We start from the raw sequence: 57,671 nt of genomic DNA, 5'->3' as shown, positions 1-57,671 counted from the left end.
GACATCGGCTGATGCGCAAAACGGCACCACGGTCATCAACGCTGATGGCACGGTCACCTACACGCCAAATCCGGGCTTTAACGGCACGGACACGATCACTTACGAGATTTCGGACGGCAATGGCGGCACGTCGATTGCGACCGTTACGGTCGTGGTCAACGATATCAATGATACGCCAGAGATCAGCGGCTCAATCGGTGATCAGACCAATCTTGATGCGCAAGAGATTAATCTGCCGGTCGCTGGCGCCTTCAGTGATCCGGACGGCGATGCGCTCAGCTTCACCGCCACTGGCCTGCCAGCAGGTCTGACGATTGACCCTGACACGGGTGTTATCTCTGGCACGATTGATAACAGCGCGAGTCAGGTGAACGGCGGCAGCTACAGCATCACCGTGACAGTTGATGATGGACGCGGGGGGACCATATCACAGGACTTCACCTGGACCGTTGCCAACCCAGCGCCAATTGCGGCCAACGATGCGGTGACGACCGATGAAGACACGCCGGTCAATGTCGACGTGCTCGCCAATGACGTCGATCCAGACGGCGATGATCTGACGGTGATCGAGGCCGAGGCCGGTAATGGCACGGTCACAATCAATGCCGATGGCACGTTGGTCTACACACCAAATCCAGATTTCAACGGTACGGATACCATCGTCTACACCATTGATGATGGCGAAGGTGGCATCTCATCGGCCAGCGTCGATGTAACCGTCACACCGGTCAATGATGGCCCAACGACCGTCGGACTGCCCAATCAGAACGGTGAAGACAGCCAGGTTGTTTCCATCCCAACCGCTAGCGCGTTTAATGATGTTGACGGCGATGTCCTGACGTTCAGCGCAGAAGGCCTGCCGCCTGCGCTCTCGATCGATCCCGATACGGGCTTGATTACAGGCACTTTGGCCTCGGACAGCTCGCAAAATGGGCCGTTTGTGGTGACTGTGACTGCGACCGATCCGTCCGGTGAAGAGGTCAGCACGACCTTTATCTATTCGATACAAAACGTGCCGCCGATTGCGCAAAATGACACCGCGACCACGCCGGAAGATACGCCAGTTACCGTTGCGGTGTTGGCCAATGACAGCGACCCTGATGGTGATGCGCTGAGCATTACCAGCGCGAGCGCGGACAATGGTACGGTTGTGGTCAACGCAGATGGCACCCTAACCTTCACGCCGGACCCCGATTTCAATGGTGAGGCGAATGTCACCTACACCGTCAGCGATGGTCAGGGCGGCGTTGCGACAGCGACGCTCGTCGTCACCGTTACCGCTGAAAACGACGCCCCGATTGCGGTCGATATTCCTGACGTCACCAATGAAGACAATCAGTCGGTTTCCATCGCAACAGAGAGCTTCTTTAGCGACATCGATGGCGATGATTTGACGATCACGGCGGCTGGCCTGCCGCCAGGTCTCACGATTGATCCGGCGACCGGCATCATCTCCGGCACGCTCGACATTGATGCGAGCCAGGGCAGCCCATACACTGTCACGCTGACCGCTGATGATGGCAATGGCGGCACAGTGTCGCAAGACTTCGTCTGGACCGTCACCAACCCGGCTCCAACTGCCGTCAATGACAATGCGAGCGTTGATGAGGATAGCAGCGTCAATGTCGATGTGCTCGGCAATGACAATGATCCCGATGGCGATCCGCTGACCGTCACCAGCGCGACTGCACCGAACGGCACTGTAGTGATCGAGGCTGATGGCACGCTGACTTACACGCCAAACCCTGATTTCAACGGCGAAGACACGATCACGTACACGATCGATGATGGCAATGGCGGCACCTCAACCGCTGCGGTTATTGTGACCGTCAATCCGATTAATGATGATCCAATTGCGGTCGATGATGCGGTCACCACCGATGAAGACACGCCTGTCACGATCGGCGTGCTGGGCAATGACAGCGATGTTGATGGAGATGGTCTGACCGTCACGACCGCAACCTCACCTGATGGGACGGTTACGATCAATCCAGATGGCACGTTGGAGTTTGTGCCTGATCCGAACTTCAACGGCACGACGACAATCTCTTACGAGATTTCGGACAGCAATGGCGGCACAGCGACTGCGACCGTCACCGTCACGGTCAACCCGATCAACGATCCGCCAGTTGCGAACCCTGATGCGGCGACCACCGATGAAGACACGTCTGTGAATGTACCGCTGATCGGTAATGACACCGATGCGGATGGCGATGCGCTGACCGTGACCGCTGCGACAGCGGCGAACGGTACGGTTGTGATCAACCCGGACGGCAGCGTTGATTACACGCCAAACCCGGACTTTAACGGCACAGATACCATCACTTACACCATCAGTGATGGCAATGGCGGGTTCTCAACCTCCACCGCAACCATCACGGTGAACCCGGTCAATGATGATCCGGTGGCGGCCCCAATCGCGCCGCAAACCAATGATGACAGCACGCCTGTTACGCTCGATGTCAGCGGCAATTTCTCTGACGTTGATGGCGATGATCTGACGTTCAGCGCCACAGGCCTGCCGCCCGGCCTCAGCATTGATGCCGATGGCAATATCACCGGCACGCTTGATCCAGACGCCTCGCAAGGCGGCCCAGCGGGCGACGGCGTTTATGAAGTCACTGTGACCGCTGATGACGGCAATGGCGGAACGGTTGATACGACCTTTGTCTGGACGGTGAACAACCCGCCGCCAGTGGCCGTGGATGACACCGCGACGACCGATGAAGACACACCGGTCAATATCCCAGTGCTCGCCAATGATAGCGATCCGGATGGCGATCCGCTGACCGTGACGGCTGCGGATGCGGCCAATGGTACGGTTGTGATCGAGGCCGATGGCACGGTCACTTACACGCCGAACCCGGACTTCAACGGCACCGACACGATCACTTACACCATCAGTGATGGCAATGGCGGCACCTCCACCGCAACCGTGACCGTCACGGTTGATCCGGTGAATGATGATCCGGTTGTCACGCCGATTCCGCCGCAAGACAACATCGACAGCGCGGCTGTATCGCTGCCGACAGCGGGCAATTTCAGCGATGTTGATGGCGATACGCTGACCTTTAGCGCTACCGGCCTGCCAGCGGGTCTCTCGATTGATCCCGATACGGGCGAGATCACCGGCACCATTGACGCAGATGCTAGCCAAGGCGGCCCAGCAGGTGATGGTATCTACTCCGTCACCGTCACGGCGGACGATGGCAATGGCGGCACGGTCGATACGACCTTCGCCTGGACCGTCACCAACCCGCCGCCAGTGGCAGTGGACGACGCAGCGACGACTGACGAAGACACGCCGGTCAATATTCCTGTGCTTGCCAATGACAATGATCCAGATGGCGACCCGCTGACGGTCACCTCGGCAACCGCGCCAAATGGAACGGTTGTGATCGAGGCTGACGGCACGATCACCTACACGCCGAATGAAGACTTTAACGGCACCGATACAATCACCTACACCATCAGTGATGGCAATGGCGGCACCTCGACGGCGACTGTCACCGTTACGGTTGATCCGGTGAACGATGATCCGGTGGCTGACACGCCGCTGGCCAACCTTGCCAATATCGATAGCGCGACCGTCAATGTTCCGGTCGCCGGCAACTTCAGCGATGTCGATGGCGATACGCTGACCTTTACGGCGACTGGCTTGCCTCCAGGTCTCACCATTGATGCCGATGGCAATATCACCGGCACCATCGATCCCGACGCCTCGCAAGGCGGGCCAGCGGGTGATGGCATTTACACCGTCACCGTGACGGCGGATGATGGCAATGGCGGCACTGTTGAAAGCAGTTTTGCCTGGACCGTCACCAACCCGCCGCCAGTGGCCACGGACGATACCGCGACCACGCCAGAGGACACGCCGGTTAATATCGACGTGCTGGCGAACGACAATGATCCCGATGGCGATGCGCTGACGGTGACATCGGCAATCGCGCCAAACGGTACGGTCGTAATCGAAGCCGATGGCACGGTCACCTACACGCCGAATGAAGACTTCAACGGCACGGATACGATTACTTACACGATCAGCGATGGGGAGGGCGGCACCACCACGGCGACTGTCACTGTGACAGTTGATCCGGTGAATGACGATCCGGTCGCTGACCCGCAGCTGACCAATCAGACCGATGATGACGCCGATGTCATCTCGCTCGATGTGTCTGGCAATTTCAGCGATGTTGATGGTGATGCGCTCACCTTCACCGCCACTGGACTGCCGGGCGGACTGTCGATTGACGCCAATGGTGTGATCTCCGGCACGCTGGATGCGGATGCATCGCAGGGCGGGCCGAATGGCGATGGTCTCTACACCGTGACCGTCACAGCCGATGATGGCAACGGCGGCACGACCACATCAACCTTCGTGTGGACCGTGAACAACCCACCGCCGCTTGCTGCCCCTGATACGGCCAGCACGACGGAAGACATACCGGTCACTGTCGATGTGCTGGCCAATGACAATGATCCAGACGGCGATGCGCTGACTGTGACGGAGGCGAATGCCGCCAATGGTACAGTGCTGATCAATGCCGATGGCACGATCACCTACACGCCAGATGCGAATTTCAACGGCACGGACACGGTGATCTACACCATCAGCGATGGCGAGGGCGGCACCTCGACCTCGACCGTGACGATCACTGTCGGCGCGGTAAATGACGATCCGGAAACAATTGGTCTGCCAGATCTCACCGATGGCAATAACGAGTTGATCGGTGTTCCGCTCGCCACGGCGTTTAGCGATGCAGAAGGCGACACGCTTACCTTCTCAGCGACAGGCCTACCGGATGGTCTGTCGATTGACCCGGCCACAGGCGAAGTTACTGGCACTACGACGGGCACAGCCTCAAGTGGAGGGCCGCTGAGCGATGGCGTCTACACCGTCACAGTCACGGCTGACGATGGCAATGGCGGAAGCGTAAGCACGACCTTCACCTGGACGATTAACAACGAGCCGCCAACGGCGATCGACGATAACTTCGTTGGTACGGAAGACACGCCACAAGTGCTCGACGTGCTGGCGAACGATATTGATCCTGACGGCAATGCCACGACTCCAATCGTTATCATCGACGCTCAGGCGACCAATGGCACCGCAGTGGTCAATCCGGATGGCACGATCACCTTCACGCCGGACCCTGACTTTAACGGCACGGCGACTGTCACTTACACGATCGAAGATGCGAACGGCGATCCAGCGACAGCAATCGCGACCATCGTTATCGCGCCAGAAAACGATGCTCCTGATGCGACACCGCTGCCCGACCGCGGCGACGAAGACGGCGATTCTGTCTCCATCGATGCCGGCGTATTGTTCTCTGACATTGAAGGCGACACGCTGACCTTCAGCGCGACTGATCTGCCAGCGGGCCTGACGATTGATCCCGTCTCTGGCGTTATCAGCGGGACGATTGATCCCGATGCCAGCCAAGTGAACAATGGCGTCTATCAGACCACCATTACCGCTGATGATGGCAATGGCGGCACGACCGATGTGAACTTCGTCTGGACGGTGACCAACCCTGGCCCGACGGCCGCGGATGACACGGCCTCGACTGCGGAAGACACGCCAATCCCGTCGATTGATGTACTCGGCAATGATAATGACCCGGATGGCGATACGCTGACCGTGGTGTCTGCCAGCGCACCAAACGGCACAGTTGTCATCAATGCTGACGGCACCTTGGCCTACACGCCGGATCCAGACTTTAACGGCACCGACACGATCACTTATCAGATCACTGATGGTCAGGGCGGCACGTCCACAGCCATAGTTACAGTGACGGTAGGCGCTGAAAATGACGATCCGACTGCGCCGCCGCTATCGGCCCTCATCAATGATGATGCTGATGTCGTTGCTTTGGACCTCTCGCCCGGCTTTGTTGATGTTGATGGCGATCCGCTGACCTTTACTGCGACTGGCCTACCGCCAGGCCTCACCATTGATGCCGCTGGCAATGTCACCGGAACTATCGATCCGGACGCTTCACAGGGCGGGCCGAACGGCGATGGCATCTACGAAGTCACCGTCACCGCTGATGATGGCAATGGTGGTACGGTGGATGCGGTCTTCACCTGGACCGTTGGTAACCCAGCGCCGCTCGCGGTGGATGACACGGCGATCACCGATGAAGACACGCCGGTCAATATCCCCGTTCTGGCCAATGACAATGATCCAGACGGCGATCCGCTGAGCGTAACTCAGGCGAGCGCTGGCAATGGCACCGTTGTGATCGAAGCTGATGGCACGGTCACTTACACGCCGGATGAAGACTTCAACGGCACCGACACGATCACTTACGAGATTTCGGATGGCAATGGCGGCACCTCGACGGCGACGGTCACCGTAACTGTCAATCCGATCAATGATGATCCGGATGTGACGCCGATTGCCCCGCGCGATAATGTCGATAGCGCGGTGGTAAGCGTTCCGACCGCTGGCAATTTCAGCGATGTCGATGGCGACACTCTGACATTTGATGCCACGGGCCTGCCAACTGGCCTCACGATTGATCCAGCCACGGGCCTGATCTCTGGCACGATTGATCCATCTGCCTCCATCGGTGGACCGAACGGTGATGGCGTTTACGAAGTCACTGTGATGGCTGACGACGGCAATGGCGGTACCGTGTCCACCACCTTTAGCTGGACAGTGACCAATCCAGTGCCAGTGGCGGTGAACGACACTGCAACCACCACAGAAGACACAGCGACCAATATCGATGTGCTGGCCAATGACAGCGATCCTGATGGCGATCCGCTGACCGTGGTTACTGCCTCTGCGGCGAACGGCACGGTCACGATCCTGCCCGATGGCACGATTGATTACACGCCGAACCCGGATTTCAACGGGACGGATACGATCTCTTACACGATCAGCGACGGCAATGGCGGCACGGCTTCGGCGCTCGTCACGGTCACCGTTGATCCAGAGAATGATCCACCAGTGGCCGTTAATGATACAACCACGACCGACGAAGACACGCCGGTTACAATCCCGGTCCTCTCCAATGACAGCGATGTTGATGGCGATGATTTGACGGTAACCGATGCGACCGCGCCAAACGGTACGGTTACGATCAACCCAGATGGCACGGTGACCTACACGCCGGATCCCGATTTCAACGGGACCGACACGATCACCTACACCATTGATGATGGCAATGGCGGCACCGACACTGCGACGATCACTGTCGTGGTTGCGCCGGTCAATGATGCGCCGATTGCGGCGCCTGACACTGCGGACACGGATGAGGACACGCCGGTCACCATCCCTGTTCTCGCCAATGATAGTGATGTTGACGGCGATCCGCTGACGGTCACCGATGCGACCTCGCCTGATGGCACGGTCACTATCAATCCGGATGGTACGATCACGTTTGAGCCTGATCCGAACTTCAACGGACCGGCCACCATCACCTACACCATCGATGATGGCATGGGCGGCACCGCAACCTCGACTGTTACGGTCAATGTTGCGCCGGTTAACGATCCGCCTGTTGCGGAAGATGACACGGCAACAACCGACGAAGACACGCCGGTTACTGTTCCGGTACTCACCAATGATAGCGACGCAGATGGCGATCCGCTGACCATTACGGAGGCTACCGCGCCAAACGGCACGGTTGTGATCAACCCGGATGGCACGGTCACCTACACGCCGGATGAGAACTTCAACGGCACCGATGTGATCACTTACACCGTCTCTGATGGCAATGGCGGGTTCGACACAGCAACACTGACGATCACGGTTGATCCAGTGAACGACGTGCCGGTGGCTCAGGATGACACCGCGACTGGAACTGAGGATGAGCCGCTCACCATTCCAGTGCTCGCCAATGACAGCGATGCTGACGATGATCCGCTGACAGTTACAACGGCGACCTCGCCAGATGGCACGGTTACGATCAACCCGGATGGCACGATCACCTTTGTGCCGAACCCGGACTTCAACGGGCCAACCACCATCACCTACACCATTGATGATGGCATGGGCGGCACAGCGACGGCGACAGTCACGGTCGACATTGTAGCCGTGAACGATCCGCCTGTGGGTGAGCCGGATACGGCCGTCACGGATGAAGACACGCCTATCACCATTCCGGTGCTCGCGAATGACAATGACCCGGATGGCGATCCGCTGACCGTGGTTTCGGCCAATGCGCCTAATGGCACGGTTACGATCAACCCAGATGGCACGATCACTTACACGCCGAACCCGGACTTCAACGGCACCGATACGATCACCTATCAGGTGAGCGACGGCATGGGCGGCTTTGACACGGTGACGGCAACCGTCACGGTCAATCCGGTCAATGATCCGCCGGTCGCGGTCAATGACGTCACCAGCGTGAATGAGGACAGCGAAGTCACCATTCCAGTGCTGGTCAACGACACTGATGCCGATGGTGATCCGCTAACGGTCACTGCTGCCTCCGCAGGCAATGGCACCGTAACCATCAATCCAGATGGTACAGTGACCTACACACCAAACCCAGACTTCTTCGGCACCGATACGGTCACCTACACGATCAGTGATGGGAATGGCGGTACGTCGACTGCAACAGTCACGGTGAACGTAAACAACATCAATGAAACGCCCCTGGACGACGATGAGGAATTCACCGTCATTGGCGGCGTCGAGAATGTGTTGAATGTTCTCGACAACGCAAGCGATCCGGATGGTGACCCGCTCAGCATCTTCTCTGTTTCAACGGATGTTGGTGAGGTTGTAATCAACCCTGACGGGACATTGACGTTTACTGCCCCGCCTGAATTCGACGGCGTAGCAACGATCTCTTACATCGTTTCTGATGGGAATGGCGGTTTCGTGTCTTCAACTGCCACGATCACAGTTGTGCAGGCGAGTGCCGATCTAACATTCCTCATTGGCGAGGACCCCAGTTCCGGTTTGCCTGATGGTGAGCGTGTCGAGCTCAGCGTCGAGCAGCGCGAAGAATTTATCACAGCGCCTTTAGTCATTCTCGACACCGTCAACGATTTCCGGGATCTTGGTGGATTGGGTACGCTTACCGTTGATCAGCCACTGCTCACAGCGGTGAATAATATCAGCACTCTACGGGGCATTGGCGGATTTGATAGCAAGGGTCATCCGATCGATGATCTCACGCGCTATCTTGATGACATCCGCGACCTGCGTTTTGGCATTGATCGTGTCTTCGACCCACGGTTTGGTGACTTCATTCCAGAAAGCCTCACTGGTTTCTCCGTTCGCCAACTTAGTACCGGCAATGATCTGTTTATGATCGAAAGTATTGTGCGCGACCGCGTCGTGTACGTTGAGATGCGCGATATCGGTCCAGAAGACGCACCGCGTGTTATCGAGTTCCAATTGATGATGCGTGATGGGTCTCCACTACCGGATTGGATCCGGATGGATGCTCGCGGGCTGGCCATTATTGAGCGGCCTGTTGATGCCGAAGCCATTCGTGTGATCGTCCGCGCTGTGCTTGAGAATGGCGAAACGGTTGAAACCGCTGTCATTATTCAGGGTGCGACCGGAGAAATTCAGCTTGATAACGACGACAGCAATCACACTGTGAAAGCGGAGAGGCTGGACGCAATAATGGCCAAGGCTGAAATGGAAAAAACCCATGAGACCGACGACCTTCTCAAGGCGTTTGGCTGACATGAATATAGAAACGAAACTCATAATAAAGGCACGGTGGTGACATTATGAAAAAAGGTATCGTACTTGCTGGCGTATCAACGCTTGTCTTGAGTGCTTGCGCAACTGTTCCTGAGCCATTTACGCCGACAGAGCTAGATGAGACAGCGCAGCGCAATTTCGCGCAGGTTGATGTTGATCAAGAGCCAATTGCCGGTGAGGTCGATCTCTACGAAGCGATGGCTCGCGCTCTAAAATACAACCTCGACTACAAAGTTGAGCTGATGGAAATTGCTCTACGTGATCGAGAGCTCGACCTGCAGCGCTATGACATGTTGCCTCAGTTGGTGGCGAGTGCAGGCTATGCTGGTCGCAACAATTTTTCCGGTGCAAGCTCGCTGTCGTTGATCACGCGGCGCCAGTCGCTTGAGCCGTCGACTTCACAAGAGCGCGACCTTTTTACTGCTGATTTGGCGCTGAGTTGGGATGTGCTGGACTTCGGCCTTTCCTATGTCCGTGCAAAGCAAGGTGCAGATGAAATCCTCATCGCGCAGGAGCGGCGCCGTAAAGTGGCCAACCGTATCATCGAAGATGTACGCTCCGCATATTGGCGCGCAGTCAGCGCAGAACGCTTGCTTACTAAACTTCAGGAGCTTGAGGGCTCGGTAACCGAAACGCTGCAAAACTCAGAGCGTCTTGCAGAGCGCCGACTTTCTGCTCCTTTGACAGCCTTGACCTATCAGCGCGAACTGCTCGAAATTCAGTCGCAGATTCGCAAGCTTCAGCGCGAGCTAGTGGTTTCTAAGGCGCAATTGGCGGCTTTGATGAACCTTCGTCCTGGTACGCCATTCGCGCTGGCCCTGCCTGACCGCTCGACTCAGCTGCCTGCGGTACAATACGCTGGGGAAGACATGATGATGACGGCGCTGCTGAATCGTGCCGAATTGCGTGAAGTAAGTTATCGCCAACGGATCAATTCGCGTGAGCTTGATGCAGCGCTTCTATCTGCTCTTCCAAGTTTCCGCGGCGTGCTGGGCGTAAATGTCGATTCCAACGATTTCCTGTTTAACAATGACTGGATCAATTACGGAGCCCGCGCCAGTTGGAACGTATTGAACCTGTTCCGCCTTCCTGCCCATAAGAGAGCAGTTGAAGCGCAGGATGCTCTGCTCGAACAGCGCGAGCTGGCGCTGACCATGGCCGTGATTACACAAGTCCATGTTTCGCGCGCGCGCTTCGGCCACCTTACCAAGGAACTCGACACCGCCGCCCGGCAAATGAGTGTTCAGGATCGGATATTGGGACAAATCCGGTCCGGTCATGCTGCAGGAGCGATGAGTCGCCAGACCTTGTTGAGAGAGGAAATGAATACGCTGGTAGCTGAGGTGAAATACGATATCGCCTATGCTGAGGCACAAAATGCTTACGCCAATCTATTCGCATCAATGGGGATTGATGAGTTCAGTCCAGACGTGACCGGCCAAGAAGATGTTGCTACGTTGCGCGCGTCCCTTGCTCAAATGTGGCAAGATCGCGAGAATGCTATGAGGCTATCTGGGCAGTGATATCATGAGCGATGATGAGCAGCCAGATTTCGAAGAACCGGCTGCGGACGCTTCGAAAACCAAATACCTGATCGGTGGCGGCATTGTCGTCGCTGCAATGATTGGTGTCTACGCTTTGGCCAATAGCGGCGAGACAACCTGGTCAGATACAGAGGCGCAAGCTGCAGAAGCTGACGCGCTGGCTGTGGACGCACCTGTGGTTGAGGAGCCGGAACCAGAGCCCGATCTGACCGCGCGTGGTGTTATCAAAGCAAAAGAAGAATCCACGATAGCTTCACGCATGACGGCAAAGATCACTGCGCTGCCTTATGGCCAAGGACAAAGCTTTCGTCGCGGTGCGCTTTTGGCGCGCTTTGATTGCTCGTCGGTTCAGGCGCAATTGAACGCTGCAAGAGCATCAGCCCGGGCCTACCAAGTCACGCATGACAACAATGTTGAGCTGGATGCCTATGAGGCAGTGGGCAAAAACGAGGTCGAAGTTTCCCGCGCCAATTTGAGTAAAGCACAAGCAGAAGCGAGTGCGATCCGTGCGCAGATGAATGACTGCGCTGTTTACGCTCCATTTTCTGGCAGCGTTGTTGAAGAAATCGCCAGCAGGGGCGAAATCGCCGCTAGTGGCGCGCCGCTTATGAAAATTCAGAGTGGCGGCGACCTGGAAGCTGAGCTGATTGTGCCCAGCAACTGGCTGGTTTGGCTGCAACCTGGTGCTGGCTTTACCTTTGCAATTGATGAAACAGGCAATGAGATCACCGGAAGCGTGACCCGGCTGGGCGCTGCGGTTGATCCGGTTAGCAAGACAATTCGCATTACAGCTAACATCGACCGAGGTGATGGCTTGGTTCTACCCGGGATGAGTGGCTCAGCAACGTTTGAGCTTCCTAAAGAACCAGAGCTGGAGCCAAGCGAAGAGGCCTCCGACGGTGAGGCCTCACCGGAAGCCGAGCAAAGTGATGGCGAGCAAAGCTGAACCGATCAAAACGCCGCCCTTATTGGCTGCGACTTCCAAAGGAACCGGCGTTGAAGCGCGCAACTTGGCTGCACTATTGCAGTTTGAGGGAGAAATACGTCGTCAGTCCACGGTCAACGAACTGCAATATCTGATAGCGAACGAAACGCGCAATTTGGTGCCGTATGGCCAAATGTTCGTTCTGCGTAGCAAGACAATTGGTGAAGGATTTAAGGTCACTTGCTCTTCATCGCTGGCGACAATCGATCGCAATTCGCCACTGATTTACACGCTTGAGAATCTGCTCGCCAAGATCGAGGAAGAACACAGCCTAAGCAGCGCCCGCAGTTTTGATCTGAGCGCCTTTGCTGATGATGAAACCTTGGCAGACTACCCCTATTCGCAAATGCATTGGCAGCCATTGTCCGCAGATGATGATGTCGTGTTTGCCGGTTTGCTCGTCGCGCGCGAGGAACCGCTGCGCGAAGGTGAAACGAAGCGGTTGGAGAGAATAGCTGAAACGGGCTCGCACGCTTGGCGCGCTCTGACAGGCAACAAGCCTGTCCGTAAAATCCCCGCGTTCGACAGCACGAAAAAGAAATGGATCGCTGCTGGCATCGCTGTGATCTTGCTATTCCCGGTGCGCCTAACTGCTTTGGCGCCAGCCGAAATCGTAGCAGAGCGGCCCTTTATCATCGCCGCACCTTTTTCAGGCCGTATTGCCTCTATTGAAGTGATTCCTAACGCCCCCGTCAAAGCGGGACAGGTTCTGCTGCGCTTTGACGATGTGCGATTGGCAAATGAGCTGGAGCTGGCCGAGGAAAAGCTTTCGGTCGCGCAGTCGCGTTTGGAACGATCGACCAGCTCTGCCTTTGGCGATGAGGATGAGACATCCGATATTGCGATTATGCGCGCTGAGCTTGAAGTGGCCCAGGCCGAGTACGATTACGCAAAAGATCTGATGGGGCAGTCCGCAATCGTAGCTCCACAAGACGGAATGGCATTGTTTAGCGATCGCCGTGATTGGGAGGGGCGTGCGGTCAATGTCGGCGATCCGATAATGCAGGTCGTCGATCCTACCGCGACAATGATCCGTATAGACTTGCCATCGGCTGAGCAGATGTCCCTTGAACGTGGCGCTAAAGTCAAAATGTGGCTGGATTCTCAGCCGCTCTGGGCCGTGGACGCAACATTAGAGACGGCAAGCTACCAGTCGCGGCCTACTCCAGACGGAACGCTGGCATTTGCTCTGACCGCGAAATTGTCTGACGATACTCCTCGGATCGGCTCGCGCGGCACCGCGCAGGTTTATGGACAATGGGTCCCGCTGATTTATTCGTTGCTACGCCGGCCCATCTCGGCACTGCGCCAATTTATAGGGTTTTAGAGGTGCGCCGTGGCCGAAGCAGCGATTCCCATCCAGCTTCCTGAATTAGAACCGCCGCCTCCGCTGCCTGCATTGCGTCAAGAATTGCGCATTGAGCCGGGTGCCCCTTTGGTCAATGGCGCCCCAAGCTGGACATTGTTTGACCCCGTGCGCCACGCGTTTTTCCAGCTTGGCAAGGTTGAGTTCGTGATCCTTTCACGGTGGGCTTCGGGCAAATTGGATGGAATCACTGAGCAGTTGAAGGCGCTAGGCACTCAAGGCGATGATGCTGATGAAGCGTTTAACGATGTGGTTGCATTTGCATCAAGCAATGGCCTTACCCTTTCGCCCATTGGGGGAAGCGCCGTCAGCGCCTATTCCGCGCAGCGCATGGCGGGTAAGAAAGCGGCCTGGAAGTGGTTGCTCGACAATTATTTGTTCATCCGTTTGCCGCTGGTAAAGCCTGCCAAATTTCTCAATCGGACGATCGACACGGTCAGGCCGCTTTGGTCGCCATCCAGCCTAGCGACGTTCGGAATTCTGGCGCTCATCAGTCTGTTGCTCGTATCGCGCCAATGGGACGCGTTCGTCGCCTCGTTCTTATACTTTTTTAGTTGGCAGGGCGTGATCGCATACGGACTGGCGATTGTGTTTGTGAAAATCCTGCACGAACTCGGCCATGCTTACACCGCCACGCGGTATGGTTGCAGAGTGCCCACTATGGGGGTCAGCTTTCTCGTGATGATGCCGGTGCTCTATACGGACACAACGTCTGCGTGGCGACTGCGATCACGAAAGCAAAGGCTCGCGATTGATTGCGCGGGCGTGGCTGCCGAGCTGATGGTAGCGAGCGTTGCCACAATTTTTTGGGTGATACTGCCCGAGGGAATGCTGCGTAGTGTCGCTTTCGTCCTTGCCACCACAAGCTGGATTATGAGCCTTGCGGTTAATTTGAACCCATTCATGCGGTTTGATGGGTATTATGTTTTGTCCGACCTTTTGGATGTGCCCAACCTACAGCCTCGGGCATTCGCTCTTGCCAGATGGAAGCTACGCAAAACGCTTTTTGCGATCGGCGACCAAGCACCAGAAGGTATACCGCGGCGATTGCATGTTGGCATGATCCTATATGCGTATGCGACTTGGATATACCGCTTGTTCTTGTTCACGGGAATTGCGATCCTCGTTTACAATGTCTTTTTTCAGCCACTCGGCTTGATCCTTGCCGTTGTCGAGATGGCAGTCTTCGTTGGGCGACCTATATTCTCTGAACTCAAAGTCTGGCGCGAAATGCGCAGTGAGATATTCGCCTCGCGACGTGGCAAGGCTTGGTTATGGCTTGGACTGGGAGCGCTAATACTCGCTTTCTTGCCAATTGACCGCCATGTCTCGGGCAATGCTGTCCTTGCGCCGATCGGGGCTTCTCCGCTCACCGCGGGAGAAGCTGCGCGAGTTGACCATATCTTTGTCGAAAATGGCGCGCGTGTCAGGGCGGGTACTCCAATTGTTGAGCTTAGCGCGCCTGAACTCTCCACACAGGCAGCAGCAACCAAAGTGCGGATCGCGCAATTGGAACTACAATTTGGCCGTGCGGTTGCTGATGATCGCGACCTTTCTAACAGAGCTGTTATTGAACGAGAATTGGCGCAGCAAAGGGCTCGGCTGGCAGGGTTGGAACGGCGTACACAAAAGCTTGTCTTGCGTGCGCCAATAGACGGCGTGCTGACTGATCTAGGCCCTGACGTCCATGTCGGTCGGTGGCTCGATGGCGCTGACGTTATCGCCTATGTCCTCAGTCCCAGCGATTATGATGTCCAAGCCTATATATCAGAGGACGAAATTTGGCGGGTTGAGAATGGCGCAACCGCAAGTTTTGTGGCGGCTGCGGGAACAAGTGTAGCTCGTGAAGCAAAGCTGATCGAGGTTTCGAACAGCGCGATTGAGCGTTTGGATCAACCGATTCTTGCTTCAGAAAACGGCGGTCCAATTGCGGTCAACAAAGATGGTGAGGAACTTAAACCCCGTGAAGCATTATACCGGGTTCGCCTTGTGGCCGAACAAGGCCGCGTGGGTGATCAGGAGCACCAGATTCAACCTGTTGTTGGCACTGTGCAAATTTCGACAAAAGGCCGCAGTTTCGCAGGCTGGGCGGGAGGCGAGATCGCTAGAATGATCCGCCGTATCATTTGATCATCTCAATAGACTGCTGTTTTAGTTACGGACCACAGCGTGAGATCCAGGATACTCTGTCAGTTTGATCGTATTAGGGAGCTGCGTGCCAAGACCAAACTGCCCGCTTTCACCTCCACTCTCAGTCGTTTGGCTGCGGCATAAGTTGGGCCGGCAGCCGACAGTCGGCTCTGAGAATAATTGGACAGAGGGCGGCCATCGGTAAAAGGGCTCAGTCTTTCCATTCACCAACTGCCGATGCAATTGAGAAGAAGAATTGCCAAGCCCCCTAGGCCGCCGGAGCGCCGACCTCGAGGCGCCCCTGAGAGGATGAGATCGATGAAACCCCCAGTTTCGGATGTCCATGCATTCCTTCGCGCAAATGAGGGTCTGATCGTGCACTTCTCAGGGGTTCCCAGGGGGACCAGTTCGGACTTCGTTGGGGCTTATCCGTCTGACCTCCAAAATGTCCTGCAGGGTAGTGGCCAATCAGGGTTAGCGTGCTCTGTAGTTACGCCCAGTGACACGTTTGCAGGAGCTGAGCACAGGCACGCGTTTGGCTGCATCGGAGTGATAGTAGACTTGAAGACACCTCAATCTTTAATGGCGGTCTCTCCACATGACGCGGGGTCTTGGGTCCAAGACGGAGTGCGCAACTATCCCGATCAGGATATATCAGCAAAAGACCTGGATGACAGTTTGGCTTTAAGGGGACAGCACCACAACGAGTGGGGCCTCCAGGACTTCCATGTGATCGGTGTCCTTGCAATTCCACCATTCGAATATTGGATTGATACGTCACCAGGCTGGGTGGGCACGACAACGATGGAAGAAGTAATGCTTGAGTTTGCTGGCTATCCAATCGTTACTCGCGCGGGCAATCAATGGTGGATTAGTAGTTCGTCAGCCGCTCTATACCCGTAGGTGCCTTTGATCTCATTGCAGACTATTTGAATCCAGCAAGGCTTCATGCGCCTTCGCTGCTTGTATGGCTGAACTTGATCAGGGCCGCTCTCAGGTAAGCAATAAGGCTGGCGCATCGGTTTGCCGGCGGCTCGCCTCATCGGGTCGCAGCCAAGAATGCCAAAGCAAACGGACCCAGACATTCTCTCGGGCAATGGATTTTAGTGGGCTTATGATCGTGAGAGTGCGTCGAGACAGCTCGGGTTGGGAAACTTGCATTGGACGAAGCACCTTGCTTTACTCATCCTCGTTTAAGCGCTGAGCTAGATGCCCTAAAAACGGATGTGAAGAGCTCAGCAACTCTGAGCTGCCTCCTCGGGACTCATCAAATCTAATCAATTTGGGTTACTCATTTCAAAATTGTAGCTGAAAAGTATCCCCAGCCCCTTTCCTCTAATACTTGCTTATACATCGTGACGCGCAAACAGTAAAACTTGCCAGATCATCTGAATTTCCGGGCCACTAAGAGCAGTGAACTATGAAGTTGCGCGAATTCGACACGTTTGTTTCGTCTAGTGATTGGACTACAGACAAAGACAGTAGTGAGCGACTGAGGATCGCAAGGTACGGATTGGCCGCCGAGGTTGGCAGTCTAGCCTCCGCCCTCAAGAAAAAAGTTTTGCACCATAGCACCGACCACTGGGACACAAGCAACTATGAGATCATTGAGGAAATTGGCGACTGCCTCTGGTACGTTGCACAGCTTTCACAGCTAGGAGGAGGTGAAGGGCTCGCTTCGATTGTGGCTGAGGATTACGCTGCCTTGCCACGAGAAATCGAGCGAAAGCCTGAATTCAAGGCGGCCTTGGATCCGAAAGAATACTCGCGCTTTTTGGAACAGTCTCCTGTTCTATTGGAGCTTGGCGGCGATGCGTCAATTGACCAGTATCAGTCGCTAGCCTTCCTTACCGCGCGCACTCGGAATCGCGAGCTCTTAGACGTGTGCATTACGCGCCTTCTTTTGTACGCGACATCGGTTATGAGCCGACAGTTCCCAAAGAGTGAATACCATCTAAAGGACGACATTCTCAGCTATACTAGAGATCGCACGTTGGGGATGCTCCTTTGGCATTTGAGCGCCATTTCAACTCTGTATCAACTTAGGCTCAGCGAAGTGCTGTCCGCGAACATGGTCAAGATACGCAGTATCTCGAATTTGATGGAGGAAGAACCAACAGCCCTTTTGGACGAGCCGGCTCCTCCCCATGAGAGATTTCCTCGCACGTTCGCCGTTACATACATCTCAACCTCCGATGACCGACTGCAAATGTTCTATCGCGGTCGTCCGCTAGGTGACGAGCTGAACGACAATTCTCGGACAGACGATGGTTATCGCTTTCATGACGCTTTGCACTTGGCAAACGCAGCCATCTTAGGGTGGTCCCCCGTGTTGCGATCACTGATGGGACTTAAGCGCAAGAGTCAACCGGATGACGACCGGACAGAAGATGGTGCAAGAGCTCGAATTGTTGAAGAGGCGATTGTTAAGGCTGTTCATTCTGAGGCTGTCAGAGTCGGTCGGCTTGAAGGGTTGCCTCCGGACCAAGCGAAAGCCACGCTTTTCTCGGATACGAGCCAGATTTCCTATGACTTTCTGAAGCTGATTATAACTTTTGCTGAAGGTTTAGAAGTTGCACGGTGCAAGCCGTGGGAATGGAGGCAGGCGATCGTGGCAGGCCACCGCCTTTTCAAAAATCTGAAAGAAGAGAAACAAGGCACGATAACCGTGGACCTTGTAAACCGCTCTGTGTCCTTCTCACCTTTGGCAATTCCAGATGTCCATGGCCCAGTTGTGGACTCGACGATTGAAGTATTTGAAGCTCCGAAGGTGCTTTATCGGAAACTGAAGGATAGCGACCGAACTAAGACTGAAAAGTTAGCAATCCTCAATTTGCTGGGCATCCAGCCCAACAAAGAGGCACTTGATAGTCTGTGCATCAGCTACGCAGAGGATCGCCAAATCAGCGTCAAAGCCAGCGGTGAAACGCAAAGCCAAATTTGGAATCGTTCAATAATCGGTTTCCGCACCAAATGGACAAGAGTTGGTCGACGTTGGATTTGTGTTGCGATGGCAATTAGTGCGCCAAGCTAAGGATAGAGTTCCAATTGCGTCTCGACCTGTTGTGGGTGATTTAGCAGCGGAGTCACATTCGAAGTGATTTGCCATTTCGGCGGGAAGAAGGGTTTTGGAAGGGGATCTCTTCTCGAACTGGAAAAGCTCTGTTTGATGCGTGTCCGTCCGCTCGTGCCAGCGATCTCAGGGTGAGCTACTCGACTATATTTGGAAATTTCGCAGAAAACATTCTGACAATCTATCGGTTGAAGCTTGCGTCCGAAGAGGCCCGGAAATTCAAGCCCAAGGCGCGCAAATTCAGCATCTTGGTTTTCGGTCATCCATTGGATGATAGATTCTGCTTGATCAGGCGAAGAGTTAGGGAAGCACTTTCGAATTCCGTCGTGCGCGCCTGGACCGGCCACAACGAATTCGTCCTCTCCGAGATCCGTCAGGGCAGAATAATTTAGGTCGATTGCATACTGAAAAGCCAGAAAAGATCCAAGGCCTGGGTATTTCAGTACTTCGCGATAGATTTCGGATAGTGACTGCGCGTTCTCGATCCGCTTGGTAATTCCGTCATCCATCATCGTTTTCAGCAAGCGAAAGTGATTCTGGTGCTTACGTTTAGCCCCGAAAGGTGGTGATGCCATTATGTATGCAGCAGAGTAGATTGGCTTTCGAGTTTGAAGCATCTTTTCAAGGATCGCATCGGCCCGATCGAAGTCGAAATCAGACCAACGTATCGACCCAAGTGCTTTCTCTAACGCTTTCCAGGTCGTGATGCTGTTGAAAACCTTGAACAGTAGCCCGCGAAAAACCGTGTCCTCGGCGGTGAGATCATTCGCTCTATCGTAAAGAACTTCTTTTATCAGATACTGGCTTACTCGGTCAGTTGCACGAAACGTATTTGTAAAGCGGTAGCGAGAGATGATAGCGTCATCGGTCCACGGCGATGGTAATCCACGAAGCCTAGCAAGATACACTTCGAGCCTTTTCGAAGCGAAGCGCCAATAGTCTTCGTATACTGCGCTACGATCTAACTTGAGCATGGCTTGACTGTATACGAAAATCGGCAAAATGTCCCAGGGGACTATGCTGCGTGCCGGATTTTTGCCCAGTCAGTAGGAATACCGACAAGCCCTTTCGGATTGCTGACATCAAGCCAATCGACCATAGCTGCTTGCTGCGCAGCCGGATGATTGCATTTCCGGTTTCGGCGAATGAACATATCGCGAAAGTCAGCCGGGATTTCAGGCCCATCGCCACCAAAATAGGTAAAGCGGCTACCTAGGAGGACATTCGTTGTCGTGCCGGTATCAGTATCGATGTCTGCCTTGCTCTGTTGCCCGCCGAAATTACTGTGAAATGAGTCGCGTTGAACAAATTGCCCAGTCGCAGCGTCCTCGAAGTAGATATTGTCACCATAACGCTGCATCGTACTTCCCGACATACTGGGCTTCTTGGCGCCAAAGCGCGGGTCTGAGTCATATGTCGGAAAGTCGATAATCTCGTCTATTTGCATCCAATAAACCAAGTGATGTCGGCGTCCTACTTTCGCCGAACCACGGCCGACAATAAGATCGTGTATGCCGGCATGCTTGCGGATCTGGGGTGCACAGCACGCGAGAGAGCAAACTTGATGAAACGGGTTCGGAGCGAAGCCGAGGTCGTGCTCAACGCAGTAAGTGTGTAACTTCATTAGCAGCAATGCCGATCGGTCTTAGCAGCGGGATACTCACCACCACCCGGACCTTCGTGCCGCATCTTTTTCTTGCAGATAATGTCATGCAAAGCCTCTGCATCAAATCGGATCAGGGCGTCTCGCAATTGCAGCAGTGGGTCGGGGAGCTGCATCCCTTCACCATTGGTGGGCCACATCACGATTATCGTTGCCCCATTGGACTTGGCTGCAAGCATTGATTTCGCAAGAGCCTCATCTTCAGCGATCTCGTCGTTCATGACCACTATGAGGAAGCGTTGGTCGTCGTCGAGATCACAATCGATGGTGGCAATCAGCTCTGCTAGTCCATCGACCTTGCGAGCATTGTAGATGCCAATCTGTCCCACGTACATTCTCCTTTTGGACCTTCAATGACAGGTGATAGCGCACGCTCGTAAAATCAAGTTTAGCGGTTCAAATTCCTGGGTGCGAGATAGTTGATTGGATGCGATCGCCAGCATCGCCTGTAGATTGCAGCACCGGGGCTGCTTGCTAAGGTTTTGGTTCACTGCCCGTCGCAGCTTACAAGCGGACCTTCAGCTCGCATTTTCGCGATGTGACGAGACTATAGAGTATCAGAAAACACTGCCCACAGCTTTGTAGGAGCCGATCCAAATGCCGACGAAAAAGAGAGGAAATCATCTCGAGCGTTGGGAAGTGGCGATTGTGAAAGCGATGCTCGCTACTAAGAAATACAATGACCAAGACATCCTAGCGTTTTTCACTCGTCCAACGCGCTCCATCAATCACCGGCTGATCAGTGAGATTCGGACTGAGAAGAAGCACAAGGCGATTAAGGTGGCCTCATCTAATGACTTGACCTCATTTTTGAAGTCGTGGCCGGATGTCGATGGTGAAACGGGCCTAAGTCTCCGTGGCGATGAGTTGCTGGTAAAAGCGCGAGAGGCAATGATCGCTGCCGTCCACAACTTCAATTCCGCCGGCCTCTGCTTTCGGTCTGAGATATTCATCACAACGGCAATGATTGCTTGGACGTACCTCTGTCACGCATGGTTTAAGCGTGAGGGTATCGACTATCGGTACCATAAGAGCGGCGCTGTCGCGAAATTTCCCAGTGGCGCCGAGAAATTCTGGGAATTGGGCATGTGCATCAAACAACCGAAGTTGCCGGTCACGACTGGCGCAAGACAGAACTTGGAGCTCCTCTTAGAAATTCGGCATGAGATTGAGCATCGCTCAACAGATAGGATCGACGATGCGCTTGGTCCATTGCTGCAGGCTTGCTGTGTCAATTTCAATGGTGCGATCCGAGAATGGTTCGGAGGACAGTTCGGATTAGAGCGTCGACTACCAATCGCCCTCCAATTTGTGACTTTCGATGCTGCCCAAGCAGCTGGGCTTAAAGCTTCGCCAAATCTGCCAAAGGCGATTGTAGCGACGATGGATGCCTTCCATTCCAAAATGACAGAAGATGAACTGAAGGATCCCGCCTTTGCGTATCGGGTCGCGTTTGTCCCGATCGTTGGTAGCAAGGCGTCGAAATCAGACTTGGCCGTCAATTTCATCAAGCCGGGTTCTGATATGGCTATGGAGGTCAATTCTGTTCTACTAAAGGAGACAGACAAGAAACGATACACGGCCACCCAGGTTGTGGAGCTGATGCGGGCAGAAGGCTGGCCACGCTTCAACATGTCGCACCACACCTCTCTATGGAAGGATCTAGAAGCGAAGAACCCAGATAAAGGTTTCGGCAAACAGGGTGATTACCAAAACACTTGGGTTTGGTTTGATAGTTGGGTAGCTCGCGTTCGAGCGCATTGCCAAGAGAATGCAGGCAGCTACGTGACGGGGACTGCGTAGGTCATTTGCGGCTATTGATCGCGGCAGCAATTGGCGAGCTTCGAGAGTGAACCGAATGACCAAAACTGGGGCGCATAGCGGTCATTCTCCGCGATATGTCCACCAGTCCGGCCAATTCACCTTATGCGGTGTTCGTGTAGCTCTCCACACCTCGCGCTGCTCATCCATACTGAGCGGTCGATCGACCAGCCTCGCCAGCGCAACTTCGACGATCCATGGATTGAGTTCCCATCGGACGCGAGCCTGATCGGTCGGATGCTTAAGTCTTGCGATCCCAAGCGTATCGATGATGGAGTCTGCGCCACTTTTGACAGCTGACCAGACGATTGTATTGATACCCGAGTGAGAAGCTCGCCGCACAGAGCGTGCCTGCTCGATAGCCTCAAGCGAGGCGCGAGCCGCTGCACTGTCTCCGGCCAGACCCTTCTGCGTGAGCTGAAGCAGGAATGCTTCAGCGGCCGTCACCCGCCGGTCGCGGCCATCCTCACGGATTGTGACCATCTGCCCGAGAACCGCATCGTATGGGATCTCGCGATGCCGGTTCCTCGGCCGCCCTTTCGGATTGCCAGACTGTCCCTTGCGGAACTGCGTTGACTGGGGCGGTTGCTTGTAGCCCACGCCTTGCTCCTTGCTCATTCGAGCCTCCCGCGTGGCCAGTGCAGGCTTTCTGGATCCTTGGTAAAGAACTTGATGCTCTCGACATCCCTTTTGCTGAACTTTCGGCGCCCTGGGCGACTGAGCGCCGCCTGCGTGGCCCATGCATTGACTTTCCAGCGATTGGGGTGGGAAGGATCAGTCTCAGCTATACCAAGAATACGCATGGCCTCGTTGGCATTGTCAGAAGTGTGATGCCTGAGCCTCTTGATTGGCGAACGAGGTTGAAGGCTCTTCTTTGCAAGCGCCTTCTCACGCTTCTCGATCATCTTGAGCACCTTGCGTATCGCCATGCGTTTTCCAGCAAGAGCATCTTTGAGCAGTTGCTGCTGCAAGACTTCTTCAACGGTGAGCTCGCGCTCCTTGCCACCAAGGGTCGTGCTGAGACGCTTGTCGAGCACGATCTCGAACGCAGACACGTTGGGTCGGCGCGGCTTGGGGGGACGACCGTTGGGATTGCCAGACTGGCCGGGCTTGAACCGTGTGTCCCTGCTCATCCTGCTGCCTCTTGACCGTCGTGACGATGGATCAACTCCGGCTCCTTGCCGGTGAGATCGCTCCAGCGCTGCATCGCAAGGTCGACATAGGCTGGATCGATATCGAGACCGCGGAAGCGGCGACCAACCCGCTCAGCAGCGATCAAACTGGTGCCTGAGCCCAAGAAGATGTCGAGTACGAGCTCGCCCTGCCTGGTCACATCGCAATAGGCATCAGCCACCATCGCCACCGGCTTGACAGTGGGATGCAGCGCGAGATCCTCTCTACGCGATCCCTTCATCGAGTTGACACTCGGGTAGTCCCAGACATTGGTGCGATTGCGACCATGCTTGCCCAACTCCACATTATTGGTGTGCGGGGTCGAGCCGACGCGGTAAACGAACACCATTTCGTGCTTGGAGCGATAAAGCGAACCCATGCCGGCATTGCTCTTGTTCCAGACGCAGATGTTTAGGAGATCGTCGTAAACGTTCGCAACTGACCCCGTGACGTCGTCCATGTGGCGCCAGTCCATGCAGACAAAGTGCACAGCACCGTCGCGCGAGACCGCTGCGCAGGCTCCAAGCGTATCAGCAAGGAAATTGCGGAACTCCGCTTCGGTCATCTCGCCCGAAGCCATTGCGAACTCGCGGTGACGGCCCTTGGCGTTGGCGTGTCCATTGATCTTCACATTGTAAGGCGGATCGAGAAACGCGCAGTCGATCGAGCTGTCTTCTCCAACCAGACGTTGAAGAAATGCGATGTCGCGCCCATCGCCGCATCCTAACCGGTGCTCGCCTAGCTGCCAGACATCACCTGGCTTCACGCTTGGACTTTCTGGCACTGCCGGGATCACCTCGTCATCCGGATCTTCGCTTTCAGCCAAGACGACGTCGATTTCGCCGGGACTGAAGCCCGTGAGGCCGAGATCGATCTCCAAATCAGGCAACGACAGCTCGGCCAGCTCGAGCTTAAGGATCTCGGTATCCCAGCCTGCGTTGAGCGCAATCTTGTTATCTGCAAGCCGTAGTGCCTTCTTTTGTGGATCGGTGAGGCCTTCCAACGTGATCACCGGGACCGTCTCAAGCTTCATTTCCTTTGCTGCTCGCAATCGCCCGTGGCCCGCGATTAGGTTTCCGTCCGGATCTGCGAGGATCGGATTGGTGAATCCGAATGCTCGCATCGAAGCAATGATCTGTTCGATCTGCTTCTTGGAGTGCGTACGCGCATTGCGGGGGTCAGGGACGAGCTCGTCTAGGGCCTTGTAGACCACTTCGAGCGTGCGATCGGCATGAGGGAATGCCGTAAGGGGTGCTCTGCTCATGGTCGGAACATATCAAGATCATTGCTCCCATTCCATAGTGCAACAAATTCCTTTAGGGGATAAACCGTGCAGAAGTTTAGGACTGGACTTCAGAGCATTAGCGAGCATTAGTGTCTCCCTGCCCGGCCCGCTCGGGCTTGTCTCAGTGACGGCGGCCATTCCAGCTGCTTGATGTGCCGGAGACAAACATGACCAACACCACCAAGACACGAAAGCCAGCCACAAAACTGGACTCGCTCGAGAGGCTGCTCAAACGCAAGACTGGCGCGAGCATAGGCGAGATGACCAAGGCAACTGAATGGCAGCAGCACTCGGTACGCGGCGCAATGGCAGGTGCGCTCAAGAAGCGCGGCCATACGATTGTATCTGAAAAGGTCGATGGCACGCGCCGCTACCGGATCGAGTCCGCACGATGAGCGAGGCTGCTGAACACCTTATCGATGAGATCGAGACGCTCGACCTCAATGGACTGCGCAGCTTCTGGAAGGAGCGCTACGGGGTCGCTCCACCTCTGCGCTCCGAGCCAATCATGCGCCAACTCCTGGCATGGCGGGTGCAAGCGCAAGCACTAGGCGGATTGGATAACGAGACGCGCAAGGCATTGGCTCGCAATGGACCTGTCCAACCCGAAGGCAAGCACCTTGGGGTCGGAGCCCGGCTCACCCGTATTTGGAAGGGCCGCGAGGTGACCGTCGTGGTTGAGGAGGACGGGTTTCGCTGGGAGGGCCAGCTGTTCCCGAGCTTGTCGGCAGCCGCCACTGCAATCGCGGGAGCGCGTTGGAACGGGCCTCGGTTCTTCGGATTGCGGGATAGCAGATGAGCGACAAGGCCAAGCGTTGCGCGATCTACACCCGCAAGTCCTCCGAGGAAGGCCTCGATCAGTCGTTCAACAGCCTCGATGCGCAGCGCGAGGCGTGCGAGGCCTATGTTCTGAGTCAGGCATGCGAAGGCTGGGAAGCCCGACCAGATCGCTATGATGATGGCGGCTACTCAGGCGGCAACACCGACAGACCCGGCCTCAAGGCACTGCTCGCAGATATCGAGGGCGGTAAGGTCGATATCGTCGTGGTCTACAAAATCGACCGCCTCACCCGTAGCCTCGCCGACTTTGCGCGCATCGTCGAGATCTTCGAGACGCACGAATGCAGCTTTGTCTCCGTTACCCAGTCGTTCAACACCACCGGATCGATGGGCAAGCTAATGCTCAACGTCTTGCTCTCGTTCGCGCAGTTCGAGCGCGAGGTCACTGGAGAACGCATTCGCGACAAGATCGCAGCCTCCAAGGCCAAGGGCATGTGGATGGGCGGGGTTCCGCCACTTGGCTATGATCCGCCGACCGATGGATCGAGGACGCTCAAGGTCAACAAGGACGAAGCTAATCAGGTGCGGCACATCTTTACCCATTACCTTGAGCTTGGCTCGGTCCACGCATTACAGCGCGATCTCGAGGCGCGCCGCATCCTCTCCAAGCTCCACACAACAGCCAAGGGCCGCAAGATGGGTGGACTGCCGTTCAGCCGCGGTGCGCTTTTCCACCTGCTGCGCAACAGGGTCTACCGCGGCAAGATCACGCACAAAGGCGAGGTTCATGAGGGCGAGCATAGGGCGATCGTTGACGCCGAGCTATTCGGACGGGTGCAGGTCAAGCTCGATGCGCAGGTGCGGCGGCATCGTACCAAGGCCGGCAACCGCAGGATCAGGGCTCCACTGACAGGCAAGCTGTTCGATGCGTCGGGCGAGCCCATGAGCCCGACCACCTCGCGTGGAAAGTCAGGCCGGAAGTATTGCTACTATGTCTCGACCTCGCTCCAGCAAGGCGCAGGCGCCGCCTATGCCGATCATGTGCAGCGCGTGTCTGCTCTCGAGATCGAAAGGGTTGTTTCTGAGGCAGGCCGTCGTTGGGGGCTCAAGGCTCGCGATCCGTTTGCAATTGTCCGCTCGGTTCACGTCAGCGAGCGGGGCCTCCAACTGACCATCGAGGCGCCGCGAGTTGCGAGCATTGCCGCCCGACTAGCCGATGACGAGGCCATTCTCGATCGCACCGCTGATACGATCACCATCCAGCTGCCGATTCGCTTTGCAACGCGCGGCAGCAAGCAGAAGATCGTTCCTGTAACCTCGCGTCCACCGCAGCCCGACCAGGTACTGATCTCGGCCCTCAGGAAAGCTCATGTCATGCTGCGTTCTGAACGCGGGATGCCGGTTATCGATACCGCTCCACACTCACCCCACGGTCGCAACATCCTTCGGTTGGCATTTCTTGCTCCAGACATTCAGCGCGCAATTCTCGATGGTCGCCAGCCGCTTTATCTCAACCTTGAGGCGCTCAAGAAAATGGCGATACCGTTGGCTTGGTCGAAGCAACGCAAAGCGTTGGGTTTTGCAGATCCGAGAGCTCCCTGATCTGGCGATCAAATACCCTGATATCGGTGATTAAAGTCCCTGTTATGCTCGATCAAAAACCCTGTTCCGGCGAATAACAGGGAAACACCGGTTTTGGGCATGTACGCCACGGAAAAGTAGCGGATTTATCTGCGCAAATGAGCCGGATCCGGCTGAAATGGCCTGTTTTGGGCCTCAAACTTGCAAATTTCCCTGTTCTTACCCTGTTTAACAGGGAAACCGAACCGATGTTGGCAGCCGCAGAGATGCCGCCTGAGAATAGCACCGGAAACGCGCCAAGAGACCGTTCAAATGATGCGGGCGTTACGGATTGTACCGTGAAAAACCGCCAGTTATCGGCGGCTTGCGAAGACCCCTTAAACCAGAGACTAGTGCTGGGGGTGGGTGGCGGAGACGGAGGGATTCGAACCCTCGATACCCGTAGTAGGTATGGTTCCTTAGCAGGGAACTGGTTTCAGCCACTCACCCACGTCTCCGCATGTGCAAGCGCGTTTGGCTGCGAGGCGCGCGCTATAGGCGGGGATGCGATCAGCGGCAAGGGGGGAATCTGCGCATTCGCACTCAATCGCTCGCACAAGGCCGCATAGGCAGCAATCCCTAGGTTCGGCCAGCTCAGATTCATACCCAGTGCCCTACGCACTCACCTCACCGTGTTTTCGATTCGGTTCATCGCCGTTCCATTGTCGAAGCGCATTTGAAGGACTCTGCTTGGCTCCCCAAGGGGCATGATTGCAATGAAGCGAAAGGTGCCGAGGATGCACAATTCTGGAAATCGAGCAGCAGCGTGGCTGCGCACTGTTTTGGCGATGCTGGCAGCCAGCATGCTCGCCGCAGCGCCAGTAAGCGCGCAAGACGTAACCAGCTTCGACCCGGATGAAGCCTTCAATACGGCTGAGCAGACCGCGAATGACGCGATTGATGCTGACCTCGCCAATCCGTCCATTCGCGAAAACCAGCCAAACGCGCCGCCTATTGACCAAGGGCTGCCAACCCCAGTGCCACCGCAAGGTCAATCTCAAGGACAGGCGCAAGACACGCCCTGGATGAACGACACGGCACCACAGAACGATGGAACCGCGTTCGACAGCGAGTTCTCGCAATATGCTCAGCAAGAGAACGGAGCCGCCGCCACCGATGTGCCTGCCCCAGTTACTCCGGGCGAAGAGCCCTATCAGGCCAGCGCGGACACCTATGGCGAAGACGACCTGATTGGCGCTGCTGAAGGTGTGTTTGGTAAAGGCGCACAGGGGCTTGCAGGATTGATCGAAGACTTGCTGCGCGAACAGGGCGAACCCAATGGCTACATTGTAGGCCGCGAAGGTGGCGGTGCATTCGTCTTTGGGGTTCGCTATGGCTCTGGCACATTGCATCACAAGATCGAAGGTGAGCGCCGCGTCTATTGGACCGGCCCATCGGTTGGCCTCGATGCGGGGGCGAATGCGGGCAACACCTTCGTACTGGTCTATAACCTGTTTGACACCGAAGACATCTTTAAGCGCTATCCAGCGGGCGAAGGTCAGGCCTATTTTGTAGGCGGCATGAACGCCTCTTATATGCGCCGCGGTGATGTTGTTCTGATCCCGATCCGCGTGGGGGCTGGCCTTAGGCTTGGCGTCAATGCGGGCTATATGCGCTTTTCCAAGAAGCACCGCTGGTTGCCATTCTAACCAGCTCCGGCTTCTACCGGCCCTGCCGGTCGCACAACAGCGCTGCTCCACTGGCCTAAAGCCAGGTTGTAGGCATATCGAGTAGAATTGCGGTTGCACCAGCTTCTGCGAGGCGGCACAGGGTGCGCCATGCTCAATCGACTCGAACCCCAATCGCCCGATGCGCTGCTTGCGCTGATCAAGCTCTATGCAGCCGACGACCGCAGTGACAAGATCGACCTTGGCGTCGGTGTCTATCGCACTGGCCAAGGCGCAACGCCGGTCTTTGGCGCGATCAAGGACGCAGAGCAGAAGCTCGTCGATACACAAGACTCCAAGAGCTACCTTGGTCCGGAAGGGGATATGGGTTTCGTCAATGCGCTGATGCCTTACATCTTTGGTGAGGACGCCACGATGGGCGGGCGCATTGCTGGTATGCAGACGCCGGGTGGTACAGGCGCTGTTCGCCTCGCGCTCGCGCTCGCTCAGAAGGCGGGCATGAAGCGGCTGCATATGGGAACGCCGAGCTGGCCCAATCATGCACAGATCATCAACGATCTTGGCCTTGAATGGAGCGCGTTCGACCACGCCAACGCCGATGGCACGGCCAATGTCGATGCCGTCCTTGCCGCGATCAACGCAGCTGGACCGGATGAAGGCGTTCTGATCCACGGTTGCTGCCACAACCCGACCGGGATCGACTACACTGCTGACGAGTGGGAAGCGATTGGCGATGCCTTCGCAGCCTCTGGCACCTTTCCGATCATCGACACCGCTTATCAGGGACTGGGCCATGGTATGGAGGAAGACGCGAGCGGGATGCGCAGCGTTTTGGCTAAGGTGCCGGAAGCCTTCATCGCTTACTCTTGCGACAAGAACTTCGGCCTCTACCGTGACCGCGTTGGCGCGTTCTATGTCCTTTCCAAGGATACGGACACGCTGGAAACAGCGTTCTCCAATGCCAATGCTCTTGCGCGGGCAAGTTGGTCGATGCCGCCTGACCATGGCGCCGCGGCGGTGCGCATCATCCTGCGCGATAGCGATATGACGGCGATGTGGCAGGATGAGCTGCAACAGATGCGAGCACGCATGCGCCAGGTTCGCGAACGGCTGGCAGAGGCTGGCATGACCGGCAGCGTCAACCTCTCCCCACTGGGTAAGCAGAACGGCCTGTTCTCGACCTTGCCTGTGAGCAAGGAGCAGGTGGTCCAGATGCGCGAAGAGCATGCGATCTACATGGCGGGATCTGGCCGGATCAACATCGCTGGTCTTACCATGGACAACATCGACAAGTTCATCACGGCGCTGGCTGACGTCACTGGCTGATCCAGCCCCCCAATGTGACACGCAAGTGTACCGTTTGAAAAAATCCATGCGGCTCATTTTGCGCTGCCTTCAGCGCTGGCCGGAAGCGGAGGCTCAAGCCGTTTCAACAGCCGCAAAAGCGCGCAATTGTCAGGTTTTTGGACGATCCCGCGCAATTGCCCGCGATAGATCATGGGCTTCCATAACCCGATCTCCACGCGCCAAATCAGCTCGCTAACTGTAACCTTCCGCCAATCAGTCCGGCGGCGTTTCACTTTCTGCTCTGGCTGAGATGTGGGCGGGGGCGAGGCCGCTAACACTCGATCCCAAGCATGCGCAAAGCTTTTGGCATCCTCGCGCCCTCGCAAACGGTGCGCAGATTGCCGGCTCTTCCCCACTGCGCGCGCTGCTGCTGTGACTGACCCCGTCAGATAGAGCGCCGCCAGAAACCTGCATTGCGCTTCTGGAGTCCAGCCACCCGTTCGCTCGCGCAGCTTGACCGGTGTGAAATCAGGCGGACGAGACCTACGCGCATATTGGATCCGATGCTGCTGGCGGAGGCACGATGGGGAGGGCAGGTCGGAGACGGGCGGGGCGGTCATAACCCCCGCACTAGGCCACAATTCAACCCCTGTAGGAAAGCGATGAATTCAGCCGCTTCTTACCGAGAAATGAGCTTCTATAGTTAACTTTACCATACGGTCAGATTCACAAAGATTTTAAGACTCCCCCTCTAAGTGTTGTCCCTGAGACCACTGCTGGCTCCGGTTAATCAATCGGAACCGGACTCACCAAAAAGACCAAACAGGCGGCTCTTCAAAATCCGCCGGTGCACAGGGAAGACCTTTTATGAAAAAGATGATTTTGGGCAGCGTTTCAGTACTCGCGCTTGGCCTTGCAGCGCCTGCTTTCGCGCAGGACAATGGCAGCGGGATCGCTCAGTCGGGCGATGAAAACAGCGCCAATGTCAGGCAGTCTGATCGCGGCAACGACAATAGCGTCGTGCAGGACGGCACCGGCAACAGCGCCAACGTCACCCAAAATGGCCGCCGTGGTTTTTCCGCTGTTGACCAGTCGGGCACCAACTCAGCCAACGTTAAACAAGGCGAAGCAACCCGTGACGCAGTCAGCATGGTCGGTCAGAACGGCGATGACAATTCCGCCAACGTAAACCAGGATCGCGGCCGTGATGTCAGCTCATTGGTGTTGCAGGACGGCGAAGGCCAGTCAGCCAACGTGTTCCAGGCGGGCAACAACAACAACTCATCAATCAGCCAGTCGCAGAACGGCAACACAGCCAATGTCGCGCAAACGGCGCGCGGCAACAGCTCGAACGTCATTCAGAACGGTGAAGATGGCCGCGTGAACGTTTCACAAACCGGCGTTCTCAATGCCAGCTTTGTCGGCCAAGATGACAACACCGACCGCAGCAATGTAAACGTATCGCAGAGCGGCAACCGCAACACGTCTTTCACCTATCAGGATGATGACGATTCGGTCACCAACCACAATCAAAGTGGTAACCGCAACTTTGCAGCGACCGATCAGGGCTCATCAGACAGCACAAGCTCGATCAATCAGTCGGGCAACGCGAACTTTGCCAGCGTCGTTCAAGGTGACGTGTCTGAATTCCAGTCATCGGCAATCTCGCAAAGCGGCAACCGCAACACCGCGATTGTGGCCAGCCAAGGCGTCGATTTCCGCGGCCCAAGCCGTGACGACAACAATGTCAGCTCGATCAACCAGAGCGGCAATGACAACTTTGGTTTCGTCAATCAGGAAGCCGGCGACAGCTCTAGCTCACTTAATCAATCTGGCGATCGCAACTCGTCTGTGACCGTGATCGGCACTGATGTGGCAGCTGGCGATCCGGGCTTCACTGTCCCAACCGGCAGCAGCGCATCTGTTGCGCAGATCGGCAATGCCAACTCTTCCTTAATCGGCGCTGGTTCAGATGACAGCAGCGTGTTTGTCAGTCAGATCGGCAATGGCAACTTCTCAGGTGTTGGTCAGGCCGTTGGCGGTTCGAACAACATTGCAGGCGTTCGTCAGGAAGGCAGCCTCGGCTTCTCAGGCATTCTCCAAGAGGGTTCTGACAACCGGGCATCGCTGGTTCAGAGCGGTCGCTTGAACGAAAGCTTCATCGCACAAAGCGGCAGCCTCAACACTGCCAACGTTAATCAGGGCGGCCGTGGTAATGCCTCTGTCATCTTGCAAGACGGCACAGGCAACCGCGCAAATGTGAGCCAGAACGCAGGTTTCTAACGCCTCACGGATCACATCCGACACACAAAAAGGCGCGAAGGGCATGGCTCTTCGCGCCTTTTTTGTATGGATCCGACCAACATGGTTAAGCGTCTTTAAGACCTGTATCTTCCGTGGTAAGCCGACGGAGTAATCGGAGAAAAATAGCAACCGATTCGGGTCCATGGTGCAATGAAATCGGCGGCTAAGTCGCTGGACCAATGGGGGAAATTTAATGAAAAAGTCGATTATGACAGGCGTGTCTGTCGTCGCGCTATGCGTGGCAGGACCTGCTTTTGCGCAGGATAATGACAGCACGGTCACTCAAACAGGTGCAGGCAATAGCGCGACAGTCGCTCAACCGGGCAGCAACAACGATTCGCTCGTGACGCAAGATGGCTTGGCCACCGGCACAGATGGCATCGCGAACGAAGCGACCATCACGCAAGAAGGCACAGACGGCTATTCCGAGCTTGAACAGTTCGGCGATAACCAAGCAACCGTCAATCAGACCGCAACCAGCGAAGGTGCGAATTCTGAAATCGATCAGGACAATGCCGGCGGCGCAAGCAACTCTGCCAGCGTAACGCAGTCCGGCATCGGCCAAGGTGTTGGTTCGGGCACAGGATCGTTCATTGATCAGCTGGCAAGCCAAGGCGGCAGCGCGATTGTCACTCAAGGCGCTGGCACAGTTGATGCAGTCAGCCTTATTATCCAGTCCGGTGAGAATGGCACAGCCAATGTTACGCAGGATGCTGGATTGAACGTGTCGTCTGTCATCTTACAATCTGATGCGGATATGTCGGCGACTGTGTTCCAGTCAGGCGATGAAAACGCTTCTGAGATCACGCAGTCTGGCGACAATAATAGCGCAGACATTTTCCAAACGGGCGGCAACAACGTCTCGTTTGCTACACAGTCAGGCACCGACGGGACGATCGACGTTGATCAGACCGGTACGAGCAGCACTTCGACTGTCACGCAAACCGGCGCAACTGGCTCTGCTTTTGTGAACCAGTCGGGTGACAACCAGACATCGACCATTTTGCAAACTTCGCCGCGTGCAACCTTCAACATTCCAGCTGCTGCCTCTGTAACGCAGAGCGGCGCGGACAACGTTTCTGATGTATTCCAGTCGGCTGATATTACGGCTCCTGGTTTTTCTGGCGGTCGTGGTGACTTCATTAACGGGGTGCTTTCATCCCCGGCTGCTACGATCAGTCAGAACGGGACAGCCAATAACTCGGATGTCGATCAGGTTGGGTTCTCGAACATTACTCGTCTGGATCAGGACGGGACCACGAACACCGCGACCATCTTCCAAGATGGGTTCCGTACAACCACATTCGCAACCCAGCAGGGCACATCGAACGAACTGGATATCACTCAATCATCAACTGTCGTGAACGGGCCTAATGAAACGGGTGTTATTCGCGCTGATCAGAACGGCGTATCGAACCGCATCACAGTGCTTCAAAATGGCTTGGATGTTGCTCAGACCTTGGTCGTTGATGCCGAACAGTTTGGTGACAATAACGAAGCGGACGTGATCCAGTCTGGTACTGGCGATTCTGCCTTCATCGAACAGGTTTCGGGCAACCGGAACATGGGCACATTCACGCAGAATGTGGGCGGTGTGAACAACTCGATCAATTCGTCTCAGGGCGGCGATGATGGCCTGTCTATCATCACCCAAACCGGTGAAGAAAACTCAGCTACGCTGTCGCAAGATGGCTCGTTCGCTGAAAGCTTCATCACGCAGGACGGCAATCTGAACAGTGCGACGGTCAATCAGGGCTTTGGTTCGATGATGGATGTTTCAACCATCAACCAGACCGGCAATGGCAACAGCGCGACGGTCAACCAGAACTTCCCATAATAGGGGGCTCTTTGGATTGACAATCAATCCTTTGAAAAGGGGCGTTCGATTTAGTTCGAGCGCCCCTTTTTCTATGTGTCACGCCGAGCGCTGCGCAACCACCGAAGTTCTTTGCAGATTCGTGGTTAAATCCCTTTAATATTCGCATCTTACCTGTTAGCTAACCATCAGAAAAATAGGTGCAAAGATGCCTGATTCGGGTCCGCTAACAGGTGTGAAATTGGGCGATAATCTCGCTCAACCTTTTGGGGGAAAGCAAAGATGAGAACGTATATCTATGCCGGCGTATCTCTCGCCGCGCTGTGCATGACTGCACCGGCGCTGGCGCAGAGCAATTCGACGGTCAACCAAACCGGTAATGGCAACTCTGCCAGCGTCGGCCAAACCGGTTCGAACACTTCCACGATTGATCAAATTGCCGATGACGCCTTGGCCAGCGTGTCGCAAAACGGAACCAATAACAGCTCCGACATTGATCAGAATGACAATGCCAACTCTAATAATGACGGCGGCACAACCGGTATTCCAGACTTCGATCCAGAAGCCGTTGTTACCCAAGATGGCAGCGACAACAGCTCGACCATCACGCAGGACATCGCAGCTGGCAGTTTCAACCAGATTGCCCGCGTTGACCAGAGCGGTGCGAGCAACATTGCTACGATCGATCAAAACTCCGATGGCCCTGGCTACACCGGTGGATTGCGAGCGGAAATCGGTCAGACCGGTAACTCGATGGCAGACGTGCTCCAAACTGGCACCAATGGCGGCAAGAACATGCGCGCATTTGTCAATCAGGATTCCTCGACCGCAATCGTAACCCAGTCAGCAAGCGACAATAGCGGGGTTAACCCGTCTGCGCTTGCCGATATTGATCAATTTGGCGGGTCAAACGCTACCGTCACGCAAACGCTGACCGGTGATATGACCGGCGATCTTTTTGCTGATGTCGATCAGGATAATGGCGCGACAGCGGACATTACCCAGACGGCCAACGGTGTTGGCTCGCGTAACATGGATGCGATCGTCAACCAGAACGGCGCGAGCAGCGCGACTGTCAATCAGAACTTTGACAATGACGGTGCGAACACGTTCCTCGCCACGGTCACCCAGACCGGCGACTTGAACGTCGCTTTGGTGGATCAGGACGACAAGAACCCGTTGTTCCAAGCGGATTCAAACCTGATCGCGAATGTCGTTCAGAATGGCACCAACAACCTTGCTGATGTTGAGCAGGACAATAAAGGCGCAACTGCCAACGTTTCGCAAACCGGTTCATCGAACCAGGCGTTTGTTGACCAGGATGGCGCCGGCTTGCTTGCCGATGTTCTGCAAATTGGTGACACCAACCAGGCGACTGTTAGCCAGCTTGGCGGATTGAATTCCAGCGCGGATATCGATCAGCTCGGTAATGCCAGCTTTGCCAATGTCATTCAGGATGCCTCTGCACGTAATGACAGCGCAGTTGTCCGCCAGCTTGTGGGAAGCGATGGCAACACCGCTAACATCACGCAGTCTGGCCTGTCAGGTTCGCAATCGCTGAGCACAGCGACAATCGAGCAGGGCGGCTTTTCCAGCACCTCAACGATCAATCAAAGCGGGATCAGCAATGATGCCTTCTCTGGTCAGTATGGCACGGGCAACACCAGCCTGATCGATCAGTTCGGTGTTGGCGCGGGTAACACCGCGACCGTTAACCAGTACTCTGATGGCAACAATTCAACTGCCATGCAGTCGGGTGACGGCAACACTGCAACCGTTACACAGGGAACCGCTCCAGCAATGTAAGCTTGAGAATCGTTTTCAATCTAACGCCGAGGGGCGCGAGGGATCAACCTTCGCGCCCCTTTGTTTTGTCCAATCGGTGCGGGGTCGCCAGTCTCCACTCACCGCAAAGCCGTCTCTTGCCATCGGTAGACCGTGTAAGGCTGACGGACACGTTCATCTAACAGCAAGGTTTGTTACAACAATTGGCCGATTGTTGATGCGCGCCTCAAAAAGAGCCCGAAAACGAGCAATTGGCTCTGCGTGTATTAACCAAGAATAAAAGGGGGTTTGATCAGCCCTTTGTGTCATTTCGCGGCTACGGGACGGGCTAGCCCCAAGCAATTGGGCAGGGCTCCGGGCGAAGTGACCAGGATGGGTCAAATTGATTGAAGGAGTACCCAAATGAATACTATTTCTAAAGCATCGGCGAGCGCGCTTGCCCTTGCAATCATGGCAGCAGGGCTTTCAACGCCAGCAGCTGCGCAACAAATTCCAGCGTCTGAGACCCCAGTGTCTCAGGGCGATGTTCTAACGACTGTGACTGCACCAGCACCACCGGCGTTGGAAGGTCTGGTCGATGGCCCCAACCTTGAGGGTTTCATCTCCGCTCGCAATGGCAACCGCGTACAGGTTACCGCTGCTGACGGTTCGACCTCGGTGTTCACTGTGACTGACGAAACGAGCATTCGTGCCCGTGGCGGTTTCCTTGGCCTTGGCCGTGACACATTGGGTGCCAACGCGTTGCTCAATGGTCTGCCAGTGGAAGTTGAAACGCGCGAATGGGCAGGCGGTCTTGTCGCTAGCAAAGTGCGCTTCGCAGGCTCTGACCTCGAAACCGCTGAGATGATCCGTTCAGGCACTTCGCAGCGTTTTTCTGCGAATGAACAGGCAATCGGCGAAAACACCGCAGCAACCGAAGCGCTGCGTGGCCGGTTTGGTGCGATTGATCAGTACAACATCAAAGCGACCACCAATGTCTATTTCGACACGGGCCGCCACAACCTGTCTGATCGTGCCCGTACAGAGCTTTGCTCAGCAGCACAGCAGGCAGAAAGCACCGACAACGCACTGCTTCTGGTCGTTGGCTACACCGATTCAACCGGTAGCCAAGAAGTGAACCAGCGCCTGTCAGAGCGCCGCGCGGCAAGCGTGGTGAACTATCTTCAGCAGCAATGTGGCTGGGCACCGTATCGGATGCTCACCCCTACCGGCATGGCTGAAGCTGATCCGGCAGCGGACAACAGCACCACTTATGGCAAAGCGCAAAACCGCCGCGTTGCTGTGAATGTACTGGTAAGCAAGAGCGTAGACGGCCTTTAGGGCTCGCTTCAATTTGACGAACGGTAAGGGCGGGTCTGTGTAGATCCGCCCTTTTCGTCTTTTTACATCAATAATTTATTTGTTATGGTATGGCCCTCTGAATGAAGGGGGTGCAACCTTGTCAGACAATGAAAAACCAGCCGAACCGACCTCGGGCGACCGCAGGAAGGGTGAACGCCGTAAGGCGCAACTGCCATTTGATGGCGAGGAACGCCGCAAAGGGGGCGACCGCCGGACTGGCGAGGAAAGGCGTCAAACGCCGCGCTCGCACGACAATGACGCCGTATAGCGGCTGAGTTCAGCGACTGCTGGCCAGACCCTGCATGCGTTTAAGATAACGCGCGAGTACGTCGATCTCTAGATTGACGCTATCGCCAACTGTCAGCGCGCCCAATGTTGTCACCTCGCCCGTATGCGGGATGATATTGAGCATGAAGTCGCATGTGCCATCGGGCCGGTCGCGCACATCATTCACTGTCAGCGACACACCATCCACGGTGATTGAGCCTTTTTCCGCGATGAAAGGCGCCATTTCAGCGCGCGCGCGGATGGCGAGTTTCCAGCTGTCGCCCGCTTGCTCTGCGAGAACGACCTCGCCAATGGCGTCGACATGCCCTGTGACGATATGTCCGCCAAGCTCATCTCCGACCCGCAAGGATGGCTCAATATTGAGCTTTGCGCCCTCGGCCCACATGTCAGGGCGGGTGCGGCTAACTGTTTCGCCGGAGACATCCACGTCAAACCAGGCATCTCCAGCTTCACCTCCACGCTCCACCACGGTCAGGCACACGCCCGAACATGCGATTGAGGCACCAATGTCGATCCGTGCAGGATCGAGCGGTGCGTTTATGCGAAGCCGCAGATCGCCGCGTTTTTCAGCCTGAGCGATAGTGCCGATGGCGGTAACAATTCCGGTGAACATGAGTGTGGCTCTCTTCTAGTCTCGCCTGCGCCAATAGGCGCTGAATGTATCACTGCCAAGGCGACGTTGTTCGCCAAGGCTCCAGCGTCCGTGCGCAGATGCAAGGTCGCTCAAATCCAGCCCGCCAATGCTACGCAATCCGTCACCGATCAGGATCGGCGCGCGGTAGATATGGAGGGCATCGACAAGGTCGGCTTTGAGGAAGCTTGCCGCCGCTTCGCCTCCCCCTTCGACATAAAGGTATTGCACGCCTGCCAAATCGGCGATTTGTTCCGGGCGATTGATGACCCGTACACCATCTGGCGCGACGCCTCGGGTCAAGAGCACGCGGTCGGGTGAGCGGTCTTCGAGGCCAGCAAGCCGCACATCTAGCCGCGGCCGGTCTGCACGCCACGTCCCGCCGCCAACCAGAATGGTATCGTGACGCGCGCGCTGAGCATGCACATGCGCGCGGGCGGTCTCTCCGGTGATCCACTGACTGGTCCCATCGGCAAGCGCGATGCAGCCATCGAGGCTTATGGCGAGTTTGAGGGTAACATGCGGGCGGCCAAGTTCGGCGCGGGTCAGATATCCAGCAAGACTGCCGCGCGCGGCGCTGTCGTCGAGGAGTGTGACGGCGATGCCTGCATCTTCCATCCGCTTTACTCCTTGGCCCGCCGTGCGGGGGTCTGGATCAAGCTGACCGATCACAACTCGCGATGGCTTTGCCGCAATGACAAGGTCGGTACAGGCGGGCCCGCGCTCGGACTTATGCGCGCAAGGTTCAAGCGTCACGTAAAGCGTTGCGCCGCTCGCTCCGCTTGCTTCTAGGCCGGCAAGCGCGTCGGCTTCTGCATGCGGGCGTCCGCCTTTCTGCGTCCAGCCTCGGCCAATCACGCGGCCATCCTTGACCAGCAAAGCAGCCACGCCGGGGTTGGGGCGGCTGATGGGCCGCGCACGCGTTGCAAGCCGCGCGGTTGCGGCCATCCAATCGCTATCAGTGGGGGGCAGCGCGCCTATCGCTCTGAACTTTCGCCATCATCGGCAGGTGGGGCTGGTGTATCAGCGTCGCCCTCTTCACCTGAGCGGCCATAGAGCTGCTCGCGCAATTCTTGCTCAGCGGCCTCTTCCGCCGCGCGATTGGCCTCCGCTCGCTCTTCGATGGCATCGACATCCATGCCGGTTGCCGCGCCAAGCGCCTTGTACAGGTCCCGCTTGCGCTGTTCGATCTCAGCTTCGCGCGCCTCGCGCAGCTCTCTCACCTCTTGATTGGCGATGTTGGAGGCAATGATCTCTTCATCGGTGCGATCAGGTTCGAACGTCGTAATATAGGTGATCTCGGGCTTTTCGGTTTCGCCATAAAGCGTCTCCCCACCAAGCGCATAGACGATTGCAGCGATCGGCAGAACCGACACGATCAGGATCGGCCAGCGATAGGGGTTGGGCTTGCGAAACTCGTTCCAGAAATCGAGTAGGCCCGGCTTGGGATTGAAGCGCGACTTTTCGAACATGGTGGGAGATATAAGGTGCGCGTGCGGTAAGCTCAACCAAAGCTCGCATAGAGGCTGCGCCCGTTCTCCTTTAACCAGCGATCAGCGCGCTTGATATCGCCTTCATAAATGTCGCCCAGCAGCGCGTGAAAGGCAGGGGAGTGGTCGAAATGAACAAGATGCGCGACTTCGTGAGCGACCACTGATCGGCGCACAAAATCGGGCGCCTGGATCAACCTCCAGTTTAGCCGAATGCGCTCTTTCTCAGAGCAACTGCCCCAGCGTCTTTGCGCGCGCGACAAGCCAACTGGCACTGCCTCTAATGCTGCCGCTTTGGTGTAGTCGTCCATATCCGCTTCAAACAACGCCAGTGCCTCACGCTCCAGCCAGCGTTGCAGGCGTTTGGCGAGCCCCTCTTTGGGACCACCCAGCCGCACCGCGTCCCCGGTCATTGTCACTTGTCGCGAAGCGCCTTCATCCCACTCGATCCGCAAGGCTTCCCCGCGATAAAGCACATCGCTGCCCGGCCCCGGCGCAGCTTGTTGAGGCACTTTTGCCAATTGCTCAGCGAGCCAATTACGGCGCGAATGGGCAAAGGTGATCGCCTCAGTCGCGCGTGCCCATTTGGGCAAAGTGATGCGCACTTCGCTGCCATCGGGGGCAAGGCGCAAGGTGAGCCGCTTGGCCGTGGCGTGGCGGCGCAGGGTTATGGGAACGGGAGTGCCGTCCAGCTCAATCTCTGGCTCAGGCGCGCGCGTCAGCGCTGAACTTTTGAGCCAATCGATCACTCGGATGGCTCCTCAATTTGAAAGCCGATTGGTGCAGATTTGCGCGGCTCATCCCATTCGACAATGTGATGTTCTAGCGGTCCCGCATCATCCTCGCTCACCACGCGTCCTGCAACAGAGATGCCTGCGCGCACCACGTCTTCACGGTCGCCGCTGATGAGATAATGCCAGCTGGGCAAGGGTCGTCCTTGCGCACGGATTCGGTAAGCGCATGTCGCAGGGAGCCATGGCACATCCTCAACAATCGCAAGCGTCAACCGCAGGCAATCGGGCACGAACGCCTTACGATTGCGATAGTCGGAGCATTGCGCAGTGCCTGTATCGAGCAGTTTGCACGCGACATTGGTGTCTTCGATGGAGCCCGTGTCAGCGTCTTCGATCTTGTGCAGGCAACAGCGCCCGCAGCCATCGCACAGCCTCTCCCACTCGGCGCGGGTGAGCTGCTCTAAGGGCAGCTCCCAAAAGCCGTCCCTCACTTCACCCATTTGCTCAGCTCAAAGGCAACCGCATCGGGGCCTTCATCCTTGGGCAGGGTTGCAAGTGGCTCGCCATCAGGGCCGAACAGATAGACGATATCGGAATGGTCCATCAGATAGCCGCCGCTTTCTGATACTGTGCCTTTGGCATAGAACACTTTGAAGGTAGATGCCGCATCTGCGATTTGTTCAGGCGTTCCAGTGAGACCAATCAAATCCTCAGAAAACGCATTTGCAAATTCGCCCACAACCTCTTGCGTGTCGCGTTCAGGATCAATGGTGATGAAGATCGGCTGGATTTTGGCTGCCAGCTCAGGATCACTATCGCTAAATTGATTAAGCCCCTGGATCGTGCGCTGCACATCGGTGGGGCACACGTCGGGGCAATAGGCATAGCCGAAATAGACGATCCGATACTGGCCCTGAAAATCAGCCCAGTGCACGGTTTCGCCGTCTTTATTGGTCAGCTCAAACTCGCCGCCGATCGTCGCGCCTGTCAGCGGCGGCTCGCCATAGTCAACCTCGCCCGTCCCGCAGGAGGCCAGCGCCAAAGCGGCGGGTGCGAAGAGAAAAGCGATAATGCGGGAAGGGTTGGCGCGGATGTTCATGGTCTGCTAATTGCGTCCTCGCAAAGAAGCCCTATCTCAGGGGCACTTGGGTTTACTGACAGGAATAGCGAAAGGTTCAAAGCGTGGCTTCCACTGTTTTGCGCAAATTAGGTCTTACACCAGCAATTGCCAGTGCAGTTGGGGCAATTGGTCTTGCTTTTGCAGCGTTGAGCCCTGTGAGCGCGCAGCTCTATTCCGAAGGATATCAGTTTCTCGAAGCGGTAAAAGAGCGCGACGGCGATACAGCAACCGAAATGCTGAACGTTCCGGGCACGCAGGTTATCAATACCCGCGATATTACCACCGGAGAGACCGGCCTGCATGTCGTGACCGCACGGCGCGATGTGCTGTGGGTGCGTTTTCTGCTGCAACGCGGCGCCAATCCCAATATTCGCGATCGTAATGGAATGACGCCGATCCAGCTCGCAACCCAGCTTGGCTTTGTTGAAGGGGTCGAAGAGCTGATCAAGAAGGGCGCACAGGTCAATGTTGCCGACAGTCAGGGCGAAACCCCGCTGATCGCCGCCGTGCACCAGCGCAATGTGGAACTGGTCCGCCGCCTTCTGGCCGAAGGGGCTGATCCTGATCGCAATGACAATTCAGGCCGGTCTGCGCGCGATTACCTGGAATTGATGACGGGCAATTCTCTGCTGCGCCGTGAGTTTGAGCTGGCTGATGCGGAACGCGGGGATTCGGGAACCCAACAGCAATACGGGCCTTCTTTCTAATATGACTGACACCACGCCTAATTTCGCTGACATGACCCTTGATGAGCTGCGCGTGGCGCTGGCTCCTGACATTGCTGCTTCAGCGATTTTTGATGGGTGGAATGAAACCGCGCTGATTGCCGCCGCTGAAATGGCGGGCGCTGATGTCGATATTGCAAAGCTCGCCTTTCCAAAGAAGCCTGGCACCGGTCAGGCGATGGATATGATTGAGGCATGGATCACATCGGTTGATCAGGCGATGGAAGCGGAATGGCCGCAGGAACGCCTGGCTGAGCTGAAAATCCGTGAGCGTATCCGCTCACTGGTCGCCTATCGGCTTGATGCGGTGGAGCATATTGATGAGGCCGTGCGCCGCGCGATGGCGATTATGGCAATGCCTCAAAATGCGCCGCGATCAATGCAGCTTGGTTGGCGTTCGGCGGACATTATGTGGCGGCTCGCCGGTGACACGGCGACCGATTACAACCACTATACAAAGCGCGCGATCTTGGCCGGGATTTACTCGGCGACGCTCGCCTATTTCGTCAATGATGACAGCGAAGGCAAAGCCAAAAGCCACGAATTCCTTGGCCGCCGGATTGATGGCGTGATGCGGTTTGAAAAGTTCAAGTATCAGCTCACCAGCCGCGAAGTAGAATTGCCCAGCCTAACCCGGTTTTTGGGGCGGCTGCGTTACCCCTCTAGGTAATTATCTCCATTTCAGAGGTGGAAAACGCGCAGGCGCCATCGCCTCTGCCGTTCACCTGTCCTAGAACCTTCGAGAGAATCGCAGCGTTGATGCGCTGCGTGTGTTTACGATGGGAAGGACAATTCGATGGCGGGTTCGCTAAATAAGGTCATGTTGATCGGCAATCTTGGGGCTGATCCTGAAATCCGGTCTTTCCAAAATGGCGGGCGAGTGGCCAATCTGCGCATCGCCACTTCCGAAAACTGGAAAGACAAAAACACTGGTGAGCGCCGTGAAAGAACCGAATGGCACACCGTTGCGATCTTTTCCGAAGGGCTCGTCAATGTGGTTGAGCGCTATGTGAAAAAGGGCAGCAAGGTCTTCATCGAAGGCAAGCTGCAAACCCGAAAATGGCAAGATCAAAGCGGCAATGACCGCTACAGCACCGAAGTCGTGATTCAGGGGCTGGGCGGTACGCTGACTATGCTTGATGGCCGCGGTGATGGTGGCGGCATGGGCGGCGGTCAAGGCGGCGGTGGCGGCTATGGCGGCGGCAACCAAGGTGGAGGCGGCTCCGGCGGGGGCGGCTGGAACCAAGGTGGCGGCTCTGATGGTGCCGGCAATGGCGGCGGATCAGGCGGCGCGCAAGGCGGCGGCTATGACGATCTGGATGACGACATTCCGTTCTAAGCCTCACGCTAGATCAAGCCAAACTCAGATACCACAAGGCCAAGCTATGTGATTTGCGCAGCTTGTTCTTGCGCCTGCGCACTCTCTTGCTGGTTTTTCCAATAGGGCGTTTCGTCGTCTAGACGGCACGGCTTCTCGTTAGTTTACGACTTTTTACTGGTGAACCACCTGGCAAAACCTCACGGTATGCTAGCAACGTCTTTCGGCTAATCGGTGCAAATGATAGCTTTTTCGGAGGAGTTGCAAGGTTAGGAAATCACCATGGCAAACTCCCCCCAAGGCGCCGCAACGGCGCCTATTCGACGCGTACAGTACTCCGCGCCCCGTCTCGTTATCTATGGATCGGTTCGCAATTTGACCGGCGGCAGCGCCAATCGTGGGAACGATGGCGCCCTTGGCATGACAATGAACCCGTAAGTCTTAGGCAAGGCGCAACTCGGGTTCTGTTGCTACATCGTGGCGCGAGACACTTGTTGTATCCAGTGCTTGCTCTACCTTTGCCAGCTCCTTTCAAGATCAAAACGGATGCGTGCTGAATGCCCGGACCGCTGGCAGAACATATTCAGTATCTAAAGCTCCCGCATCGGGCGGACCTCTATCGTTCAGCAATTGGCGCAGTGATGCGTGATGCAGATACGGTGGTCGATTTGGGCTGCGGCGTCGGAGTGCTCGGCATTCTCTGCCTCGAAGCGGGCGCTGGACATGTCTGGGGCGTAGATCAGAGCGGTGCCATCCATTTGGCGCGCGAATCCGCTCAACGAGCGGGGTGGCAAGATCGCTACACCTGCATCGCCGAAAGCTCGTTTCGCTCTGTCTTGCCGCATTCGGTCGATCTTATAATTTGCGACCATGTCGGGTTTTTTGGGTTCGACTATGGCATTGTAGAAATGCTCGCCGATGCACGAGAGCGGATGCTCAAAGCCGGTGGCCAGATCATTCCGCAAAGCATGACTATGTGCATCGCTGCGGTATCGTCGCCAAAGTGCCGTGCGCTTGCAAGCGAATGGTCAAATGATCCCGTGCCTGAGGCTTTCCACTGGTTGGAGGAATACAACCGCAATTCGCGTCACGCCGTCGACCTTTCGCCCGATGATTTTGCCTCTGATTCTTTGACGCTTGGATCGATTGCTTTCGATGCGCCGACGCAGGGCGAGTATGCGTTTGACGCGCAGATCACGATGACAAAAGACAGTCTGATTGATGGCATTGCAGGATGGTTTAATTGCCATTTGGGCGGCGGTGTCCGAATGACCAATTCGCCATTGGCTGATGAGAGTATCAAGCGCTCTCAGGCCTTCCTCCCGGCGCAGCAGTCTTTCCCTGTCAAGGAAGGCGATGTTGTTGGCATGACGCTGCGATTTGCTGCGGATGCGAGCCTTATCACGTGGTCGATCCAGCCGCCCGGTAATGCGAAGAAACAAATACTGTCGACCTGGCGCAGCACGATTGTCGACCCTGCACAGCTGGATGCGCAATCAGATAAGCCGCTTTCGTTGAGTAAGAAAGGCGCAGCGCGGCGCTTAATTCTAGGCCATGTCGACGGCAACCGCAGCGCCGCTCAGATCGCAGGGCTTGTTGAAGACGGTTTTCCCGAACTGTTTCCAACGCGAAAGGCGCTGAATGATTTTGTCGAAGAGGTGCTCGCCAGCAATTGCTGAGCGATCAATTCTCAGTCTTTCTTCAGCGCGGCCAAGGCCTCTGCCAGCGGGCCCGTCTGCTCGCCCTCAGCCACAATTCCTGCGCGTTTTCTCGCCTCTTGCGCACCCGGACCTTCAGCATAAGGATCAATCGCCAAGCCTAAAGACTGCGCAACAGCTTCACCCAGATCGAATGTGTCGCCTGCGTAGTCGATCTCATCGCAGTCTTCGGCGTCCAACTCGACTTCAATCTCGCCATCTTCCTGTTCATTGGGAGAGAGCGTGCCCGCTTCGACGAAGCGCAGGTCGAGCGGTTCATTGATGCTGACCGGGAAATCCTCGCCCGAGATTGCGCAGGACTGATGGATTTGAGCCTCTAGCGTGCCTGTTGCACGAATGCTGGAGGCGCGAAGTTCCAATGCCACCTGCGCGCGCAGAGTATCAATTGCAGGCAGCCCAAACCGATCGGCCAGCGCCGCGCGTTCCTCAACACTGGCTTCAATCACCACGGGTTCTGCAGGTAGGCCCTTGGTCTTGATCGGGCGCGAAAGTTCGGGTTCGATAGTCACGGCATTGGTCGCATGATTGATCACAGGGAGGCGCGCTTACCAGATTGTGTCGGCTTTGAGCACCTGTTGATCGTCAAACGCTGCTAAACGCTCCGAAAAAGCGAGCAATTTGTGGGCAACGCATTGCGCAGATGCCTCTTCGTCAGCCTCTTCGCTGAAGGTCACGTTGCGGCCCACTGCACTGATTAGCTTTTCGCGGTCATTTGCGACCAAGGCGCTGCGATAGGCACCCAGCCTGCCGCCAAGCACGCTCATCAATTTGCCCATGCGTTTGCCCACGACCACATCATTCACGCCAAACTCGCGCAATTGCCCGTCCATATCCTCGACGAACAATTCGGCCAGCAGAGCGCTCTCCGCGCGCATTTCGCTCGCTTCGATGCGCACCATCACAGTGCAAAGGACAGCCGTGATCAGGTCAAATCGCCCGCCAACACTGTCGGCCACGTTGCAATCGGAATAGAAACTCGGTTCACGCGCCAGCTCGACGACTTTGTGCCACAAAGGTCGCACAGCCTCGCGCGGGTCAGGGCCAGTGCCCAAAAGACGGGAGATAAATGACATTCTTTGTCTTCCAAATGCGGCGGAGAGCGGATTGCACCAATACTGAGACAAACCGCGATGTCCGCTTAAGTATCCCGGTTAAATTGTAAACAATGTGCCGGGATACAAGTCGCATTCAGCCACAATTCACGCCTCTGACCCCAGCTCAGCGCTCTTGCGGCGTTGCAAGCGCTCGCAGGACGGCTTAAGGCCGACGGCGCAATATAGAGCCGCGCGAATTTTGCGCGTTTCGACACGGGTTAGACAGGATCGTTAAGCCACCATGGGTGTGAATTTTTCAAAGCCACGTTGGACCACAGGCATGCTTTCAGGCCGAGTGGCCAAGGTAACTGTGCTCAGCTGCGCATTGCTGGCGCTGGGCGCGTGCTCTTCCATCCGCGAATCGCGCGGATTTGTGAATGATCCGCTACTGACCCGCTCGATCCAGCCAGGCATTGATAATCAGCGATCGGTCGAAGGAACGCTGGGCCGGCCGACTTTCTCCAGCCAATATGGCGAACCTGTTTGGTACTATATCTCTAGCGTCACGGGCCGCCGTCCTTTCGTGCGTCCACGCATTCAAAACCACTCGGTTCTGGCCGTGCGGTTTGATGCAACCGGCAATGTCGCCTCGGTTGAGCGCAGCGGTATCGAAGAGGTCGTGCAGCTTTCACCGGATGCCGATCTGACACCGACTTTGGGCCGCGAACGTGGCTTCCTCGAAGACCTGTTCGGCAATATCGGCCAGGTTGGCGGCGTGGCTCCGGGCGGCCAGTAGACGCTGGTCTGCGGGCAACGCAAAGCCTGCCATAACTTGACCCTGTCGGCGAAGCGCCCATATCGCGAAGCATGACAGATAACTCGGCAAGCCACGGCCTGATCCAGTGGCACGGCACCACCATCATCGGCGTAAAGCGCGGCGACAAAGTCGTCATCGCGGGCGATGGTCAGGTCTCCATGGGCAACACCGTTATGAAACCCAATGCGCGCAAAGTGCGACGTATTGGCGAAGGTGAAAAGGTCGTCGCAGGCTTTGCAGGCGCAACCGCCGATGCCTTCACTCTGTTTGAGCGGCTTGAGAAAAAGCTTGAGCAATATTCCGGTCAGCTGATGCGGGCCGCGGTCGAGCTCGCCAAAGACTGGCGCACAGACAAATACCTGCGCAATCTCGAAGCCTTGATGATCGTGGCGGATAGCGAAAGCCTGCTGGTGTTGACCGGCAATGGCGATGTGCTTGAGCCTGAAGGCGGGATTGCGGCGATTGGTTCGGGCGGCAATTACGCGCTCGCCGCCGCACGCGCTCTTTCCGACTATGAGGGCGATGCAGAACAGATCGCGCGCAAGGCTATGGCCGTTGCAGCGGATATCTGCGTCTTCACCAATGGCAATCTCACGGTCGAAACCGTCTAAGATCCTTTTGCGAAAGCTATCATGATAGATAACCTTACTCCCAAGGCGATTGTCGCCGCTCTTGATGATCACATTATCGGCCAGAAAGATGCCAAGCGCGCGGTTGCCGTCGCTTTGCGCAATCGCTGGCGGCGCCAGCGGCTCAGCGCAGATTTGCGCGATGAGGTAACGCCCAAGAACATCCTCATGATTGGCCCCACAGGCTGCGGTAAGACAGAGATCAGCCGCCGGCTGGCCAAGCTTGCCGAAGCGCCTTTTGTAAAGGTTGAGGCGACCAAGTTCACCGAAGTCGGTTATGTCGGCCGTGACGTAGAGCAAATTGCGCGCGATCTGGTCGAAGAGGCAATTCGTCTGGAGAAAGAGCGCCGCCGCGAATCCGTTCGCGAGGCAGCATCAGAGGCCGCGATGGAGCGGCTGCTCAATGCGTTAGTGGGCGAAAACGCCTCTGAAGCTACGCGCGAGAGCTTTCGCCAGCGGATCACCCAAAACGCGATGAATGATGTCGAGGTTGAAATCGACGTCACTGACGCTGCCACGCCCGGCTTCGATATGGGCAATATGGGCGGCAATTTGCAGATGATCGACCTGAGCGACATGATGGGCAAAGCCTTTGGCAAAAAACCCACGAAGAAGCGCAAACTGCGTGTACCCGAAGCATGGGACAAGCTGGTCGATGAAGAGGCGGACAAGCGGCTCGATGATGAAGATGTCGCCCGCGTCGCGCTTTCGAATGCAGAGACAAACGGCATCGTCTTCCTCGATGAGATCGACAAGATCGCCGTCAGTGATGTGCGCGGCGGATCGGTTAGCCGCGAAGGTGTGCAGCGCGATCTGCTGCCTTTGATCGAAGGCACAACGGTGGCGACCAAATATGGCCCGATGAAAACCGACCACGTGCTGTTTATTGCCAGCGGCGCTTTCCATGTGGCGAAGCCCTCTGACATGCTGCCCGAATTGCAGGGCCGCTTGCCCATCCGGGTGGAGCTGCGCGCGCTCACACAAGAAGACTTTGTGCGCATCCTGTCCGAAACCCGCGCTAATCTCGTCCAGCAATATCGCGCTTTGCTCGGCACGGAAAAGGTCGAGCTCGACATCACTGAGGACGCGATCACGGAGGTCGCGAGTATCGCTGCCCGCGTCAATGAAAGCGTTGAGAATATCGGTGCGCGGCGGTTGCAGACGGTGATGGAGAAACTGCTGGAAGAAATCAGCTTCGAAGCCGAAGAGCATGAGGGCGAGACAATCACAATCGACGCCGCTTATGTGCGCGACCGCCTGTCTGATTTGGCTGGCAACACGGACTTGTCGAAGTATATTCTATAGAAATTCAATAAAAAGGCTTTGCGGAGCGCTAGTAAAAATACTTTGCAAAGTAATTGGACAATTTAGGGCTTTGAATATAGACATTCCATGAATTGATATGGGGGTGTCATGAAAAGTTTCTCGATTGTATTCGTTTCGTCTATTCTACTCGGTGGATGTGCGCTTGGCGGTGAAGTGAGGCCGCGGACGGCGGGCGAACTCGCGTCAGGTTACACCTATATTCCCATTGATCCCCTACCCGTTGAGTATCGTGCCAGTGATCCTTATCACTGTGGTATCTTTTATGGCGGAGAGGAAAGTGGGTTGGTGTTAGAGCGGCCGGTGGTTGCGCTACCCAATAACACGGTGAGGATCGGAATTCAGCAATTCACCGCAAATGGCGGGGTGCAATTCGGGGTTGGTGAAACGACTGGTTCAAAAGGGAAATACAAGGTCACTGTAGATTACGTCAATGTCGATACCATTAGCCTTCCATTCGACCTTTTTTGGAAGAACAATGAAGGTGAAACAATTCCTTACAGTCCTAACCTAGTCGACGAGGGCCTTTACTCGGTCTCAGACTTGCATGTGCGCCGCCTCGACATTGAACCCTCATTGACTGAGTCAGAAGTGGGTATTGCTGGAAAATCAAAAAGTGGTCGAAGCACTACCGTGTCAATACCAGTCTATGTTGGTGTTGGCGTAAGAGTTATAGCTGATGTCGCCACTACGAAGTCTAACGTGTCTATCACCGGATTGGGAGCAATAGGGGCTAACGCGAACCTTGATGTGCTGACAGGTACTATGGTTGCACAGACTTTGGGCGTTAGCGGCAGGCCGGTGTCAGCGGCTATACCAATACAAAGCAGTTTGGATTCAACGTCGGTAGAAAATGCTCTGGTTGGCATAGGGTCTGTGCGAAGCTTGATGTATGATGATGAGACCGAAACCACACCTCAAATTGTCGGTTTTTATCTGCCCTTCCGGGCCGATCTGGAGCTCATAAATCGGATAATTGCTCAGCTTTCCATGAGGCGTCCATATTGGCAGCCTTCATGTCAATTCTACACTTCTCCTACGCAGGGCAGCTCTGCGGCTGCGCCACTTAGCGGGGGATGAGGTCCTTATCGATTGCACCGATTACCAGTGACGGTGTAATGGAATGAATGGATAAAAAACCCGTCTCTGATCTCAATGCCATGCTGACAGGTATGGCGCCAAAGCTGTCGGAGTGCGCATGGGCCTTTCATGAGATCTCAGATGCGAGCTTCATTCCTGAAACCGCCTTTGCTCTGATTCGTGAAGAAGAAGGCATGGCGTGCATCTTGCCTGCTCAGGCCGCGGCTCCAGATGCGCGGCATTTTGCCAAGATCACGTTGCAAGTGCATTCCGATCTTGAAGGGGTGGGGCTGACAGCGGCGGTTTCCACAGCGCTCGCGACGTCCGGTGTTGCCTGCAATGTGATTGCGGGCCTTCACCATGATCATCTGTTCGTGCCGTGGGATCGTCGCAAAGATGCGCTTGCGCTGCTCGAAAAGCTCAGCACCGACGCGCGTCGATAAAAGTCACCCGTCCAGCGACCATTGCGTGCATTTGCGGTTGATCCTGCCGTGCGCGCGCGCTTTACTCACCCCGACGCAAATCTTTGATTACGTGAGAACGGGGCCTTTACATTATGATCCGCAATCTACTGCTCGTTAGTGCAGCCGCCATCGGCTTGGCTGCTTCCGCTCCGGCTCTCGCGGAGGCGCATTCCGAAGCCACAACAAGCGCCCCGACGCTCAGCGCGCCAGAGATCGAATACACGATGTGGACGCTGGACAACGGCCTGCGTGTGATCGCGATCGAAGATGACACGACCAGCACCGTCACCACTTCGCTTTGGTACGATATTGGATCGAAACTTGATCCGGCTGGCCGCAGCGGTTTCGCGCATCTGTTTGAGCATATCCTCAGCCGCAAGACCGAGAATATGCCTTATAACATGATCTATGGCCTCACCGCTGATATTGGCGGCACGCGCAACGCCTCTAACTGGATCGACCGCACAAATTACTTTGAGCAGGTGCCCGCGGCCTATCTCGAAACGATGCTGTGGACTCACCGTGAGCGCATGGCGAATGTCGTGGTTGATGACGAAGTGTTCGAAACCGAGCGAGGCGTTGTGAAAGAGGAACTGCGCCAGCGTGTGCTTGCGCCGCCCTATGGCCGCCTCCAACGCTTTGTCATCCCGGAAAACGCATACGATGTGATGCCGCACCGTCGACCTGGCATTGGTTCAATTGAGGATTTGGATAACGCAACGCTCGACGACGCGCGCGCTTTTTACGAGGCGTATTATGGCCCCGATACGGCGACTTTGATTGTTGCGGGTAACTTTGAGATGAGCAATTTGCGCTCGCTGGTCGACCGGTATTTTGCCGATATTCCGCGCCGCGCCAATCCGGTTGATCTGGCCATTGAGACGCGAGAGCCAGAGGTCTCCGGCCCGCGTACAGTCAACGCCACCGCGCCCAATGTGCCGCTGCCGGTGATTGGTGGGGTTTGGAAAGGCGTAGAATCAACCCACCCCGATGCCGCGGCACTCGAAGTGCTTTCCGCGATCATGGACCGGGGCGATAATAGCCGCTTTGCTGCCGCGCTCATACGCACAGGACAAGCGGTGCAGACCTTTGGCGGATCATCTTCTTTCCGTGAGGCGGGGCAGTTCGGCGCCTTTGCTGTGGTGCGCGGTGAAGAGCAAATGGAAACCGCGAGCGCTACGCTTGATGCAGAGCTGGAGAAGCTTCGCACTGAGCCAGTGAGTGATGCGGAATTGGCTGAGGCCAAGAATGAGATCATGGCCAGCACTTTGCGCCGCCGTGAAACCGCGCGTGGCCGGGCCTTTGAACTGGGCGAGGCATTGGTCTCCACCGGCGATCCCGATGCGGCAGACGCGCGGCTCGCCGCGATTGTTGCGGTGAGCGCAGATGATGTGATGCGCGTTGCCGCGACATATCTCGACCCGCAAAAGCGCGTGACGGTGACTTACCGCGCGGGCGAAGATGATCCGGCGAGCTATGCCAATCCTGTGCCTTTGCCTGAGTTCCGCACGCTGCCCCCGGCGGTTGGTGAAATTCGCGAGGTTAAACCAGAGGGCGAACGCCAAGCGCCTCCGGGACCGGGCGTAACCCCTGAAGTGGCCGCACCTGAAATTGTCGAAGGCACTTTGACCAACGGTATTGAAGTCGTTGCGGTGCAAACCGGCGATGTTCCGATCGCGACCATTTCCATGCTGATGCCGGGTGGCAGCAAAACAGACCCACGTGAGCTTGCCGGTCTTGCACAGATGGCCGCTGGCCTTGCGGACAAAGGCATCAATGGCATGGATGCCGCCCAAATTGCTGCGCGTTTTGAAAGCCTGGGCGCAAGCTTTGGTGGCGGCGCGGGCAGCGATGGCACTTCATTCAGCCTTACCGCACCAGTTGCCAATCTGGATGAAGCAGGCTCGCTTGCTGCCTCAATCATCAAAGGCGCGATCTACCCGACAGAAGAATTTGAGCGCGAACGCGCCCGCGCATTGGACGGTTTGCGGGTCGCGATGAATGAACCGGGCGGCCTTTCGCGTATGGTCACCCGCGTCGCGATGTATGGCGATGCGCCTTATGGCACCCAGCCGGGCGGCACGTCTGAGACTTTGCCCGCCATCACGCGTGACCACTTGCTCGAACACCGTCAGCGCTATTTCCACCCAAGCCGGATGAAGATCGTAGTGTCTGGCGGTATTGATGCAGACACCGTGATGGCAACCGCAGAAGCGATGTTTGGCGATTGGAGCACTCAAATGCGGGCGGGCCCGATCCCAGCCGAAGCTGCTGGCGAAGCGCAGCCGGTGAGGACTATCGTGATTGATATGCCAGAGGCGGGACAAGCATCGGTTATTGCGACATCGCGCGCGCTGTCACGCACTGACCCTGATTACTACGCGCTTGAGCTCGCCAATAGCGTGCTGGGTGGGGGATCAAGCGGGCGATTGTTCGACGAAATTCGCACAAAACGCTCGCTTAGCTACGGCGCCTATTCCTCGTTTGCCGACCGGCAGGACACGTCGCTGCTGATTGCCAGTGCGCAGACCAAGAACGATACAGCCGATGAGGTCGTGCAGATTTTCCTCGATGAATTTGCGCGCCTTTCCGAAGAGCCTCTGTCTGAAGAATTGCTGGAGCGGCGGCGGCTTTTCCTGAGCGGAGCAAATGCGCGGCGGTTGGAGACAAGCGGCGGTTTTAACGGAACACTTGCCACGTTGCTGCAACAGGGATTGGAGCCAAGCGAAGCGGTGCGTTTTGCTGAGCGTTTGTCTGCGGTGGACGCGGATGCGGCCAATACAGCTGCGCGCACCTATGTCGATCCTGAGCGCACGACCATTATCGTGGTTGGCAATGCGGCTGAGTTTGTCGAGGACTTGCAGGCGATCCGCGACAATGTTGAGATTATCTCCGCATCGGCACTGGATCTAACGCGCAGTGAACTCTCGATCGTGGAAACGGTGGCCGACGATTAACGGGGGCGACTAGATACGAGCAGGCTCGGCGACTTCCTCAGCGTTATCGTCAGCCTGCTCATTCGCCTGCTGCGCCCACATATCGGCATATAGCCCGCCTGCTTTAAGCAGTCCGTCATGCGTGCCGCTTTCAACAAGCTCGCCTTGGTCGAGCACGAGAATTCGGTCCGCATCGGCAATCGTTGAAAGCCGGTGAGCAATCGCAATTGTGGTGCGTCCGCTCGCAAGGCGGCGAAGTGTGCCGAGGATCTCCTGCTCGGTCCGTGTATCGAGCGCACTCGTCGCTTCATCGAGCAGCAGGATCGGCGGGTTCTTCACCAGAGTTCGCGCGATGGCGACCCGCTGTTTCTCTCCGCCCGACAGTTTAAGGCCGCGTTCGCCCACGGTGGTTTCGAACCGGTCTGGGAGGCGTTCGATCAGTGGCATCAATGCAGCGTCACGTGCGGCCTGTTCCACCACCGTATCATCAGCGCCTTCTGCGCCGTAAGCGATGTTGTATTCCAGCGTGTCATTGAACAATACGCTGTCTTGCGGGACGATGCCGATGGCTGCGCGCACGCTTTCCTGCTGCGTTTTGGCAATGTCTTGCCCGTCGATCAGAATGCGGCCTGATTGCGGATCGTAGAAGCGGAACAGCAGACGTCCGATAGTGCTCTTGCCCGCTCCGGATGGGCCAACAATCGCCAAAGTGCTGCCTGCGGGCACCTCAAAGCTGAGGCCTTTAAGGATGGTGCGGCCGTCATCATAGCCAAAGGTCACATTGTCGAAGGTCAGCGACGGCTCGTTGATCGAAAGGGCAGGGGCGCCCGGTACGTCTTCAACCTCGACATCTGTATCCATCAGCCGGAACATCTCAGCCATATCGACCAGCCCCTGGCGAATGGTGCGATAGACCCAACCCAGCAGATCAAGCGGGCGAAACAGCTGCATCAAATAGGTGTTCACGAAAACCAGATCGCCAACCGTCAGCTTGCCTTGGCTCCAGCCCCACACGCTAAATGCCATTGCGCCTGCCATCAGAGCATTGGTGATCCCTGATTGGACGACATTGAGCAGGGCAAGCGAGTTTTCCGATTTCACGGCCGCCTTGGCATAGGCGCGGGCGGCTTGACCGTAGCGTTCTTCTTCGCGCCGCTCAGCGCCGAAATATTTCACCGTCTCGAAATTGAGGAGAGAATCGACCGCACGGTGCAGTGCTTTTCCATCCAAATCGTTCATTTCCCGGCGCAGCTTTGTGCGCCATTCGGTGATCCAGCGGGTGACAGCGACATAGGCGACCACTGTAAAAGCGGTCGCAGCAACCAGCTCCCACCCGAAATTTAGGTAGAAGATCACACCCACGGCGATCAACTCGATGGCGGTCGGAGCGATGTTGAACAGCAGGAAATAGAGCATCATGTCGATGCTCTTGGTTCCGCGTTCGATAATCTTGGTCACTTCGCCTGTGCGCCGGGTGAGGTGGAAGCGAAGGCTTAGCCTGTGGAGCCGGTGGAACACGTCCTCTGCCAAGGCCAGGGTCGCCATCTGGCCCACGCGCTCAAACACGACATTGCGCAGATTATCGAACATGAGCGAGGTGAAGCGACCCAGCACATAGGCCGCGACTAGCGCCGTCGCGACTTGAGCAGCGCCAGCAATTTCAGTGGCGGCGGGGCTGCCCTCCATCGCATTGACCGCGCCTTTATAGGCAAAGGGCAGGGCAAGCGTTACGCCTTTTGCGGACAGCACCAGCAACATCGCCAGCACAATCCGCACGCGCAATTCGGGATTGTCGCTTGGCCATAGATAAGGAAGGAACCGCTTGAGCGTTGGCCAACCCTCTGCCTCTGGCGGAGCGGTTGGGCGATCGGAAGAGGCGGTATCGGGTGGCATTACTCTGCGCCATGTGGGCGCAAGGCTGGCCGACTACAAGATACGTCTGATTTAGGCTGCGCTAGAAAGCGTTGGCCTAGAATCCATTGGGTCGCAGCGCATTACCTCTGTTACGCCGCATCGCGCGCGCGACATCTCGTGGCACGTCAAACAGGATGCGTTGCCGGGAAAAATCAATTGCGATCCGATCAAAGATTTTGAGATGGTCCATACCAAGCGCGATGACCGGCCTGTCCCCCAATCCCAAAGCTTCGAATGCAGGCGCATCGGCAAAGGCAAGCGGCACATTTGTGAGCGCGAGTCCTTCAATTGAGAGGCTGCGGACCAGCCCCATATTTCCAGTCATTTCCACGCCATTTACGTCAGTGGTGGTGACTTCTTCTTGGCGTTTGGAGCGGATGCGTTCTTGTAGCACAAGATTGCCGATGCTCGCCTGAGCGCCTGTATCAATGATAACGGTCGCGCGAACGCCTTCGACAAGGGCATCAGTGATCAGCAGCTGACCCAGTTCCTGCTTCGCACGCACGATAATCTCAAAGCCGCGACGGTGATTGTCGATCTGGGTGACATCTTGAACAGCAATCGTTTCTTCGCGGAAATCGATCAGCACGCGAAAGTCCTGCAGGCTATCCAGACCTAGAATGCCATCCGCCCCGACATTACGCCGGTCAAGCACGGGGGAGAGCACGTCGTAGACCGTGTGATTGCCAAAGCTCATCTCATCCACTTCGACGATATTGACAGGCCGCCGGCTGGCCATGCCAACCAACGTGGCGGTGCCGGAATGGGTCAGCTCAAGTCCTTCATTAATCTGATGTGTGACGGCAGTCGCCTGACTGCCAGTATCAATCATGAAGTCAAACGGACCCGCCCCATCGATCAGGACAGGAACGGTGTAGCGATTATACCGCTCCTCTTCCAACGCCAGGATCTCGGTTGCCGGATCCGCGAGATTGGGAGCAATCGCTTCTATATTAGGGGTCTGCGGGACAATGGGCGGTTCAACCGCAGTCGTCGCCGCGCTCGTTCCAGCAAGATTTGCGGCCATGGCGGGGAGTGCCCAAAGAAGCGTCATGTGTTCATCCTGTCCCAATTGCGCGGCATGTCAGGGATGCCGCGATTGAAAAGCAGAGTATCAGACAGTCGCTCTAAGCCCAAATGTTGAGATGCCTCACGCAGCGGCGGTTGGTGGCTCGTGATGGCGAAGCATTGCCCAAGTGTCTTTTACAATACCGCGATAACCGAACCAGAATGTCGCCCCATAGGCTCCCGCTCCCAGCACTGCGTGGAACGCGAGCGCGCCCAAAGGTGACGCAATCGGCAATAGCGCTTGAGCGAGCAATACAATCACGGCCATAACAGCGCAGGCCAAAGCAATCGGAGCAATAGCACCGATCAGCGCGGGCAGCGATACGCCTATACGCGGCAGCGTCACGGCCAGTGTAATCGTCATGAGCGCGGGCGCCGCGATCCACCAGCCTTGCACCAAACCCATCGCCCCTTGGCTCACGCCCCATAGGAAAACACATGGGAAGATGATTGCACCGCATATATTGGTGAAGAGATGCACGCGCGGGCGGCCCATCGCATTTGTGACGGGCGAACAGATCAGCTGAAGCGCAAAGGCTGGCATCACTATGGTGAGCCCTTGGAAGATAGGAATCAGCTCCAACCACTTATCGCCCATCAGAACTTTGATTGCATTCTCGCTGGTCAGTGTGAGGCCTATATATATTGGCGCGCTCACCATCATCACCATGCGTGCGGTCTTAAGGAAGTAAGGTGCAAGCGGCTTTTCAGCCCGGTGCAACTCTGAATACGCAGCAAGCGCGACTTCATTGATTGGCGGGATAAAGCGCGCGGTGACGATCAGGGTCAGGAACAAAGCCTGCGTATAAAGGCCTAGGTCGTAGGTTGAGAGAATACGGCCAGCGATAACGACATCGCTCTGGCTCTGGATAATCCAAAACAGCTGGCACAGGGTTAGCGTGCCTCCAAAGGTGAAGAGATCCCATGCGCCTGATGGGTTGAAGACAGGACGCACCCATAGCTTGGCGGCCCACATCAATCCGATCGCTTTGCTCACAAACATAGAGATGCCGGAATAGACAAGCGCCCATACGCCCCAGTCCATCCATGCCAGCACAAGCGCGGTCACCGCACCAACAACCGCGCTGATCATATT

Annotated in this window: 47 protein-coding genes and 1 tRNA gene (2 of these 48 running past the window's edge); 29 read left to right on the top strand and 19 right to left on the bottom strand. The window is 56.3% G+C overall.

The features are described 5' to 3' along the window. The 7 genes from AC0V6N_RS11240 to AC0V6N_RS11210 all read left to right on the top strand — a co-directional run. Positions 1–9,664, top strand: the 3' portion of a protein-coding gene (locus AC0V6N_RS11240; RefSeq protein ID WP_486171638.1) for an Ig-like domain-containing protein. Its footprint begins 4,196 nt before the window's first position; only the last 9,664 of its 13,860 coding nucleotides appear in the window; its start codon lies off the left edge, out of view; it ends in the stop codon at positions 9,662–9,664. A gap of 47 nt (positions 9,665–9,711) precedes the next feature. Further along, complete coding sequence (locus tag AC0V6N_RS11235; protein ID WP_486171637.1) at positions 9,712–11,208, top strand: TolC family protein; 1,497 nt, start codon at positions 9,712–9,714, stop codon at positions 11,206–11,208. 4 nt (positions 11,209–11,212) lie between these two features. Next, positions 11,213–12,175, top strand: coding sequence for an efflux RND transporter periplasmic adaptor subunit (locus tag AC0V6N_RS11230; protein WP_486171636.1), 963 nt, complete (start codon positions 11,213–11,215; stop codon positions 12,173–12,175). Continuing rightward, the gene (locus tag AC0V6N_RS11225; protein ID WP_486171635.1) at positions 12,159–13,541 is read left to right on the top strand and encodes an efflux RND transporter periplasmic adaptor subunit; all 1,383 of its coding nucleotides are present in this window, start codon (positions 12,159–12,161) and stop codon (positions 13,539–13,541) included. The genes AC0V6N_RS11230 and AC0V6N_RS11225 overlap by 17 nt, the downstream gene beginning before the upstream one ends. A 9-nt stretch (positions 13,542–13,550) precedes the next feature. Then, a complete protein-coding gene (locus AC0V6N_RS11220; protein WP_486171634.1) occupies positions 13,551–15,710 on the top strand; it encodes a site-2 protease family protein in 2,160 nt (719 codons plus the stop codon). A gap of 582 nt (positions 15,711–16,292) precedes the next feature. Beyond that, on the top strand, positions 16,293–16,613 hold the full coding sequence (locus AC0V6N_RS11215; RefSeq protein ID WP_486171633.1) for a hypothetical protein: 321 nt from the start codon (positions 16,293–16,295) through the stop codon (positions 16,611–16,613). 517 nt (positions 16,614–17,130) lie between these two features. Further along, on the top strand, positions 17,131–18,744 hold the full coding sequence (locus tag AC0V6N_RS11210) for a hypothetical protein (protein ID WP_486171632.1): 1,614 nt from the start codon (positions 17,131–17,133) through the stop codon (positions 18,742–18,744). On the opposite strand, the gene AC0V6N_RS11205 is transcribed toward AC0V6N_RS11210, so the two are convergent. From AC0V6N_RS11205 to AC0V6N_RS11195, 3 genes are read right to left on the bottom strand one after another with little or no spacing between them, the layout of a single operon-like run. Further along, positions 18,741–19,757, bottom strand: a complete 1,017-nt coding sequence (locus AC0V6N_RS11205) for a nucleotide kinase domain-containing protein (RefSeq protein ID WP_486171631.1) — start codon at positions 19,755–19,757, stop codon at positions 18,741–18,743. The two genes, AC0V6N_RS11210 and AC0V6N_RS11205, sit on opposite strands and share 4 nt — an antisense overlap. Before the next feature lie 41 nt (positions 19,758–19,798). Continuing rightward, a complete protein-coding gene (locus AC0V6N_RS11200; protein WP_486171630.1) occupies positions 19,799–20,407 on the bottom strand; it encodes an Nmad2 family putative nucleotide modification protein in 609 nt (202 codons plus the stop codon). Next, positions 20,407–20,775 (bottom strand): hypothetical protein, encoded by a 369-nt coding sequence (locus AC0V6N_RS11195; RefSeq protein WP_486171629.1) that lies wholly within the window; start codon positions 20,773–20,775, stop codon positions 20,407–20,409. The genes AC0V6N_RS11200 and AC0V6N_RS11195 overlap by 1 nt, the downstream gene beginning before the upstream one ends. Positions 20,776–21,043: 268 nt before the next feature. On the opposite strand from AC0V6N_RS11195, the gene AC0V6N_RS11190 reads away from it, so the two are divergent. Next, positions 21,044–22,249: a DUF3644 domain-containing protein gene (locus AC0V6N_RS11190; RefSeq protein ID WP_486171628.1), complete on the top strand. Its 1,206-nt coding sequence runs from the start codon at positions 21,044–21,046 to the stop codon at positions 22,247–22,249. Between the two features lie 81 nt (positions 22,250–22,330). Here AC0V6N_RS11190 and AC0V6N_RS11185 read toward each other — a convergent pair whose 3' ends face one another. The 3 genes from AC0V6N_RS11185 to AC0V6N_RS11175 are packed head-to-tail and all read right to left on the bottom strand — an operon-like array spanning position 22,331 to position 24,704. Beyond that, positions 22,331–22,885, bottom strand: a complete 555-nt coding sequence (locus AC0V6N_RS11185) for a DUF5681 domain-containing protein (protein WP_486171627.1) — start codon at positions 22,883–22,885, stop codon at positions 22,331–22,333. Further along, positions 22,882–23,400, bottom strand: a complete 519-nt coding sequence (locus tag AC0V6N_RS11180; RefSeq protein ID WP_486171626.1) for a DUF5681 domain-containing protein — start codon at positions 23,398–23,400, stop codon at positions 22,882–22,884. The genes AC0V6N_RS11185 and AC0V6N_RS11180 overlap by 4 nt, the downstream gene beginning before the upstream one ends. After that, positions 23,397–24,704 (bottom strand): site-specific DNA-methyltransferase, encoded by a 1,308-nt coding sequence (locus AC0V6N_RS11175; protein WP_486171625.1) that lies wholly within the window; start codon positions 24,702–24,704, stop codon positions 23,397–23,399. Before AC0V6N_RS11175 ends, AC0V6N_RS11180 begins: the two co-directional genes overlap by 4 nt. A gap of 188 nt (positions 24,705–24,892) precedes the next feature. Between AC0V6N_RS11175 and AC0V6N_RS11170 the strand changes: the two genes are divergently transcribed. Genes AC0V6N_RS11170 through AC0V6N_RS11160 form a run of 3 tightly spaced genes read left to right on the top strand, consistent with a single transcriptional unit; the run spans position 24,893 to position 27,107 of the window. After that, positions 24,893–25,120 carry a DUF3489 domain-containing protein gene (locus tag AC0V6N_RS11170; protein WP_486171624.1) on the top strand — a complete coding sequence of 76 codons (228 nt, stop codon included), beginning with the start codon at positions 24,893–24,895 and terminating at the stop codon, positions 25,118–25,120. Further along, positions 25,117–25,524, top strand: coding sequence for a DUF2924 domain-containing protein (locus tag AC0V6N_RS11165; RefSeq protein ID WP_486171623.1), 408 nt, complete (start codon positions 25,117–25,119; stop codon positions 25,522–25,524). The genes AC0V6N_RS11170 and AC0V6N_RS11165 overlap by 4 nt, the downstream gene beginning before the upstream one ends. Continuing rightward, positions 25,521–27,107: a recombinase family protein gene (locus AC0V6N_RS11160; RefSeq protein WP_486171622.1), complete on the top strand. Its 1,587-nt coding sequence runs from the start codon at positions 25,521–25,523 to the stop codon at positions 27,105–27,107. The genes AC0V6N_RS11165 and AC0V6N_RS11160 overlap by 4 nt, the downstream gene beginning before the upstream one ends. A gap of 385 nt (positions 27,108–27,492) precedes the next feature. Here the strand turns inward: AC0V6N_RS11160 and AC0V6N_RS11155 are convergent. Further along, positions 27,493–27,583 (bottom strand) — tRNA-Ser (locus AC0V6N_RS11155). Between the two features lie 258 nt (positions 27,584–27,841). On the opposite strand from AC0V6N_RS11155, the gene AC0V6N_RS11150 reads away from it, so the two are divergent. After that, a complete protein-coding gene (locus AC0V6N_RS11150) occupies positions 27,842–28,774 on the top strand; it encodes a DUF1134 domain-containing protein (protein WP_486171621.1) in 933 nt (310 codons plus the stop codon). 129 nt (positions 28,775–28,903) lie between these two features. Then, on the top strand, positions 28,904–30,079 hold the full coding sequence (locus AC0V6N_RS11145; protein ID WP_486171620.1) for an amino acid aminotransferase: 1,176 nt from the start codon (positions 28,904–28,906) through the stop codon (positions 30,077–30,079). 53 nt (positions 30,080–30,132) lie between these two features. On the opposite strand, the gene AC0V6N_RS11140 is transcribed toward AC0V6N_RS11145, so the two are convergent. Further along, the gene (locus AC0V6N_RS11140) at positions 30,133–30,660 is read right to left on the bottom strand and encodes a hypothetical protein (protein ID WP_486171619.1); all 528 of its coding nucleotides are present in this window, start codon (positions 30,658–30,660) and stop codon (positions 30,133–30,135) included. A 247-nt stretch (positions 30,661–30,907) separates the two neighbouring features. Here AC0V6N_RS11140 and AC0V6N_RS11135 point away from each other — a divergent pair, with 247 nt between their 5' ends. The 5 genes from AC0V6N_RS11135 to AC0V6N_RS11115 all read left to right on the top strand — a co-directional run bounded on the left by AC0V6N_RS11135 (position 30,908) and on the right by AC0V6N_RS11115 (position 37,554). Further along, positions 30,908–32,323 carry a hypothetical protein gene (locus AC0V6N_RS11135; RefSeq protein ID WP_486171618.1) on the top strand — a complete coding sequence of 472 codons (1,416 nt, stop codon included), beginning with the start codon at positions 30,908–30,910 and terminating at the stop codon, positions 32,321–32,323. 214 nt (positions 32,324–32,537) lie between these two features. Beyond that, the gene (locus AC0V6N_RS11130; RefSeq protein ID WP_486171617.1) at positions 32,538–34,181 is read left to right on the top strand and encodes a beta strand repeat-containing protein; all 1,644 of its coding nucleotides are present in this window, start codon (positions 32,538–32,540) and stop codon (positions 34,179–34,181) included. A 261-nt stretch (positions 34,182–34,442) separates the two neighbouring features. Continuing rightward, positions 34,443–35,966, top strand: coding sequence for a beta strand repeat-containing protein (locus AC0V6N_RS11125; protein ID WP_486171616.1), 1,524 nt, complete (start codon positions 34,443–34,445; stop codon positions 35,964–35,966). Positions 35,967–36,347: 381 nt separating this feature from the next. Next, positions 36,348–37,265: an OmpA family protein gene (locus AC0V6N_RS11120; RefSeq protein WP_486171615.1), complete on the top strand. Its 918-nt coding sequence runs from the start codon at positions 36,348–36,350 to the stop codon at positions 37,263–37,265. A 118-nt stretch (positions 37,266–37,383) separates the two neighbouring features. Next, entirely contained in the window at positions 37,384–37,554 is a 171-nt protein-coding gene (locus AC0V6N_RS11115; RefSeq protein ID WP_486171614.1) for a hypothetical protein, read from the top strand. A 9-nt stretch (positions 37,555–37,563) separates the two neighbouring features. On the opposite strand, the gene AC0V6N_RS11110 is transcribed toward AC0V6N_RS11115, so the two are convergent. From AC0V6N_RS11110 to AC0V6N_RS11085, 6 genes are read right to left on the bottom strand one after another with little or no spacing between them, the layout of a single operon-like run. Then, positions 37,564–38,187, bottom strand: coding sequence for a riboflavin synthase (locus tag AC0V6N_RS11110; protein WP_486171613.1), 624 nt, complete (start codon positions 38,185–38,187; stop codon positions 37,564–37,566). A gap of 15 nt (positions 38,188–38,202) precedes the next feature. Continuing rightward, entirely contained in the window at positions 38,203–39,177 is a 975-nt protein-coding gene (ribD, locus tag AC0V6N_RS11105; protein WP_486172476.1) for a bifunctional diaminohydroxyphosphoribosylaminopyrimidine deaminase/5-amino-6-(5-phosphoribosylamino)uracil reductase RibD, read from the bottom strand. A 5-nt stretch (positions 39,178–39,182) separates the two neighbouring features. Next, a complete protein-coding gene (locus AC0V6N_RS11100; RefSeq protein ID WP_486171612.1) occupies positions 39,183–39,677 on the bottom strand; it encodes a hypothetical protein in 495 nt (164 codons plus the stop codon). 32 nt (positions 39,678–39,709) lie between these two features. After that, positions 39,710–40,444, bottom strand: coding sequence for a M48 family metallopeptidase (locus AC0V6N_RS11095; RefSeq protein WP_486171611.1), 735 nt, complete (start codon positions 40,442–40,444; stop codon positions 39,710–39,712). Next, complete coding sequence (locus AC0V6N_RS11090; RefSeq protein ID WP_486171610.1) at positions 40,441–40,929, bottom strand: YcgN family cysteine cluster protein; 489 nt, start codon at positions 40,927–40,929, stop codon at positions 40,441–40,443. Before AC0V6N_RS11090 ends, AC0V6N_RS11095 begins: the two co-directional genes overlap by 4 nt. After that, a complete protein-coding gene (locus AC0V6N_RS11085) occupies positions 40,917–41,528 on the bottom strand; it encodes an SCO family protein (protein ID WP_486171609.1) in 612 nt (203 codons plus the stop codon). The genes AC0V6N_RS11090 and AC0V6N_RS11085 overlap by 13 nt, the downstream gene beginning before the upstream one ends. Before the next feature lie 83 nt (positions 41,529–41,611). On the opposite strand from AC0V6N_RS11085, the gene AC0V6N_RS11080 reads away from it, so the two are divergent. The 5 genes from AC0V6N_RS11080 to AC0V6N_RS11060 all read left to right on the top strand — a co-directional run bounded on the left by AC0V6N_RS11080 (position 41,612) and on the right by AC0V6N_RS11060 (position 45,271). Then, the gene (locus AC0V6N_RS11080; RefSeq protein ID WP_486171608.1) at positions 41,612–42,256 is read left to right on the top strand and encodes an ankyrin repeat domain-containing protein; all 645 of its coding nucleotides are present in this window, start codon (positions 41,612–41,614) and stop codon (positions 42,254–42,256) included. A gap of 1 nt (position 42,257) precedes the next feature. After that, positions 42,258–42,944 carry a COQ9 family protein gene (locus tag AC0V6N_RS11075; protein WP_486171607.1) on the top strand — a complete coding sequence of 229 codons (687 nt, stop codon included), beginning with the start codon at positions 42,258–42,260 and terminating at the stop codon, positions 42,942–42,944. Between the two features lie 126 nt (positions 42,945–43,070). Continuing rightward, complete coding sequence (ssb, locus tag AC0V6N_RS11070; protein ID WP_486171606.1) at positions 43,071–43,613, top strand: single-stranded DNA-binding protein; 543 nt, start codon at positions 43,071–43,073, stop codon at positions 43,611–43,613. A gap of 261 nt (positions 43,614–43,874) precedes the next feature. Then, complete coding sequence (locus AC0V6N_RS11065) at positions 43,875–44,030, top strand: lasso RiPP family leader peptide-containing protein (RefSeq protein WP_486171605.1); 156 nt, start codon at positions 43,875–43,877, stop codon at positions 44,028–44,030. A 119-nt stretch (positions 44,031–44,149) separates the two neighbouring features. Then, entirely contained in the window at positions 44,150–45,271 is a 1,122-nt protein-coding gene (locus AC0V6N_RS11060) for a methyltransferase (RefSeq protein WP_486171604.1), read from the top strand. Positions 45,272–45,282: 11 nt separating this feature from the next. Here AC0V6N_RS11060 and AC0V6N_RS11055 read toward each other — a convergent pair whose 3' ends face one another. Together AC0V6N_RS11055 and AC0V6N_RS11050 are read right to left on the bottom strand one after the other, a co-directional pair. Beyond that, positions 45,283–45,843: a YceD family protein gene (locus tag AC0V6N_RS11055; RefSeq protein WP_486171603.1), complete on the bottom strand. Its 561-nt coding sequence runs from the start codon at positions 45,841–45,843 to the stop codon at positions 45,283–45,285. A gap of 12 nt (positions 45,844–45,855) precedes the next feature. Next, on the bottom strand, positions 45,856–46,383 hold the full coding sequence (locus AC0V6N_RS11050; protein WP_486171602.1) for a ubiquinol-cytochrome C chaperone family protein: 528 nt from the start codon (positions 46,381–46,383) through the stop codon (positions 45,856–45,858). Positions 46,384–46,684: 301 nt separating this feature from the next. Here AC0V6N_RS11050 and AC0V6N_RS11045 point away from each other — a divergent pair, with 301 nt between their 5' ends. The 6 genes from AC0V6N_RS11045 (at position 46,685) to AC0V6N_RS11020 (ending at position 53,614) form a co-directional block, all read left to right on the top strand. Beyond that, the gene (locus tag AC0V6N_RS11045) at positions 46,685–47,140 is read left to right on the top strand and encodes an outer membrane protein assembly factor BamE (protein WP_486172475.1); all 456 of its coding nucleotides are present in this window, start codon (positions 46,685–46,687) and stop codon (positions 47,138–47,140) included. A 71-nt stretch (positions 47,141–47,211) separates the two neighbouring features. Then, complete coding sequence (hslV, locus tag AC0V6N_RS11040) at positions 47,212–47,772, top strand: ATP-dependent protease subunit HslV (protein WP_486171601.1); 561 nt, start codon at positions 47,212–47,214, stop codon at positions 47,770–47,772. A gap of 21 nt (positions 47,773–47,793) precedes the next feature. Beyond that, positions 47,794–49,095 carry an ATP-dependent protease ATPase subunit HslU gene (gene hslU, locus AC0V6N_RS11035; protein WP_486171600.1) on the top strand — a complete coding sequence of 434 codons (1,302 nt, stop codon included), beginning with the start codon at positions 47,794–47,796 and terminating at the stop codon, positions 49,093–49,095. A 108-nt stretch (positions 49,096–49,203) separates the two neighbouring features. After that, complete coding sequence (locus tag AC0V6N_RS11030) at positions 49,204–50,193, top strand: hypothetical protein (RefSeq protein ID WP_486171599.1); 990 nt, start codon at positions 49,204–49,206, stop codon at positions 50,191–50,193. A 47-nt stretch (positions 50,194–50,240) separates the two neighbouring features. After that, complete coding sequence (locus AC0V6N_RS11025; RefSeq protein ID WP_486171598.1) at positions 50,241–50,636, top strand: ACT domain-containing protein; 396 nt, start codon at positions 50,241–50,243, stop codon at positions 50,634–50,636. Between the two features lie 113 nt (positions 50,637–50,749). Further along, positions 50,750–53,614, top strand: a complete 2,865-nt coding sequence (locus AC0V6N_RS11020) for a M16 family metallopeptidase (protein WP_486171597.1) — start codon at positions 50,750–50,752, stop codon at positions 53,612–53,614. A gap of 9 nt (positions 53,615–53,623) precedes the next feature. On the opposite strand, the gene AC0V6N_RS11015 is transcribed toward AC0V6N_RS11020, so the two are convergent. From AC0V6N_RS11015 to AC0V6N_RS11005, 3 genes are all read right to left on the bottom strand, one after another. Further along, on the bottom strand, positions 53,624–55,486 hold the full coding sequence (locus AC0V6N_RS11015) for an ABCB family ABC transporter ATP-binding protein/permease (protein ID WP_486171596.1): 1,863 nt from the start codon (positions 55,484–55,486) through the stop codon (positions 53,624–53,626). Positions 55,487–55,562: 76 nt separating this feature from the next. Continuing rightward, entirely contained in the window at positions 55,563–56,561 is a 999-nt protein-coding gene (locus AC0V6N_RS11010; RefSeq protein ID WP_486171595.1) for a retroviral-like aspartic protease family protein, read from the bottom strand. A gap of 96 nt (positions 56,562–56,657) precedes the next feature. Next, positions 56,658–57,671: the 3' portion of a lipopolysaccharide biosynthesis protein gene (locus AC0V6N_RS11005; RefSeq protein WP_486171594.1), read on the bottom strand. It continues 411 nt past the right edge of the window; only the last 1,014 of its 1,425 coding nucleotides appear in the window; its start codon lies beyond the right edge, outside the window; its stop codon occupies positions 56,658–56,660.

The sequence above is a fragment of the Erythrobacter sp. S57(2025) genome, assembly GCF_057365055.1.
The sequence above is the reverse complement of the archived record's forward strand: the minus strand, read 5'-3'. Positions and strand labels throughout refer to the sequence as shown.

Coding starts and splice junctions, on each gene's coding strand:
- AC0V6N_RS11235 (WP_486171637.1), top strand. CDS start 9,712: ATGAAAAAAGGTATCGTACTTGCTGGCGTATCAACGCTTGTCTTGAGT.
- AC0V6N_RS11230 (WP_486171636.1), top strand. CDS start 11,213: ATGAGCGATGATGAGCAGCCAGATTTCGAAGAACCGGCTGCGGACGCT.
- AC0V6N_RS11225 (WP_486171635.1), top strand. CDS start 12,159: ATGGCGAGCAAAGCTGAACCGATCAAAACGCCGCCCTTATTGGCTGCG.
- AC0V6N_RS11215 (WP_486171633.1), top strand. CDS start 16,293: ATGGCGGTCTCTCCACATGACGCGGGGTCTTGGGTCCAAGACGGAGTG.
- AC0V6N_RS11210 (WP_486171632.1), top strand. CDS start 17,131: ATGAAGTTGCGCGAATTCGACACGTTTGTTTCGTCTAGTGATTGGACT.
- AC0V6N_RS11205 (WP_486171631.1), bottom strand. CDS start 19,757: ATGCTCAAGTTAGATCGTAGCGCAGTATACGAAGACTATTGGCGCTTC.
- AC0V6N_RS11200 (WP_486171630.1), bottom strand. CDS start 20,407: ATGAAGTTACACACTTACTGCGTTGAGCACGACCTCGGCTTCGCTCCG.
- AC0V6N_RS11190 (WP_486171628.1), top strand. CDS start 21,044: ATGCCGACGAAAAAGAGAGGAAATCATCTCGAGCGTTGGGAAGTGGCG.
- AC0V6N_RS11185 (WP_486171627.1), bottom strand. CDS start 22,885: ATGAGCAAGGAGCAAGGCGTGGGCTACAAGCAACCGCCCCAGTCAACG.
- AC0V6N_RS11180 (WP_486171626.1), bottom strand. CDS start 23,400: ATGAGCAGGGACACACGGTTCAAGCCCGGCCAGTCTGGCAATCCCAAC.
- AC0V6N_RS11175 (WP_486171625.1), bottom strand. CDS start 24,704: ATGAGCAGAGCACCCCTTACGGCATTCCCTCATGCCGATCGCACGCTC.
- AC0V6N_RS11170 (WP_486171624.1), top strand. CDS start 24,893: ATGACCAACACCACCAAGACACGAAAGCCAGCCACAAAACTGGACTCG.
- AC0V6N_RS11165 (WP_486171623.1), top strand. CDS start 25,117: ATGAGCGAGGCTGCTGAACACCTTATCGATGAGATCGAGACGCTCGAC.
- AC0V6N_RS11160 (WP_486171622.1), top strand. CDS start 25,521: ATGAGCGACAAGGCCAAGCGTTGCGCGATCTACACCCGCAAGTCCTCC.
- AC0V6N_RS11150 (WP_486171621.1), top strand. CDS start 27,842: ATGAAGCGAAAGGTGCCGAGGATGCACAATTCTGGAAATCGAGCAGCA.
- AC0V6N_RS11145 (WP_486171620.1), top strand. CDS start 28,904: ATGCTCAATCGACTCGAACCCCAATCGCCCGATGCGCTGCTTGCGCTG.
- AC0V6N_RS11140 (WP_486171619.1), bottom strand. CDS start 30,660: ATGACCGCCCCGCCCGTCTCCGACCTGCCCTCCCCATCGTGCCTCCGC.
- AC0V6N_RS11135 (WP_486171618.1), top strand. CDS start 30,908: ATGAAAAAGATGATTTTGGGCAGCGTTTCAGTACTCGCGCTTGGCCTT.
- AC0V6N_RS11130 (WP_486171617.1), top strand. CDS start 32,538: ATGAAAAAGTCGATTATGACAGGCGTGTCTGTCGTCGCGCTATGCGTG.
- AC0V6N_RS11125 (WP_486171616.1), top strand. CDS start 34,443: ATGAGAACGTATATCTATGCCGGCGTATCTCTCGCCGCGCTGTGCATG.
- AC0V6N_RS11120 (WP_486171615.1), top strand. CDS start 36,348: ATGAATACTATTTCTAAAGCATCGGCGAGCGCGCTTGCCCTTGCAATC.
- AC0V6N_RS11110 (WP_486171613.1), bottom strand. CDS start 38,187: ATGTTCACCGGAATTGTTACCGCCATCGGCACTATCGCTCAGGCTGAA.
- AC0V6N_RS11100 (WP_486171612.1), bottom strand. CDS start 39,677: ATGTTCGAAAAGTCGCGCTTCAATCCCAAGCCGGGCCTACTCGATTTC.
- AC0V6N_RS11090 (WP_486171610.1), bottom strand. CDS start 40,929: ATGGGTGAAGTGAGGGACGGCTTTTGGGAGCTGCCCTTAGAGCAGCTC.
- AC0V6N_RS11085 (WP_486171609.1), bottom strand. CDS start 41,528: ATGAACATCCGCGCCAACCCTTCCCGCATTATCGCTTTTCTCTTCGCA.
- AC0V6N_RS11075 (WP_486171607.1), top strand. CDS start 42,258: ATGACTGACACCACGCCTAATTTCGCTGACATGACCCTTGATGAGCTG.
- ssb (WP_486171606.1), top strand. CDS start 43,071: ATGGCGGGTTCGCTAAATAAGGTCATGTTGATCGGCAATCTTGGGGCT.
- AC0V6N_RS11065 (WP_486171605.1), top strand. CDS start 43,875: ATGGCAAACTCCCCCCAAGGCGCCGCAACGGCGCCTATTCGACGCGTA.
- AC0V6N_RS11060 (WP_486171604.1), top strand. CDS start 44,150: ATGCCCGGACCGCTGGCAGAACATATTCAGTATCTAAAGCTCCCGCAT.
- AC0V6N_RS11050 (WP_486171602.1), bottom strand. CDS start 46,383: ATGTCATTTATCTCCCGTCTTTTGGGCACTGGCCCTGACCCGCGCGAG.
- AC0V6N_RS11045 (WP_486172475.1), top strand. CDS start 46,685: ATGCTTTCAGGCCGAGTGGCCAAGGTAACTGTGCTCAGCTGCGCATTG.
- hslV (WP_486171601.1), top strand. CDS start 47,212: ATGACAGATAACTCGGCAAGCCACGGCCTGATCCAGTGGCACGGCACC.
- hslU (WP_486171600.1), top strand. CDS start 47,794: ATGATAGATAACCTTACTCCCAAGGCGATTGTCGCCGCTCTTGATGAT.
- AC0V6N_RS11030 (WP_486171599.1), top strand. CDS start 49,204: ATGAAAAGTTTCTCGATTGTATTCGTTTCGTCTATTCTACTCGGTGGA.
- AC0V6N_RS11025 (WP_486171598.1), top strand. CDS start 50,241: ATGGATAAAAAACCCGTCTCTGATCTCAATGCCATGCTGACAGGTATG.
- AC0V6N_RS11020 (WP_486171597.1), top strand. CDS start 50,750: ATGATCCGCAATCTACTGCTCGTTAGTGCAGCCGCCATCGGCTTGGCT.
- AC0V6N_RS11015 (WP_486171596.1), bottom strand. CDS start 55,486: ATGCCACCCGATACCGCCTCTTCCGATCGCCCAACCGCTCCGCCAGAG.
- AC0V6N_RS11010 (WP_486171595.1), bottom strand. CDS start 56,561: ATGACGCTTCTTTGGGCACTCCCCGCCATGGCCGCAAATCTTGCTGGA.